The sequence below is a fragment of the Streptomyces sp. NPDC127129 genome (genome assembly GCF_042671585.1).
GTDB lineage: Bacteria > Actinomycetota > Actinomycetes > Streptomycetales > Streptomycetaceae > Streptomyces.
The window spans coordinates 222,770-280,440 of the sequence record NZ_JBHXTV010000009.1; the positions used below are offsets into that span (position 1 = coordinate 222,770).

A 57,671-nucleotide genomic window follows, 5' to 3' on the forward strand; every position below is an offset into this window, starting at 1 on the left:
CCGGGGACCGCCTCGGACGTCTGGGCGCTCGGCATGACGCTGTACGCGGCCGTGGAGGGCGCCTCCGCCTTCCGCCGCACCTCGGTCTGGTCCACGCTCGCGGCCATCGTCGGCGAGCCGCTGCCCGAACCCCGGCGCGCCGGACCGCTCGGTCCGGTGCTGCGGGCGCTGATGGCCAAGGAGCCGGAGCAGCGCCCTGACGCCGCGCGGGCCCGCGAGATGCTGGAGGCGGTCGCCGCGGGCGGGACGACGGCCCCAGCCGCGGTGACGGCCCCGGGCGCGGCGACGGACGCAACGACGAACCTCGCGCCCGGGCCCGTACCCGCACCCGTACAGCCCCCGGCCCCCGCTCCCGTACAGGCACCGCCCGGCGCCTTCGGACCCGCCGCCGAACCGTTCCAGCAGCAGTACCCGCAGCCGGCCCCGCAGCAGTTCCCGCACCCGGCCCCCGTACCCGCCGCCCCGCAGGCGAGCCGCTCCGAGAGTCGCACCGAGGTCGTCCGCGCGCGGCGCCGCCGTACCCGTACCGTCGTCGCGGCCGCGGTCGCCACCGCCCTCGTGGGCGGCGGCGTCGCCTACGCGCTCATGAACACCGGCGACGACCCGGGCGGCGGCGGCTCGCAGGCGGCGCCTCCCGCCGCGAACGCGCCGGCCGACGGCGACCTGTCCGGTACCGGCGGCGGCGCGGGCGGCGACGAACCGACCTCCCCGGGCGACCTGACGTCCATGGGCCCGGGCGCGACGAGCTCCGCCACTCCCACCGGGCCGACTCCCCCGCAGGCGACACCGGAGGGCAAGCCGTCCGTGAGCCCGTCCGCGTCCGCCAAGCCGTCCACGTCCGCGAAGCCGACGCCCACCCCCACCGTGAAGGAGCCCACCCCGCTCCCCACGGCGTGCACCGGCTGGACCCACTCCAACCGCAGCGACGGCTACGGACACCTGTCCCAGAACTCCCACCTCTACACCGGGCCGTACGCGGACTGCGGCTGGGTGTCCCCGGTCAAGGACGGCGTGAAGGTCTACTACCACTGCTACGTCACCAACGCCCACGGCAACAAGTGGATCTACGCCCGTATCGAGGGCACGGAGACCGAGGGCTGGGTCTTCGCCGACAAGACCACCGGGGGGAGCGGCAACCTCAACCGCTGCTAGCAGGCCCCGGGCGCTCCGCGGGCGGGCGGGGAAACGTTGGACGCCGTCCCCGCGGCCCGGCGTCTACCCTTGGACGTCGATCCATCCCCCCGTACAGGAGTCAAAGTGGCCGTCAACCTGGTCAATGTCGAGGCCGTCAGCAAGGTGTACGGCACACGTGCCCTGCTCGACGGTGTCTCGCTCGGCGTCTCCGAGGGTGACCGGATCGGTGTCGTGGGCCGCAACGGCGACGGCAAGACGACCCTCATCCGGATGCTCGCCAAGCTGGAGGAGGCCGACACCGGCCGTGTCACGCACAGTGGCGGGCTGCGGCTCGGGGTGCTCACCCAGCACGACTCCCTCGACCCGAAGGCCACCATCCGGCACGAGGTCATCGGCGTCATGGCCGACCACGAGTGGGCCGGCAGCGCCAAGATCCGCGACGTCCTCACCGGGCTCTTCGGCGGCCTCGGTCTGCCCGGCTTCGAGCAGGGCCTCGACACGGTCATCGGGCCCCTCTCCGGCGGCGAGCGGCGCCGTATCGCGCTCGCCAAGCTCCTCATCGAGGACCAGGACCTGCTCGTCCTCGACGAGCCCACCAACCACCTCGACGTCGAGGGCATCGCCTGGCTCGCCAAGCACCTCCAGGAGCGTCGCTCCGCGCTCGTCTGCGTCACCCACGACCGCTGGTTCCTCGACCAGGTCTGCACCCGCATGTGGGACGTGCAGCGCGGTGACGTGCACGAGTACGAGGGCGGCTACTCCGACTACGTCTTCGCGCGCGCCGAGCGCGAGCGCATCGCGGCGACGGAGGAGACCAAGCGGCAGAACCTGATGCGCAAGGAGCTGGCCTGGCTGCGGCGCGGTGCCCCCGCCCGTACCTCCAAGCCCCGCTACCGCATCGAGGCCGCCAACGAGCTGATCGCCGACGTGCCGCCGCCGCGCGACACCTCCGAGCTGATGAAGTTCGCCAACGCCCGCCTCGGCAAGACGGTCTTCGACCTGGAGAACGTCACCGTCACCGCCGGCCCCAAGACGCTGCTCAAGCACCTCACCTGGCAGCTCGGTCCCGGCGACCGCATCGGCCTGGTCGGCGTCAACGGCGCCGGGAAGACCTCCCTGCTCCGGGCGCTCGCCGACGCGGCCGTCAGCCAGGGCGAGCAGCAGCCGGCGGACGGCAGGATCGTCGTCGGCAAGACCGTACGGCTCGCCTACCTCTCCCAGGACGTCACCGAACTGCCCGCGACGCTGCGCGTCCTGGAGGCCGTCCAGCAGATCCGCGACCGGGTCGACCTCGGCAAGGGCCGCGAGATGACCGCCGGTCAGCTCTGCGAGCAGTTCGGCTTCTCCAAGGAGAAGCAGTGGACGCCCGTCGGCGACCTCTCCGGCGGCGAGCGGCGCAGGCTCCAGCTGCTGCGCCTCCTCATGGACGAGCCCAACGTCCTCTTCCTCGACGAGCCCACCAACGACCTGGACATCGAGACCCTGACCCAGCTGGAGGACCTCCTCGACGGCTGGCCGGGCTCCATGGTCGTCATCTCCCACGACCGGTTCTTCATCGAGCGCACCACCGACCGTACGTTCGCGCTGCTCGGCGACGCGGCGCTGCGGATGCTGCCGCGCGGTATCGACGAGTACCTGGAGCGGCGGCAGAGGATGATCGAGGCCTCGGTCCCCGCGCCGGCCGCCGCCACGGCCGCGCAGGCGAAGCCCGGTCTCTCGGCCGCCGACGCCCGGGCCGCGAAGAAGGAACTGCAGAAGGTCGAGCGCCAGCTGGACAAGGTCTCCGAGAAGGAGGCCAAGCTCCACGCCCAAATCGCCGAAAACGCCACCGACTTCGAGAAGGTCGCGAAGTTGGACGCCGAGCTGCGAGAACTCGCGGGAGAACGTGAGGAATTGGAGATGCGTTGGCTGGAATTGGCGGAGGATGCGTAGAGAAGCCGTGCGAAACGCATAACGAGGGCATCACGGGCCGGTCCTCCCTTGGGAACAAGGGGTGGACCGGTCGCTTTTGCGCCATCCCGTGAGTGGTAGAAAGAAAACCCGCTCACACCAAGGGGGAACGCGCTGATGACCCAGCCGCCCAGCAACCAGCCGCCGGGCTTCGGCGCACCGAACCCGGATCCGAACCAGAACCCGGCTCAGAACCCGCCTCAGAACCCGGCGTCGGGTCCGGCCCAGAATCCGGCTCCGAACCCGCCGCCGATGCCGCCGCAGGCCCCGCCGATGCCGCCCCAGGCTCCGCCGGCCCCGGCGCAGGCACCGCAGGCACCGCAGGCTCCGCAGACGCCCCCGCCCGCCGCTCCGGGCCCGTACGGCCAGCCGCAGCAGCCCGGTTACGGCTATCCCCAGCAGCCGGGTCCGTACAACCAGCCGCCGCAGCCCGGTTACGGCTACCCCCAGCAGCCCGGTCCGTACGGCCAGCAGCCCGGTCCGTACGGCCAGCAGCCCGGCCCCTACGGCCAGCAGCCGGGTCAGTACGGCTACCCCGCCCCGGCGCCCGCCCCCGGCGGCAAGAACCCCTTCAAGGGCAAGCCGGGTGTAGTCGTCGCGGCGGCCGTGGCCGCCGCGCTCGTCATCGGCGGCGGCACCTGGTTCGCGCTGAGCGGTGACGACGAGGACAAGCCGGTCGCCAAGCCGACCGCCACCAGCGGCACCCCGAAGCCCTCCGAGTCCGTCGACCAGGGCGACGGCAGCGGCGACGGCGGGGGCCGCAACGGCGAGGACGACCTCAACGCCGGCCGCAAGCCCGGCGAGGCCAAGATCAACTGGCTGCTCAAGAACAACGTCGACCTGCCCCGCAACGGCGCCGACGTCTTCGGTCCGTGGGTCACCGGCGACGTCGTCGCCAAGGCGATGTACAAGGGCATCAGCGGATTCGGCCTCAGCGACGGCGCCTCCAAGTGGCACCTCGACCTGCCCTTCGAGGTGTGCGCGGCGGCCCCCGAGCCCGCCGCCGACGGCACGACCGTCATCGGCATCAACGACAAGGCCGGCGACCGCGCCGACTGCACCGTCCTGCAGCAGGTCAACCTGAAGACCGGCAAGGCGGGATGGAAGAAGACGCTCGACAAGGGCACGGGCTTCAGCTCGCTCTCCGACATCACGCTCGCCATCAGCGGCACCACCGTGACGGCGGCCGGGACCAACAACTCCTGGGGCTTCTCGCTCACCGACGGCAAGCCGCTCTTCGGCAAGCCGGCCGCCGGCCAGTGCCAGCCGTACGCCTTCGCGGGCGGGGCGAAGCTGATCGCCGCGGCCAGCTGCCGTACGAGCGACGTCAGCAAGAAGCAGGAGCAGATCAGCGAGGTCGACCCGAACACGGGCAAGCCCCGCTGGACCTTCAAGCTCCAGCCCAACTGGGAGGTCGACAAGGTCTACTCGGTGAACCCGCTCGTCGTCTCCGCGCAGCAGCGTGACGAGAAGAAGTGGACCGTCTTCGCCGTCACCCCCGACGGCAAGCTCCGTTCGCAGATCCAGGGCGGCAACGACAAGTACGCCCCCGACTGCGGCGGCGGCGCGTTCGTCATCTTCGGGCGCAACCTCCAGGGCTGCCAGGGCGTGGCCGCCGACGCCGGCACCTTCTACATGGCGACGGACTCCGAGTACCGCCAGGCCAACGCCGTCGTCGCGTTCGACCTGAACACCGGCAAGCAGAAGTGGCGCGCCGCCGCCCCCGCCGAGCGCACGATCACCCCGCTGCGCATGGAGGGCTCGGAGGTCGTGGTCTACATGAAGGCGATGTACGACAAGGGCGGCGCGGTCGCCACGATCGCCCCGACCGGCGGCACCCCGAAGATCCTCCAGCAGCACCCGCTGGCGACGGCCGAGATCGAGGACGACTACTACAACCCGGCCTACGTCTACTCGGGCGGCACCTTCGTCGTCGCGGCGGGGCGCGTCAGCGCCCGGAACGACGCGGAGGAGAAGGAGACCAAGACGATGATGGCCTTCAGCAAGTGAGGGCCGGCCGCATCCGATGACGACACCGCAGCAACCGGGCTCGCCCCCGCCGACGTACGGGCCGTACGGAAGCCTGAATCCGCACGGGGGCGGGGGCCCCGGCACGGCGTTGCCTCCGTCGGCACCGCCGTCTCCGCCCGGACGCGGGAAGCGCCGCACGACCGCCGTGATCGCGGCCGTCGTGGCGGCGCTGCTCGCCGTCGGCGGCGGGACCTGGTACGCCCTGGCGGGCGGCGAGGGCTCCCGGGGCACCGACGCCAAGCCCTCCCCGAGCCCGACCGTCGCGGGGATGCCGTCCCCGACGGCAGGGCCCTCGGGGGCCCCCGCACCGGACGCCGCCGACAAGGCCCGCTACAACGCGGGCCGCGCCCCCGGTGACGCCTCCGTCCTGTGGGTCCGTAAGAACGACATCGACGTCACCACGCTCACCGGCGACGTCTTCGGTCCCTGGCTGGTCGGCGACACCCTCGTCACCGCCATGTACCGCACGGTCACGGCCCATTCGGTCGTCGACGGCACGGTGAAGTGGCGGATGATGCTCGACACCGAGATCTGCCGCGCGTCGCACGACGTCTCGGCCGACGGGAAGATCGTCCTCGCCCGCAAGGACCGCCTGCACGCGGATGTCGACGAGTGCCGTCAGCTCCAGGCGATCGACCTGCGCTCCGGCAGGTCCGCCTGGCAGCGGAAGATCGTGAAGGAAGGCAACTTCGACTTCGGGACCGACTACTCGCTGGCGATCAGCGGCGGCACCGTCACCGCGGGCCGGGACCAGTACTCGACCGGATACCGCCTCAGCGACGGCAAGCAGCTGTTCGGCCGGTGGGACAAGAGCGAGTGCCAGCCCTACGCGTATGCGGGAGGCCCGAAGCTCGTCGCCGCCGTCTCCTGCACGAAGGACGTGAACAAGCCGCAGGAGGAGATCCACGAGGTCGATCCGGTGACCGGGAAGTCCCGCTGGAAGTACCGGCTCCCCGTCGGCTACCGGGTGGACCATGTCCTGTCCGTACGGCCGCTCGTCGTCTCGGCGCACAACCGCGCCGAGGGCACCCACGGCATGGTCGTCCTCAACGAGGACGGCACCAAGCGCACGTCGCTCAAGGGTCCCGGCTTCTATGCGGAGGGGTGCGACGACGACACCGTCCAACGGCGGAACCTGCAGCGATGCCAGGTCGTCGCGGACGACACCACCGTCTACATCGCGATCGAGGGAGCGCCGAAGGGCAAGGGCAACGAGATCGCCGCCTTCGACCTCGACACCGGCACCATCGTGCGGCGCATCGAGGGACTCCCGGGGCGCAGGTCCTGGCCGCTGCGGATGGAGGGCGGTTCGCTGATCGTCCGCAGGGCGGCCGTGCTCGACGAACCCGGTTCGCTGGCCACGGTCGCGCCGGGCGCGACCAGGCCCGTCGAGACGTTGCGGCTCCCGCGGGTGACCGGGCGTCTGGAGTCGCGCTTCCACGATTCGCCGGCGCTGTACGTCGACGGCCGGTACATCCTGGTGCAGCAGCTCGTCGTCGGTGCGAACGACGGCGAGGAGATGAAGAGGGAGACGCTGTTGGCCTTCGGCAAGTGACACCGCCCCCCATCCGTCTTCCCACACCTCAGAGGTACGCACGCCCATGACACAGCCACCTCCGCCGCCCAGCCAGCCGCCCGGCCCGCCGCCGAACGAGCCGCCCAGCCAGCCGCCGCCGGGCGGGTTCGGCGCGCCGCAGGACCCGCCGCCCGGTGGGTTCGGCGCGCCGACGCCGCCGCCGGAGCAGCCCCAGGGCCAGCCCTCGTACGGCTATCCCCAGCAGCCGCCGACGCAGCCGCAGTACGGCTACCCGCAACAGCCGCCGACGCAGCCGCAGTACGGCTATCCCCAGCAGCCGCCCACGCAGCCGCAGTACGGCTACCCGCAGCAGCAGCAGCCGCAGCAGCCGTACGGGTACCCCACCCAGCCGCAGCAGCAGTACGGCTACCCGCAGCCGCCCGCGCCCGTGGCCCCCGGCGGCGGCAAGAAGCTGTCCGCGCAGATGCAGATCGTCATCGCCGCGGTCGTCGCCGTCGCCCTGATCGTCGGCGGCGGGATCTGGTACGCGAGCTCCGGCGGCGGCGACGAGAAGGACACCGCGGGCGGCACCACCGGCTCGACGCAGGGGCAGAACAAGGGCGGCAACGGCCTCGGCGGCAACGGCAAGGAGAAGGTGCCGGGCAACACGCAGGCCTCGCTCAAGTTCCAGCTGCCCGAGCCCAAGGTCGAGGACATCACCGACGTCTCAGGGTCCTGGATCACCGACAAGGCGTACGTCAAGACGGGCGTCAACTCGATCGTCGGCTACGACCTCGACAAGGGCACCCCGGTCTGGACGCTGCCCCTGCCCGGTCAGGTCTGCGGCACCTCGCGCCACACCACCGCCGACAACAAGACCGCCATCCTCTTCGAGGCGACCAAGCGCGTCGGGCCGAAGTTCTACCAGCCGTGCACCGAGGTCGGCGTCGTCGACCTGACCACCGGCAAGCTGGTGTGGTCCACCTCCGTCACCGGCGGCAACGCGGGTGACGGCAAGGCCAAGTTCAGCGAGGTCACGCTCAGCGGCACGACCGTGGCGGCCGGCGGCACCGACGGCGGCGCCGCCTTCGACCTGGCCAACGGCAACCCGCGCTGGAAGCCCCAGGCCAACGCCCAGGACTGCTACGACATGGGCTACGGCGGCGGCGAGGGCCTCGTCGCGGCGCGCAAGTGCGGCTCCTACGGCAGCCAGTACGTCGTCATCCAGAACCTCAACCCGACGACCGGCCAGCCCATCTCCCAGTACAAGATGCCCACGGGCGTGGAGTACGCGGCGGTCGTCTCGACCAAGCCGCTCGTGGTCGCCGCCGACGTCGGCGACACCGCGGGCGACGGCAGCGGCATCTCGGACTTCTTCTCGATCGACGAGAAGACCGGCAAGCTGAAGGCCAAGATCGCGGCGAACGCGGACCGTTTCGCGGGCCGTTGCCGCTCCACCGAGGTCGAGACCTGCAGCAAGATCGTCGTCGGCAACGGCCGGCTCTACCTGCCCACCGAGGAGCACGAGGGCTCCACCGGTGAGTACGGCGACGAGACGAACGAGATCCTGTCGTTCGACCTGACCACCGGCAAGCAGAACCCCGAGAAGGCCGACGCCGGCGACCGGTACACGCTGTTCCCGCTGCGCATGGACGGCGGCAACATCATCGCGTACAAGGCCCCGCCGTACGACAAGGGCGGTCAGATCGTCTCCATCGACGGCGGCACCATGAAGCCGACGCTGCTCCTGGAGAACCCGTCGGACAAGACGGTGCGGGACGCCGAGGGCAGCTTCTCGGCGGACTACTCCGAGATGCTCTACGCGAACGGCCGGATGTTCATCTCCGCCGTCAACCTGAGCAAGCCGCGCGAGTCGTCCTCGACGAACGACAAGGAGTACCTGGCACTGGCGTTCGGTACCGGCTGACCCCTGCCCGTACCCGGCACAGCCCGGCGCGTCGACGCACTCGACGCGCCGGGCTGTTTGCGTGGGGCCCTGTTGGGTGAGTATTCGACAGTCTGGGGGGACAAGCGTGTAGTTTGCCGGGTCATCGGAGTGACTGGGGCCGGGGGACGGCCTCAGGGGGGAACTGAGGGGTTGCTCGATGGGCGTGCGGCTCATGGTGGTCGACGACCACCGACTGCTCGCCGAGGCGCTGGCCTCGGCATTGAAACTGCGCGGGCACCGTGTGCTCGCGGCGGCGGCCCCGGTCGCGGGCGCCGCGGAGCTGGTGGTGAGCCGGGCGCCCGAGGTGTGCCTGCTCGGCACGGCCGCCCCGGCACAGCCGGGTGCCTTCGACCCGATCGTACGGATCAAGCGCGAGCGGCCGCAGGTGGCCGTGGTCGTGCTGGGTCCGGTGCCCTCGCCGCGCGGGATCGCGGCGGCCTTCGCGGCCGGCGCCTCGGGATACGTACGGCACGACGAGCGCATCGAGGGCGTCGAGCGGGCGCTGATCAAGGCGCGTGCGGGGGAGTCGGCGGTGGCGCCGCAGCTCCTCCAGGGGGCGTTCACGGAGCTGCTCAACCCGGCGGCGCAGCCCGACGACGAGGGGCAGCGGCTGCTGCGGATGCTGACGCCGCGCGAGGTCGAGGTCCTCGTCCGGGTGGCGGAGGGCGAGGACACCCGGCTGATCGCCGCCGGGATGGGGATCGCGCCGAGCACGGCGCGCACCCATGTGCAGCGGGTGCTGATGAAGCTGGGGGTCGGCTCCCGGCTCGAGGCGGCCGCCCTGGCCGCCCGGACGGGGCTGCTGGATCATGCGCCGGTGCCCGGGGCCCGCAGCGAGTACCCGTAACGCGTTTCCGTGGCGGGCCGCCGCACCCGGCGGCCTGAACACATCCGACGTCAACCTGCACGGAGCTCTCTCACCGTTGACTGTGGATGTTTGATTGTGGTTCCTTGTGCGTGGTTCTGTTCGGTTCCCCGCTGAGGACACCCCGTGAAGAAGACCGTCACCACCCTCGCCGACGGCCGCGAGCTCATCTACTACGACGCGCGGGACGACGCGGTCCGCGACGCCGTCGACGCCCGGCCGCTCGACCCCGTCTCCTCCGCCTCCGAGATCCGGTACGACGCGCTGCTCGGGGACTCGGTCGCCGTCGCCTCGCACCGCCAGGACCGGACCTACCACCCGCCGGCCGACGCGTGCCCGCTCTGCCCGTCCCGCGCCGGCCGGCCGAGCGAGATCCCGTCCCCGGACTACGACGTCGCCGTCTTCGAGAACCGCTTCCCCTCGCTCGCCGGGGAGAACGGCCGGTGCGAGGTCGTCTGCTTCACCTCCGACCACGACGCCTCCTTCGCCGACCTCAGCCCCGAACGGGCGGCGCTCGTCCTGGACGCCTGGACCGACCGCACGGCCGAACTCGCCGAACGGCCCGGCGTCGCGCAGGTCTACTGCTTCGAGAACCGCGGCGCCGAGATCGGCGTCACCCTCGGCCACCCCCACGGCCAGATCTACGCCTTCCCGTACGTCACCCCCCGCACGGCCCTGATGCGGCGCCATGCCGCCGAGCACCGCGCCCGCACCGGACGCAACCTCTTCGACGACGTCGTCGCCCGTGAGCGGGGGGACGGCGTCCGCGTGGTCCTTCAGAGCGAGCACTGGATCGCCTTCGTGCCGTACGCCGCGCACTGGCCGTACGAGGTCCACCTCCACCCGACGCGCCGGGTGCCCGACCTGCGTGCGCTGGACGAGGGGGCCCGCACAGACTTCCCACAGATCTATCTGGAACTCTTGAGGCGCTTCGACCGGATCTTCGGACCCGGCGAGCCGCCCACGCCGTACATCGCCGCCTGGCACCAGGCGCCGTTCACGGTCGAGGACCGCGAGGAGTTCGGGCTGCACCTGGAGCTTTTCACCGTCCGCCGGGCGCCCGGCAGACTGAAGTACCTCGCGGGCACCGAGTCCGGCATGGGCGCGTTCATGAACGACGTACCGCCGGAGGCGGCGGCCGCACGACTCCGAGAGGTGGCGACCACATGACGGCCGCGACATTCAAGTACCTGGTGACCGGCGGCGCGGGATACGTGGGGAGCACCGTCGCGCGCCATCTGATCGAGGCGGGCCACAAGGTGACCGTCCTGGACGACCTCTCCACCGGCTTCGCCGAAGGCGTCCCGGCCGGCGCGGAGTTCGTCGAGGGCCGCATCCAGGACGCCGCGAAGTGGCTGGACGGCTCCTACGACGGCGTGCTGCACTTCGCCGCCTTCTCCCAGGTCGGCGAATCGGTCGCCAAGCCCGAGAAGTACTGGGAGAACAACGTCGGCGGGACGATGGCGCTGCTCGCCGCCATGCGCACGGCGGGCGTGGGCAAGCTGGTCTTCTCCTCCACGGCCGCCACCTACGGCGAACCGGAGTCCGTCCCGATCACGGAGTCCGCGCCGACCGCCCCGACGAGCCCCTACGGCGCCTCCAAGCTGGCCGTCGACCACATGATCGGCGGCGAGTGCGCCGCCCACAGCCTCGCCGCGGTCTCGCTGCGCTACTTCAACGTGGCGGGCGCGTACGGCGCGTGCGGCGAGCGCCACGACCCCGAGTCGCACCTGATCCCGCTCGTCCTCGACGTCGCCCTCGGCAGGCGCGAGGCGATCAGCGTGTACGGGGACGACTACCCGACCCCCGACGGCACGTGCGTCCGCGACTACATCCATGTCGCCGACCTCGCCGAGGCCCATCTGCTCGCCCTGGACGCCATGACCCCCGGCGAGCACCTGATCTGCAACCTCGGCAACGGCAACGGCTTCTCGGTGCGCGAGGTCGTCGAGACCGTCCGCGAGGTGACCGGTCACCCGGTCCCCGAGATCACGGCCCCGCGCCGGGCCGGCGACCCCGCCGTCCTCGTCGCCTCGGCCGAGGCCGCGCGCGAGCGGCTCGGCTGGAATCCGTCCCGCCCGGACCTGGCGGACATCGTGCGCGACGCCTGGGCGTTCGCCAGGGAGAGGGAGCGGGAACGCGGATGAGCGTGGCGGGCGAGTTCGAAGCGCTGTACGGGGCGGCCCCGGAGGGCGTCTGGGCCGCCCCCGGGCGGGTCAACCTGATCGGTGAGTACACCGACTTCAACGACGGCTTCGTCATGCCGCTGGCCCTGCCGCACACGGCCCGCGCCGCCGTCTCCCGGCGTCACGACGGGGTGCTGCGGCTGCACTCCGCCGACGTCCCGGGCGGGATCGTCCGCCTCGACCTGGACGTGCTGGAACCGCTCGCCCCGCTCGCGGGCGGTGCCGGCGCGAGCTGGGCCGCCTACCCGGCGGGTGTCGTCTGGGCGCTGCGCGAGGCCGGGCACCCGGTCACCGGGGCGGACGTCCACCTGGCGTCGACCGTGCCCACCGGGGCGGGCCTGTCGTCCTCCGCCGCCCTGGAGGTCGTCTGCGCGCTCGCCCTGAACGACCTGTTCGGCCTCGACCTCTCCCGCCCCGAACTCGCCGTCCTGGCCCAGCGCGCGGAGAACGCCTTCGTCGGCGTCCCCTGCGGGGTCATGGACCAGATGGCGTCCGCGTGCGCGATCGAGGGCCACGCGCTCTTCCTGGACACCCGCGACCTCTCGTACCGGCAGGTGCCCTTCGACCTGGCGGCGCGGGGGCTGCGGCTCCTCGTGGTGGACACCCGGGTGAAGCACGCGCTCGGGGACGGCGCGTACGCGGAGCGGCGCGCCGGTTGTGAAGCAGGCGCGCGGGCGCTCGGCGTGCGCACGCTGCGCGAAGTCCCGTACGTGCAACTGCTCGATGCTCTCGCGCGTTTGAGCGAGGAATCGGTTCGCCGCTATGTCCGGCACGTGGTTTCGGACAATCACCGGGTCGAACGGACGATCGCCCTCCTCGACGCCGGGGACGCGGCGGCGGTCGGTCCCGTGCTCAATCAGGGCCATGCCTCCCTCCGGGACGATCTGCGCGTCTCCTGCCCCGAGCTGGACCTCGCCGTGGACGCGGCGAACGCGGCCGGCGCGCTGGGGGCGCGGATGACGGGCGGCGGGTTCGGTGGCTCGGCGATCGTCCTTGTGGCGCAGGAGCGGGCGGACGCGGTGGCCGCGGCCGTCGAGAAGGCCTTCGCCGGGGCCGGGTTCGCCGCGCCGCGCGTCTTCCCCGCCGTGCCGTCCCCAGGGGCCCGCCGGGAGGCTTAGGGAGCCGGCGGGAGCCCTCCGGGCGTGGAATGCCTTCGGAATTGTCGACTTCTGTCGCGACCGTGTCCTGGTGGCGCAGGAGTACCCACCGTGTTCGGTCAGTTCTCCCAATCGCCTTCCCCGACGGCCCCCCGCCCGTACTCTGTTGCGCAGCGCCGGTGGGGGCCGGTGCTGATCAGGGGGCGTGACCAGTCGGGTACGGCGCCCGGGACGGGGTAACAGTCACTGCACGGCGGCGGCCGCGCGATCGACGGACCTGCGTCCCCGGCGCCGTACCCGCGCCGGTCCGTTCCTCGACACTTGGGGGTGTCCGTGGCTCGCATCCGGGTCCTGGTGGTGGACGATCACCGCATCTTCGCCGAGTCGCTGGCCGCCGCGCTCGCGGCGGAGCCCGACGTCGACGTGTCCGCCGCGGGCAGCGGTCCGGCCGCCGTGCGCTGTCTGGACCGCGCGGTCGCCGAGGGACGCCGGTACGACGTGATGCTGGTCGACGCCGACCTGGGCGCCATCGCCGGTCCCGCCGCCTCGCTGACGGTCGCCCAGGCCGTGCCGGACGACGGCGCGGGTGTCGTCGACGGCATCTCGCTGGTCGCCGGGGTCCGTTCGACCCAGCCGGCCGTCCGCACGGTCGTCCTCGCCGAGAAGGACGACCCGCACCGGGCGGCGCTCGCGCTGCAGGCCGGGGCGTCGGGCTGGGTGGCCAAGGACTGCTCCCTGCAGCGGCTCCTCGCCGTGATCCGCGGTGTCCTGCGCGACGAGACGCATCTGCCGCCCGCGCTGCTGACCGGCGTCCTGCGGGAGCTGACGGCGGCCCGCAAGCACCGCACCGAGAGCGAGCAGCTCGTCGAGTCGCTGACCCCGCGCGAGCGCGAGGTGCTGCGCTGCATGGTGGCGGGCCTGGGCCGCAAGGCGGTCGCCGAGCGGCTCTTCCTCTCCCCGCACACGGTCCGTACGCACATGCAGAACGTGCTCGGCAAGCTGGGCGTGCACTCCACGCTCGCCGCGGTCGCGCTGGCGCGCCGCGCCGGGGTCGGACCCGCCGATCTATCCGGGGATGTTGTCGAACGGGGCGGTCAGCTGGCGTAGCAGTGCCGCCAGTTCGCCGCGCTCGCCGCGGGAGAGCTGGGCCAGAATGGCCCGCTCCTGGGCGAGCAGTCCGGCGAGCGCCTGGTCGGCCCGGTCACGTCCCTCGGGCGTCAGGCGGACGAGCACCCCGCGCCGGTCGCTGGGGTCGGGAAGCCGCTCCACCAGGCCCTTCTTGGTCAGCCGGTCGATGCGGTTGGTCATGGTGCCCGAGGTGACCAGCGTCTGGGTGAGGAGCTGGCCGGGGGAGAGCTGATACGGGGCTCCCGCGCGGCGCAGCGAGGTGAGGACGTCGAACTCCCAGGGCTCCAGCTGGTGCTCGGCGAAGGCGAGCCGACGGGCGCGGTCGAGATGGCGGGCGAGCCGCGAGACGCGGCTGAGCACCTCGAGCGGCTCCACGTCGAGGTCCGGGCGCTCGCGGCGCCATGCAGCGACCAACCGGTCGACCTCGTCCTCCATGACGATCAGTGTAGAGGGTCTGTTGACATAAAGTCTCTTGACGTCAAGATATATTCGGATGGACTATGGGGAAGGACCGGGCCGGGACCTAGTTCCGCTTCGGCAGCTCGTTCCAGCAAGGGGGCTCGAACATGCATTCCGCACCATCTTCCGCTTCCGCGGCGCCAACGTGGGATCCGCAGCAGTACCTGCGGCATTCCGGCCACCGCACCCGTCCGTTTCTCGACATGCTCTCCCGAATACCGCGTCTTCCCTCCGTGGGCAGCCCGGCCAGGATCGCCGACCTCGGCTGCGGTCCCGGCAATGTGACCGTGCTCCTCGCCGACCGTTGGCCCGACGCCCACATCACCGGATTCGACCTCTCTCCCGACATGCTGGAACGGGCCGAGAAGGACTGGGCGGGCACCACGGCCGGCGGCGGCTGGCTGGACTTCCGTCCCGCCGACGCGGCGCACTGGACCCCGGAAGAGCCCTACGACCTGATCGTCTCCAACGCCGCCCTGCAATGGGTCCCCAACCACCCCGAGTCGTTCGCCGCCTGGATCGACGCCCTCAAGCCCGGCGGAACGTTCGCCTTCCAGGTCCCCGGCAACTTCACCGCGCCCAGCCACGCACTGCTCGGCGAACTCTGCGACATGCCCCAGTGGCGCGCCCGCCTCTCCGGCGAGGGGCGCCGCTTCGTCCACATCCTCGACCCGGCCGACTACCTCCTGCGCCTCACCGACCTCGGCTGCGTGACCGAAGTCTGGGAGACCACCTACTCCCAGCTCCTGCAGGGCGAGGACCCCGTCCTCGACTGGGTCAAGGGCACGGCGCTCCGGCCCGTCCTCACGGCCCTGGAAGGTGACCGGACGGCGACGGACGCCTTCCTCGCCCAGTACCGCGACCTGCTGCGCGCCGCCTATCCGCCGGGCCCGCGCGGCACCGTCTTCCCGTTCCGGCGGATCTTCGCGATGGCGACGAAGCCGTTGTGACGGCGGCGCGGTGAAACGGCGCCGTGACGCACGGGCGCCCCGCACCGGAAGAACCGGTGCGGGGCGCCCACGCGTGCCGTGTCCGTCCCGAAGGCGTCAGGACATCGTGTTGTAGATCCCGAACCCGCTGCCGATCCTGGCCCGCGCGGTGAACTTGCCCGGGGAGCTGTTCAGGTAGCTGTACAGATCGCCCGACGAGGTCACACCCAGCAGGTCGCCCTTGCCGTCGGCGTTCAGGTCACCGGGAGCGACCAGCTTGGCGTACGTGTTCCAGCCGCTGCCGACCTTCACCCGCGCCTTGAACGGCGTGGCCGCCACACCCGTGCCCGCGTACACGTACAGATCACCGCCCGAGGTGCGGGCCACGATGTCCGCGCGCCCGTCCCCCGTGTAGTCACCCGCGCCGACGATCTTGTTGTACGTGCCCCAGCCGGTGCCGACCTTGATCCGGGACGCGAACGCCGTGCCGTTCCCGGTGCCCCGGTACAGGTAGAGCGTGCCGGAACCGTCACGGGCCAGCAGGTCGCCCTTGCCGTCGCCGCTCAGGTCACCCGGGCCGACGAGCGTGTTGTACACACCCCAGCCGGCGCCGATGTACGAGCCCTCGACGTAGAGGGTGCCCTGGAAGAGCTCCGCGATGTCCGACGAGCCGTCCGGGTTGAGGGAGGACAGGTGCGTGAAGTTGGCGCCCGCCCAGCCGCCCGGGTCGCCGATCTGGCTGCGCGCGGTGAGCTTGCCGGTGGTCCGGCTGCCGTACCAGAACAGCGTGCCGGCCTTGTCCCGCGCCAGGACGCCTTCCTTGTTGCCCAGAACCGGGTTGTTGCCCGCGCCGCCGAACAGCGGTACGCCGTCCCAGCCGCCGGTGTCGCTGGACTGCACGCGGGCCGCCAGCGTGCCGTCGCCCCTGCCCGCGTAGTACCAGAGCGTTCCGGCGCTGTCGCGGGCGAGCAGCTCGCCGTTGCCGTCACCGTTGTCGTCGCCCACCGGGAAGATCTGGTTGTAGATGCCCCAGCCGCTGCCGATCTTCACCCGCGCGGCGAACGGCGCACTCTTGTCGCCCCTTCCGGCGTAGAACCACAGGATGCCGGCCGAGTCGCGGGCGACCAGGTCGGCCCAGCCGTCCCCGTTGTTGTCGCCGATGCCGAGGAGCTGGTCGTAGGTGTTCCAGCCGCCACCGAGCAGCACACGGGCCGAGAACGGCGCGTTGCGGTTGCCGGTCGCGTAGTACAGGTACAGATTGCCGCCGTGGTCACGGGCGACCAGGTCCGCACGGCCGTCGTCGTTCACGTCACCGGGCGCGACGACCTTGTTGTAGATCTGCCAGCCGGAACCCGTCCACACGTGCCCCGCACCGGTGGGCGTGGCATCCGCGTACAGGAGGAGCGAGCCCTGCTCGGTGAGCGTCAGGACCTCGGGGCCGCCGGCCTCCGCGTCCTGGTTGCCGATCGGGATGACGTCCTTCGCGGTCTCCGAGAGGTTCCCGGCGAAGAGACCGCCCGCGCCCGTGGTCGTCGCGGTGTAGATGTCGCCGCTCCAGGAGCGGTAGATCAGGTCGCTGACGCCGTCGCCGTCGAAGTCCGACAGCCGCGGGGAGGCGCCGACACCGGCGGCCTGGGCCGCACCCGCGCGCAGGCCGTCCGGCTGGGGCCGCGTGAGCGCGGGCGGAGTGAAGACGGGGGCCGGCTTCTCGACGGCCGGCCGCGGCGCGGGCTGGTCGGCCGAGGCCGGGGTCGCGAGCAGCATGCCCGCGGAGAGGACGAGAGCGGTGCATGCCGCGATGCGGCGCGCACGCGTGGTGTGCACAGAACGCAAGAGATCCCCCCCAGGGATCAGAGAAAACATCGGACCGGGGGCAGGGGTCCGCGACACCTCCGTACCGCGCGCAAGCGCTTACGAAGGGCGAACACCCCCCCCCGGATGTGGAGCGGAGCATACCGCCGAACACCGACAGAGGATCAACGGACATCCCCGGCCGGAGCCGCGGCCTCAGCTCTTGCGGTGCCCTATCAGGCGCGGCTTCTGCTCCAGGCCGTCGAGACCGTGCCACGCCAGGTTCACCAGATGCGCGGCAACCTCCGCCTTCTTCGGCTTGCGGACGTCCAGCCACCACTGGCCCGTCAGCGCCACACTGCCCACCAGCGCCTGCGCGTACAGCGGCGCCAGCTTCGGATCGAAACCCCGGGCCTTGAACTCCAGACCCAGAATGTCCTCGACCTGCGTCGCGATGTCACTGATCAGCGACGCGAAGGTGCCCGTCGACTGCGCCACCGGCGAGTCGCGGACCAGAATCCGGAAACCGTCCGTGTACCGCTCGATGTAGTCGAGCAGCGCGAACGCCGCCTGCTCCAGGAGCTCACGCGGATGGCCCGCCGTCAGCGCCCCCGTCACCATGTCGAGCAGCTGGCGCATCTCCCGGTCGACCACGACCGCGTACAGCCCCTCCTTGCCGCCGAAGTGCTCGTACACCACCGGCTTGGAGACCCCGGCCTTCGCCGCGATCTCCTCCACCGACGTGCCCTCGAAGCCCTTGGCGGCGAAGAGGGTCCGGCCGATGTCCAGCAGCTGCTCGCGGCGCTCCGCGCCCGTCATCCTCACCCGGCGCCCACGCCGGGGTTTGTTCTCGCTGCCGCTGGTACTGCCGTCGATCGCCACGCTGTCCATCATGCCGCGTCGACGGGCTCGCCCCGGCGCCGGGCTTCGATCCGCGAGGCGTTCGGCCAGCGCACGTCGGAGGCCCAGCCCAGCTGCTCGAACCAGCGGATCAGCCGCGCGCTGGAGTCGACCTGGCCGCGCAGCACCCCGTGGCGCGCCGACGTCGGGTCCGCGTGGTGCAGGTTGTGCCAGGACTCGCCGCACGACAGCACCGCCAGCCACCACACGTTGCCCGAGCGGTCACGCGACTTGAACGGCCGCTTGCCCACCGCGTGACAGATCGAGTTGATCGACCACGTGACGTGGTGCAGCAGCGCGACCCGGACCAGCGAACCCCAGAAGAACGCCGTGAACGCGCCCCACCAGGACATCGTCACCAGACCGCCGACCAGCGGCGGGATCGCCAGGGACAGGATCGTCCAGTAGACGAACTGGCGGGAGATCGCCCGGATCGCCGGGTCCTTGATCAGATCCGGGGCGTACTTGTGCTGCGGCGTCTGCTCCTCGTCGAACATCCAGCCGATGTGCGCCCACCACAGGCCCTTCATCAGCGCCGGCACCGTCTCGCCGAACCTCCACGGCGAGTGCGGATCACCCTCCGCGTCGGAGAACTTGTGGTGCTTGCGGTGGTCCGCCACCCACCGCACCAGCGGGCCCTCCACCGCCAGCGAGCCCATCACCGCGAGCGCGATCCGCAGCGGACGCTTCGCCTTGAACGAGCCGTGCGTGAAGTACCGGTGGAAACCGATCGTGATGCCGTGACAGCCGATGTAGTACATCGCCACCAGCAGGCCCAGATCGAGCCAGCTCACACCCCAGCCCCAGGCCAGCGGCACCGCGGCCAGCAGCGCCAGGAAGGGCACCGCGATGAACAGCAGCAGCGTGATCTGCTCGATCGACCGCTTGTTGTCCCCGCCGAGCGTGGCGGAGGGCAGATCCTTGAGGTCCTTGAGGTCTTTGCCGGTGGGTTCGAGAACCTCGGGGCTGGAGGTCATGGGTGTCCCCTGGGGGGTGAGGGTGAGGGATGAAGCCGCGCCTACGGGACCGTAACCTACGGCGACGTAAGTATGGCAGCGCCGTGGCGCGCGGCAAGAGGGCACACGAGGGGCTAGCGAGTGTCCAAGGGATGGACACCTATCCTGTTCGCGTCGGACAGCGCGGTCCGCAAGCCTTCAGTACCCCTCCAGATGTGCCCGAACACTGCAAGGAGCCGCACCTGTGAGCAGTGCCGACCAGACCCCCACCGCCAGCGCCGAGCTGCGTTCCGACATCCGCCGACTGGGCGATCTGCTGGGCGAGACGCTCGTCCGCCAGGAGGGCCACGAGCTCCTCGACCTCGTCGAGAAGGTCCGCTCGCTCACCCGCGAGGACGGCGAGGCCGCCGCCGAGCTGCTGGGCGAGACCGACCTGGAGACCGCGACCAAGCTGGTGCGCGCCTTCTCCACGTACTTCCACCTGGCCAACGTCACCGAGCAGGTCCACCGCGGCCGTGAGATGCGCGAGAAGCGCGCCGCCGAGGGCGGCCTCCTCGCCCGCACCGCCGACATGCTCAAGGACGGCGACCCGCAGCACGTCCGCGACACCGTACGGAACCTCAACGTACGGCCCGTCTTCACCGCGCACCCGACCGAGGCCGCCCGCCGCTCCGTCCTCAACAAGCTGCGCCGGATCGCCGCCCTCCTGGAGACCCCGGTCATCGAGGCCGACCGGCGCCGCCACGACCTGCGGCTCGCCGAGAACATCGACCTCATCTGGCAGACCGACGAGCTCCGGGTCGTCCGCCCCGAGCCCGCCGACGAGGCCCGCAACGCCATCTACTACCTCGACGAGCTGCACGCCGGCGCCGTCGGCGACGTCCTGGAGGACCTCGCCGCCGAACTGGAGCGCGTCGGCGTCGAGCTGCCCCCCGGCACCCGCCCGCTGACCTTCGGCACCTGGATCGGCGGCGACCGCGACGGCAACCCCAACGTCACCCCCCAGGTGACCTGGGACGTCCTCATCCTCCAGCACGAGCACGGCATCACCGACGCCCTCGAACTCGTCGACGAGCTGCGCGGCTTCCTCTCCAACTCCATCCGCTACGCGGGCGCGACCGAGGAGCTCCTCACCTCCCTCCAGCGCGACCTGGACGCCCTGCCGGAGATCAGCCCCCGCTACAAGCGGCTCAACGCCGAGGAGCCCTACCGGCTCAAGGCCACCTGCATCCGGCAGAAGCTCGTCAACACCCGCGAGCGCCTCGCCAAGGGCACCCCGCACCAGGACGGCCGCGACTACCTCGGCACCTCCGAACTGGTCCAGGACCTCGCCCTGATCCAGACCTCGCTGCGCGAGCACCGCGGCGCCCTCTTCGCCGACGGCCGGATGGACCGCACCATCCGCACCCTCTCCGCCTTCGGCCTCCAGCTCGCCACCATGGACGTCCGCGAACACGCCGACGCCCACCACCACGCCCTCGGCCAGCTCTTCGACCGGCTCGGCGAGGAGTCCTGGCGCTACGCCGACATGCCCCGCGACTACCGGCAGAAGCTCCTCGCCAAGGAACTGCGCTCCCGCCGCCCCCTCGGCCCGACGCCCGCACCGCTGGACGCCGCGGGACAGAAGACCCTCGGAGTCTTCGGCACCGTCAAGGAGGCCTTCGAGCGCTTCGGCCCCGAGGTCATCGAGTCGTACATCATCTCGATGTGCCAGGGCGCCGACGACGTCTTCGCCGCCACCGTCCTCGCCCGCGAGGCCGGCCTCCTCGACCTGCACGCCGGCTGGGCCAAGATCGGCATCGTGCCGCTCCTGGAGACCACCGACGAGCTCAAGGCCGCCGACGTCATCCTCAACGACATGCTGGCCGACCCCTCCTACCGCCGCCTCGTCTCGCTCCGCGGCGACGTCCAGGAGGTCATGCTCGGCTACTCCGACTCCTCCAAGTTCGGCGGCATCACCACCTCCCAGTGGGAGATCCACCGCGCCCAGCGCCGGCTGCGCGACGTCGCCCACCGCTACGGCGTACGGCTCCGCCTCTTCCACGGCCGCGGCGGCACCGTCGGCCGCGGCGGCGGCCCCTCGCACGACGCCATCCTCGCCCAGCCCTGGGGCACCCTGGAGGGCGAGATCAAGGTGACCGAGCAGGGCGAGGTCATCTCCGACAAGTACCTCATCCCGTCCCTGGCCCGGGAGAACCTCGAACTGACCGTCGCCGCCACCCTGCAGGCCTCCGCCCTGCACACCGCGCCGCGCCAGTCCGACGAGGCCCTGGCCCGCTGGGACGCCGCCATGGACACCGTCTCGGAGGCCGCCCACACCGCCTACCGCAGCCTCGTCGAGGACCCCGGCCTGCCGGCGTACTTCCTCGCCTCCACCCCCGTCGACCAGCTCGCCGACCTGCACCTGGGCTCACGGCCCTCGCGCCGCCCCGGCTCCGGCGTCTCCCTCGACGGACTCCGCGCCATCCCGTGGGTGTTCGGCTGGACCCAGTCCCGCCAGATCGTCCCCGGCTGGTTCGGCGTCGGCTCCGGCCTCAAGGCCCTCCGCGAAGCGGGCCTCGACCCGGTCCTCGGCGAGATGTACGAGCGCTGGCACTTCTTCCGCAACTTCCTCTCCAACGTCGAGATGACGCTCGCGAAGACCGACCTGCGGATCGCCCGGCACTACGTCGACACCCTCGTGCCGGACGAGCTCAAGCACGTCTTCGCCACCATCGAGGAGGAGCACGCGCTCACCGTCGCCGAGGTCCTGAAGGTGACGGGCGGCCAGAAGCTGCTGGACTCCAACCCGGTGCTCCAGCAGACCTTCTCCATCCGCGACGCCTACCTGGACCCGATCTCCTACCTCCAGGTCGCCCTCCTCGCCCGCCAGCGCGCCGCCACCGAGCGCGGCGAGGACCCCGACCCGCTGCTCGCCCGGGCCCTGCTGCTCACGGTGAACGGAGTGGCGGCCGGCCTGCGCAACACCGGCTGACGCCCCGCACCGGGGACGGACCCGCCACCACGGAACGACAAGGCCCCGCCGGCTCGGCCGGCGGGGCCTTGTCGTTCTCACGGACCTCAGTGCTGCTGGGTCGCCTTGCGGCGGCGCATCACCAGGACGGAACCGGCACCCGCGAGGGCGACGGCGACGGCGGCGATGATGCCGACGGGGGCGCTGGAGCCGGTCTCGGCGAGACCACCGGTGGCGTCGGTGCTCGTCGAGGCGGACGGGGTCGCACCGGCCGAGGCGGAGTCCGTGGCCGACGGCGTGGCGCCGGGCGTCTCGGACGTGCCCGGAGTACCGGGGGTCTCCGTGCCCGGAGTCTCCGTGCCGGGCGTCTCGGACGTGCCCGGCGTGCCCGGGGTCTCGGTGCCCGGGGTCTCGGCGGGCGGGCAGTCGGTCTTGAAGACCTTGTGCTTGGCCTTGCCGTTCTCGCCCTGCCAGTTCCAGAACAGCTTGTACTGGCCGTTCGGGAGGGTCATGTCCTCGGTGCGCTCGTGGCCGTCGGCGTCGAGCGTGATGAGACCGGACTTGACCGTGGTGCCCTTGTCCTGGTCGTTGTTGGCCCAGGCCTCGATGTGCCAGTCGACCTTCTGGCCGGCGTCGAAGCCGAAGGCGTCGAGGTAGAAGGTGCAGACCTTGGGCTCGTTCTTACGGAGCTCCTCGCCGGTCTTCGCGTCGTGGATCTTCACCGTGCCGTTGTCGCCGTGCGTGCCGGAGGCGGAGGCCGCCGGAGCCAGCACCAGGGAGCCCGCCACGGCTGCGATCAGCGCGCCTGCGGGTATGAGGGATCGTCGCATGTGCAGTCGTCCATCTGGGGTGAGGGAAGCCGTGGGGGGCGGCGGACGCAGCTTAGCGGCACTTTTAGGTCATCTTTAACCCACGCCCCCATAACAATCAGAGAGCGAAGAACGCACTCAGCAACAACACCCCACCCACGCCCGCCATCGACCACGCCGTCCTCGTCAGCCGCAGCCCACCCCCGATGAGCGGCGCCGCCAACAACAACGCCCCGCCCAGCGGCAGCCAGGCGTGCAGACCGCCACCCCACCCCGTACGCACCGCCTCGCTCGTCCCCGGCTTCACCACCACGGGCAGCGTCTGCCCCTTGTCGGCGGCGACCGAACGGGCGATCGTCAGCGTGGCATGCGGCGACGGCGGACCCTCCGGGACGTAACGGCCGCTGCACGTCGCGTCGTTGCAGCCGGTCACCGTCAACGTGCCGTGCTCACGGCCCTTCGGAAGCAGGACGTGCTGCGCCGTACCCCACGACGACCAGGCTCCGGCGACGAGGAGCAGCAGGGCGATCAGGGCCATGGCGGCGTTACGGGCGTGCGTCATGACCCGCGATCGTACAGTCGTACCGCGACGAGGGAACGGTCAGGAGTTGTACGCCGACTGCGCCCGCTCCAGACCCTCCGCCACCAGGCACTCGACGGAATCCGCCGCCCGGTCCACGAAATAGTCGAGCTCCTTGCGCTCCGACGACGAGAAGTCCTTCAACACGAAGTCCGCGACCTGCGTCCGCCCCGGCGGACGCCCGATGCCGAACCGCACCCGGTGATACTCCGCGCCCATCGCCTTCGTCATCGACTTCAGACCGTTGTGCCCGTTGTCGCCCCCGCCCACCTTCAACCGCAGCACGCCGTAATCGATGTCCAGCTCGTCATGGATCGCCACGATGTGCGCCGTCGGCACCTTGTAGAAATCCCGCAACGAGGTCACCGGACCACCCGACAGATTCATGTACGACATCGGCTTCGCCAGGATCACCCGCCGGTTCGCCGGCCCCGGAGGACCCATCCGGCCCTCCACCACCTGCGCCTGCGCCTTCTGCGCCCGCTTGAACTTCCCGCCGATGCGCTCGGCGAGCAGATCCACCACCATGAAGCCCACATTGTGGCGGTTCGCGGCGTAGTCGGGGCCCGGATTGCCGAGACCGACGATCAGCCAGGGGGCGTTCGCGTCGTCCGTCATCGTGGGGCGTCTCCTCGTCTGCGTACTACTGGATCGTCCGCGTACAACCGGGCGCGGAACAGCGGAACAGCGGAACAGCGGAACAGCGGAACGGGGTGGCGGGCCGCAGCCCACCACCCCGTCCGCGTCAAGCAGAGCCTACGGCTCAGGCCTCGGCGCCCTCGGCGGCGGCCTCGGCAGCCTCGCCCTCACCCTCGGCAGCCGGCTCCTCGGCCTGCGCGGCCAGGACCTGCAGCACGACGGCGTCGGCGTCGGTCACCAGGCTGGTGCCCTTCGGGAGCGCGATGTCCTTGGCGAGGATGGAGGCACCGGCTTCCAGGCCCTCGACGGAGACCGAGACGGCCTCGGGGATGTGGGTGGCCTCGGCCTCGACGGAGAGCGTGTTCAGCACGTGCTCCAGCAGGTTGCCACCGGCGGCCAGCTCGCCCTCGGCCTGGACCGGGATCTCGACCGTGACCTTCTCGCCACGCTTGACCAGAAGCAGGTCGACGTGGACCAGGAAGCCCTTGATCGCGTCACGCTGGACGGCCTTCGGGATCGCCAGCTCGCTCTTGCCGTCGACGTCCAGCGCCAGCAGGACGTTCGGGGTACGGAGCGCCAGCAGCAGCTCGTGGCCCGGAAGGGTCACGTGGACCGGCTCGGTGCCGTGACCGTAGAGAACGCCGGGAACCTTGTTCTCGCGACGGATGGAACGAGCGGCACCCTTGCCGAACTCGCTACGGACGTCGGCGGAGATCTTCACCTCGGACATATGCACTCCTCGTAAGCAGAAACGGAACAGTGTGGCTACCCGGCCACGACTGGCCTGCTACGAAGAGCGCGTCGATAACGGACCGCCGCACCTCACCGGTACGGCCTCCCTCGCCGAGCAACTACGGCAGTCTACTCGCCACCCGCCGCCCCACCCAATTGGATCACCAGCCCCGCCCCGAACAGACGGAAAGGCCCGCCTCCCCCAAGGGAAGCGGGCCTCTCCGTCGATCCTGTGATCCTGCGAGGCTCAGTGCTCCTCGAAGAGGCTCGTCACCGAACCGTCCTCGAACACCTCACGCACCGCACGCGCGATCGTCGGCGCGATCGACAGCACCGTGATCTTGTCCAGCTCCAGCGAACTCGGCACCGGCAGCGTGTCCGTGAAGACGAACTCACTCACCTTCGAGTTCTTCAGACGATCGGCGGCCGGCCCCGAAAGAATGCCGTGCGTCGCCGTCACGATGACGTCCTCCGCACCGTGCGCGAACAGCGCGTCCGCCGCGGCGCAGATCGTGCCACCCGTGTCCACCATGTCGTCGACCAGGACACAGACCCGGCCCTTCACGTCACCGACGACCTCGTGCACCGTCACCTGATTGGCGACGTCCTTGTCACGACGCTTGTGCACGATCGCCAGCGGCGCGTCCAGACGGTCGCACCACCGGTCCGCCACCCGCACACGACCCGCGTCCGGAGACACGATCGTCAGCTTCGTACGGTCGACCTTGTTGCCCACGTAGTCCGCCAGCACCGGAAGCGCCGACAGGTGATCCACCGGACCGTCGAAGAAGCCCTGGATCTGGTCCGTGTGCAGATCGACCGTGAGAATACGGTCCGCACCCGACGTCTTCAGCAGATCGGCGACCAGACGGGCCGAGATCGGCTCACGACCACGGTGCTTCTTGTCCTGACGGGCATAGCCGTACGACGGGATGATCACGGTGATGCTCCGCGCGGAAGCCCGCTTCAGAGCATCGATCATGATCAGCTGCTCCATGATCCACTTGTTGATCGGAGCCGTGTGGCTCTGGATCAGGAAGCAATCCGCGCCACGAGCCGACTCCTGGAAACGGACGTAGATCTCACCGTTCGCGAAGTCGAAAGCCTTGGTCGGCACGAGACCGACACCCAGCTGGTGCGCGACCTCCTCGGCCAGCTCGGGGTGGGCGCGGCCGGAGAAGAGCATCAGCTTCTTCTCGCCGGTCGTCTTGATCCCGGTCACAGCACTGTCTCCTCAGACGTGTCCTCTGGTCGCCACCACAACGCTCCCGTGCGCGTGTGCGAGCCAGCCGAATTTATGTGCACGTATCACGGTACGCCGAGTTCGACGTACCCGTTTCCGGTCAGCTTTCGCCGGCAGGCTCCTCCACAGCCGCCTGAGCCGCCTGCGCAGCAGCGCTTCCAGGCCGCTTCCGTGCCACCCAACCCTCGATATTCCGCTGCTGGCCCCGGGCGACGGCGAGCGAACCGGCCGGTACGTCCTTGGTGATCACGGACCCGGCAGCCGTGTACGCGCCGTCCCCGATCGTGATGGGTGCCACAAACATGTTGTCCGACCCGGTACGGCAGTGCGACCCGATCGTCGTGTGGTGCTTCGCCTCACCGTCGTAGTTCACGAAGACGCTCGCCGCGCCGATGTTCGTGTACTCACCGATCGTCGCGTCGCCCACGTACGACAGATGGGGGACCTTCGTACCCTCACCGATCGCCGCGTTCTTCATCTCCACATACGTACCCGCCTTGGCCTTGCGGCCCAGGTTCGTACCCGGACGCAGATACGCGAACGGACCCACCGACGCGCTCTCACCGATCACGGCGGAATCGGCGACCGTGTTGTCCACCCGCGCGCCCTTGCCGACCGTCGTGTCCTTCAGGCGCGTGTTCGGGCCGACCTCGGCGTCCTCACCGATGTGCGTCGCACCCAGCAGCTGCGTACCCGGGTGGATGAGCGCGTCCGGCTCGAACGTGACCGTGACGTCGACGAACACGGAAGACGGGTCGACCACCGTCACACCGGCCGTCATCGCGGCCTCCAGCAGTCGCCGGTTCAGCAGCACACGGGCCTCGGCCAGCTGCACCCGGTTGTTGATCCCGAGGATCTCGCGGTGGTCACCGGCGACCGACGCGCCGACCCGGTGACCGGCCTCACGGAGGATCGACAGCACGTCGGTGAGGTACTCCTCACCCTGGCTGTTGTCCGTCCGGACCTTGCCCAGCGCATCGGCGAGCAGCCGGCCGTCGAAGGCGAACACACCGGAGTTGATCTCCATGATGGCGCGCTGCTCGTCGGTCGCGTCCTTGTGCTCGACGATCGCGGTCACGGCACCGGTCGCGGCGTCACGCACGATGCGCCCGTAGCCGGTGGAGTCCGGCACCTCGGCGGTCAGCACGGTGACGGCGTTGCCGTCGGCGGCGTGGGTGGAGGCGAGGGCCTTCAGGGTCTCCCCGGACAGCAGCGGGGTGTCGCCGCACACGACGACGACGGTGCCGTCGGGGGCCTGACCCAGCTCCTCGAGCCCCATGCGGACGGCGTGACCGGTGCCGTTCTGCTCGTACTGGACGGCGGTGCGGGTGCCGGCGTAGTGCGCGTCGAGGTGCGCGGTGACCTTCTCGCGGGCGTGCCCGACGACCACGACGAGGTGCTCGGGCTCCAGCTCACGCGCGGCGGACACGACGTGCCCGACGAGGGAACGTCCGGCGATTTCGTGCAGGACCTTGGGGGTCTTCGACTTCATGCGGGTGCCCTCACCCGCTGCGAGGACGACGACGGCGGCCGGGCGGTTGGCGCTCACGGGAATGCCCTTCGGCTTCGGGTGGTGGACACCCGCAGGATACCGGGGGGTCCGGGGCCGGACATGAGTGCGGGTCCCGACCCCGGAGGGCAGGACCCGAACCAAGCATGTTGCTCCCGGGGGAGGACTCGAACCCCCATGATCAGAACCAAAATCTGACGTCTTGCCCTTAGACGACCCGGGATGGGCGTTATGTCCGATTCTCTCGAACCGCCGCAGATGCAGCCCCTACTATGCCGCACCACGCCCCCTCGATGCGACGGTAGAGATCAGCGCTCCGGCGAATGTGGATCACGAGGCAGCCGCGGTACTCGCCGCCGACATTCCCGCGGGCGGTCCGGGGGTTGTGGCGCTTGAGCGTCGTCTTGCCGAAGCTCGCCAACTCCGCGCCTACCAGGTCTGCCCAGTACTGCTCTGCCGCCGGCACGTCGGCACTCTCGTGGATCATCACGTGATAAGTGCGCCGGTCGCGCTCCACGCCGAGGAGGTCGAGCCAGGCGACGAAGACCTCGACCATCCCCGGGTCGCTGTTCACGAACGCCACCCTCTCGCGGCGCGCGTACGGCTTGTCCTTGGTGCCCTCGGCCCAGTACAGGCCGACTCCCAGGAGGAACAGCTCGCGGGCGGTCATCGTGCCGATCTCGCTCGCGGCCGCTTGCTTGGTCCGTTGCCGTTCCTCCTCGCGGCGTCGGAGTGTGGCCTCCCACCCCCGCCTGGCGATCTCCGACGCCTCCTCCGGGGTGCGCCTGCGCTCCGGTTTCGGGAGGTCTCGGACCCAGAGGGAGATCGAGCTCTTCGAGCAGCCGAGCTCCAGCTGGATCTGGTCGTACGTCATGCCCTGCGAGCGCAGCTCGCGTGCGCGGTCGCGGAGGTCGTCCTTCGCGTTGGGGTGCTTCGTCCAGTCCGGGGCCGGTTCCCCCTCCAGGAGGCGATTCAGGATGTCGTTGTTGTCGACGCGGATGCGGTCGCGGATCTGGCGGCGGCTGAGGCCCTCGCGCCGTAACGCGATCGCCCGTTCGCGCAGGCTCTCGAAGTCCGCGTACCTGCCCGTGGTGGATGTCATACGAACACCATCGTCCGGAATCCGGACGTCCGGGTCGAAAGCCTGGGCGATTCAACTGTTCGAGGGATTGGCGTGTGCACGGTGTTGACGTGCGGTTCTCCCGGGTCCCGCGGTCTTCGGAAAATGATTCGCCCCCGCCCGTACGCTGGTGGGCATGACCACAACGGGGGCACACCAGGACGCGACGGGCATGACGCCCCGTGGCCTGTGGTGGTGGGGGAGACGGCGCAGCGCGGTGCTCGACATCGGGCTGGCGGTGGTGTCCGCGCTGGAGTGCGGGCTCGAAGGGGTCGGCTTCGCCGACAAGGCGGGGCTGCCCGTGCCCGTGGGGGTGCTGTTCGGGCTGATGGTCGGTTCCGTGCTGCTCGTGCGGCGGCGGTGGCCGATCGTCGTCGTTCTCGTCTCGATCGCCGTGACGCCCGCCGAGATGGGCTATCTGATGGGGATCGTCGGGCTGTACTCGCTCGCCGCCTCCGAGGTGCCCCGGCGGATCACGGCCGCGCTCGCCGGTATGTCCACGGTCGCCGTCTTCGTCGTGACGATGGTCCGGGTCCGTCAGGACCTCGCCCAGGCCGACGCCGATCAGCAGGGTGCCGATCCCAGCGGCTGGTACGCGCCGGTCCTCTCGGTCTTCCTGACGTTGGGCCTCAACGCGCCTCCGCTTCTCTCCGGGCTCTATATAGGGGCGCGGCGGCGGCTCATGGAGAGTCTGCGGGAGCGTGCCGACAGTCTGGAGCAGGAGCTGTCGTTGCTCGCGGACCGGGCGGAGCAGCGGGCGCAGTGGGCGCGGCAGGAGGAGCGGACGCGGATCGCGCGGGAGATGCACGACGTGGTCGCGCATCGGGTGTCGTTGATGGTGGTGCACGCGGCGGCGTTGCAGGCGGTCGCGTTGAAGGATCCGCAGAAGGCGGTGAAGAACGCGGCGCTGGTGGGTGACATGGGCCGGCAGGCGCTGACGGAGTTGCGCGAGATGCTGGGTGTGCTGCGGGAGGGTTCGCCGGGGTCTTCGGATTCTCCGGTTCCGTTGGCCGCGGTGGGCCGGGCGGCGGCCGCGGCGGCGGAGGCGGCTTCGGAGGACGGGCCGTGTCTGGACGCGCTGGGGGATCTGGTCGAGCAGTCCCGGCAGGCGGGTGCGGTGGTCGAGCTGACGGTGCTCGGTGAGGTGCGCGCGTATGCGGCGGAGGTCGAGCGGACGGCGTACCGGGTGGTGCAGGAGGCGCTGACCAACGTGCACAAGCATGCGGCGGGGGCCAAGGTCGTGGTCCGGCTGGCGCATCGGGAGGCGGAGGTCGCGATGCAGGTGGAGAACGGTCCTTCGGATGCGGAGGCTGCGGATGCGCATCTTCCGAGTGGGGGGAACGGTCTGGTGGGCATGCGTGAGCGGGTGACGCGGCTGGGTGGTGTGTTCGTGTCGGGGCCGACGGACGGGGGCGGGTTCCGGGTGTCGGCGGTGTTGCCGGTGGGGGAGCGGGTCGTCGTGTAGGCCGGATGTTGGATCCGATATCCAGGATCCGATGCCTGATGTCCGTTCGCCCGCGGCCCGGACCAGGGGTCAGCCCGTCACCAGTCGGGTCGGTTGTACTCCGTTGACGAGCGTCGCCAGTGCCGTGTCGATGTCCTGGCCCAGGAACCAGTCGCCGGTGTGGTCCAGGCCGAAGACCCGGCCCTCCAGGTCGATGGCGAGGACCGCCTGCTGTTCGACCTCCTCTCCCAGCGGGGAGATCTCGGTGTCGAGCGCGCGTCCGAGGTCCGCCAGGGTGCGGGCCAGGTGCAGGCCGGCGAGGGGGTCGAAGTGGAGCGTCGCGGGGGCGATCTGTCGCCCGGTGCCCGGGGCCGTGACGTGGAGGCCGCCGAATTCGGCCCAGGCCTCGACGGCCGCCGGGAAGACGCTGTGCCGGTGGCCGCCGGGTGAGACGTGGGCGCGCAGGGCGTCGGCCCACTGTTCGGCGAGTTTGATGTCCCAGCGGCCCGGCTGCCACCCCGCCTCGCGGAGGGCGGCGTCGACGTTGACCGGGAACCGGGTGGTGCTCAGGTGGTCGGGCATGAAGGTGCGGTCAGCCGTTCTCGACAGTCGAGGTGGGGTCCACGGTGCGTACACCGAAGTGCGCGAGCATCGCCGTACAGGAGCGGCAGGGTGCGGCATAGCTGCCGTGCAGCGGGTCGCCGTCCTCGCGGATGCGTCGCGCGGTCAGTTTGGCGTGCTTGAGCGAGCGGCGTGCCTCGCTGTGGGTGAGTGCCTTGCGCTGGGCGCGCTTGGAGCGGCCGGCGTCGGTGGCGGTCAGGTGGCGGGAGAGCAGGATCGCCTCGGGGCAGCGCCCGGTGAAGCGTTCGCGCTGTCCACTGGTGAGGGTGTCCAGAAAGTCCTGAACGAGTGGATGCAGGGTGGGCGGTCGGTCTCCGCGGCCCGCGGTGCAGGTGAGGGTTTCGCCACGTACGGAGAGCGCGGCGCCGACGGTGGGGAGGATGCCGTCCCTGCGGAAGCGCAGTAACGGGGCTCGGGAGGGCTCGGTGCTGCTCCAGTTGAGGCGTGGGTCACCCTGCGTGGGCGTTGGTGGTGCGTACATGGTGCGTGTCTTCCCCTCCTGCAATCCCCCGAGTTGCTGGAACAGAGTGCCAAATGGGACGCCTCATGTGGAAGCGGGGTACACAAACGGTGTGTCGGTGTGTCGTAACTATCGCCGGTGCGTCATCTGCTCGTGACAGTTGGTCACGGAGGGTGGTCGTGGCCGCATCGGGCCGGGTGGTGGGCTTGTGGCAGCGCATAGGCTGTGCGGAATCAGCCAGCAGCCAGCGCAGGGGGCAACCGCCATGACGACAGGTCGGCTCGGGAAGGCCGCACCGCCGAACGCGGCTTACGCCGGGCAGGTCGTGCACTTTCCGGACCCGGTCCGCGCCTCCCGGCACCCCAGAGGGGTGCGGGTGGACGAACACGGATATCCGGACTTCTCACCTTACGCCCGGGCGGCGGCGGAAATCGCCGATCCGCCCGAGGGCTTCGGCGTCGACGAGTTGCGGCTGACGGACTACGTGTCGGCGAACGCGGCGCTCGCGGCGACGGGGCACGAGCTGTGGGACACGATTCCGTCGGTGGCGACGCCGCACGGCTGGACCTGGCACCACGTGGCGGGCGGCCGGCGGATGGAGCTGGTCCCGGTCGAGGTGAAGGCGTTGCTGCGTCATCACGGCGGGGTCGCGACGGCTGCCGTCGATCACACGAAGCGGGGAACGCGTCCGCTGCAGGAGACCCGTCCGGCGCACTTCGGCGTGCCCAAGGGTCTGGTGTCGGTGACCGAGCAGCAGTTGCTCGGGGTGGAGGAGGATCTCGGGTACCGCCTGCCGGGCGCGTACCGCTCCTTCCTGAAGGCGGCGGGCGGTTGTGCGCCGGTGGGCGCGGCGCTGGACGCGGAGCTCGGTCTCCTGGTCGACCAGCCGTTCTTCACGGTGCGCGACGAGGCGGGCGTCAACGACCTCGTGTACGCGAACAAGTGCCTGCGTGACCATCTGACCAAGGACTACCTGGGCGTCGGGTTCGTCCAGGGCGGGATCCTGGCGCTGAAGGTGAAGGGCGACCGGGTCGGGACGGTGTGGTTCTGCGCGTACGACGACGCGCGGGACGCCGGTGAGGCGGCGGCCGGGTGGAGCGTGGGTGAGCGCGTGGAGCGGCTGTTGCTGCCGTGCGGCGAGGACTTCGACGCGTTCCTCCAGCGGTTGGCCGGCAATCCGCCTGAGTTGGAGACGGTGGCGAACCTGATGGTGGACGGCGGCTTCGCGCGCGCTGTGCCCGTGGTCCCGGTGGGGGAGTGAACTGGCTGTGGTGACGTTCGCGCAGGCGCAGGAGCGCGCCGAGGAATGGATCAACGGTGATGTGCCGGCGTACCAGCACCGGGAGGTGCGGGTACGGGAGTTCGGGCTGGGTTTCGTCGTGTGGGCGGAGGACCGCGAGGCGGGTCCGACCTCGGACGGCGGCCTGCAGCGTCTGGTCATCGCCCGGGACAGCGGCGAGGCGACGTTGTGGCCGGGGCTGCCGGTGGGCGAGGTGATCCGGCGGTACGAGGAGGAGTACGGGTCCGTGGCCGACGAGGCGGGTGCTGCGGCGCCGGCGCCGCCGGAGCGGGTCGATCTGAACGCGACGTCGTTCCTGTTGACCCCGCCGGAGTGGCTGCAGGACGCGGCGGACAAGCTGGGTCTGCCGCCGAAGGGGCCGAACGCGTCGCAGGCTGGCGGGAGTTCGTCGACTCCGGAGGCGACGGGCGGCGGTACGCCGCCGGCCGATCCGGTGAACGTGCCGGCTTCGGCCGGGGCGCCTTCGGGTCCGGTTCCTTCGGGTCCGGTTCCTTCGGGTTCGGTTCCTTCGGGTTCCGTGCCTTCGGGTTCCGTGGCTTCCGGTGGGGCGCCTTCGGGGGCGGCCGCCGTCGATTCCGCGGACGGGTCGGAGGGGCGGTCGGTCGACTACGAGCCGACGGCCTCGGACGGGGTTCCGGCGGAGGCGCCGTCGAGCAGCCCGTGGGCGGACGCCAACGCGAGCTCGGGCGGTGCGGACGGTTCGGTGCCGCTGCCCGCGACGGTCTTCGCGCCGCCGCTGTCGGGCGCGGACGACGAGGACACGCCGCTCCCCGTGGTGGGTGCGGACGCTCCGACGGCCCTGATGTCGGGCGGCAGTGCGCTTCCTCCGACGGCGATCGCCCGGGCCCTCGACCCGAGCGCCCCTCCGCCGCCCGGTGCCGACGACCCGTTCGCGCCGCGCGGCCCGGCGTCGAGCGGCGGCCCGAGCGGTACGGGTGCGCCTGCGGCTCCGGGTGTCGGGGGCTCGATCGGTGGCCCCGGTGCGCCGAGCGCTCCCGGCGCTCCCGGCGTTCCGAGCGCGCCCGGCGCCCCCACGCCTGCGCCGGGTGTGCCCGGCGCCCCCACACCTCCGCCCGCGCCGCGGGCTCCGGGGGCCGCGGACATCGCGGATGCCGCGACCAGCAAGGCCGCGCTGCCTCCGCGCGCCGGGCGCGGGAGTGGGGGGAATCCTCCTCCGCCGCCGCAGGCGCCGGGGGTTCCCGGTGCGCCCGCCGGGGGGTACGTACCGACGCAGATGGTGTCGCAGCTCGGGCCCGACGGGCCTCAGCCTCCCGGGCCTCCCGGTTCGCCGACGCCTCCGCAGCCCGTGCACCACGCCGCGACGATGCTGGCGCATCCGAACCAGGGCGGGCCCGGCGCTCCGGTGCCTCCGCCCGCGCCGCCGGGTGTGCCCGGTGGGTCCGACGGTGCCGGCGCGGGTGTCGCGCACGCGGCGACGATGCTGGCCCACCCCGGGCCGGGCGGTATCGCCCCGCCCGGTCCTCCCGGCGCCCCCGGTGCTCCCGGCACTCCCGTGGCTCCGCCCGGTCCTCCCGGCGCGCCCGGTGCTCCCGGCGCCCCCGGTGGTCCCGGGACTCCGCCCGGTGGGGTGCACCACGCGGCGACGATGCTGGCGCAGCCCGGTCCTGGTGGCCCGCCGGCTCCGCCGATGCCGCCGCCGTCGGTGCAGGGCGCGCCGCCGGCGTACGGGTACCCGCAGCAGCCGCCCGGTCAGCCGACGGTCGGCCCCGGCTACCAGGCCGTGCTGCGCTACCGCGCGCCGGACGGTTCCGAGGCGCAGATCATCCGGCGGTCCGCCCCGGGTACTCCGCACCCGGAGTGGCAGATCCTGCACGAGCTGCGTGCGATGAACGTGCCGCCGCAGCAGGTGCTCGAACTGCACACGGAGCTGGAGTCCTGTGAGCTGCCGGGCGGTTACTGTGCGCGGATGATCCGGGAGACGTGGCCGCAGGCGCGGATCACCAACATCGCGCCGTACGGCCGGGATCACGCGGGCCGTCAGCAGGGCATGCGGCAACTCATCACCCACCAGGGTGAGTTGCATCAGGTCGCGGACGGCCCGGCGCGCCCGGCGCCGGTGCGTGCTCCGCTGCCGCAGGTGCAGCCGGCTCCGCCGATCCCCCCGGAGGGGATCGCGCAGGAGATGGCGGGTGCCTTCGGGCCCGGCATCTGCCGGTTCGACCAGCGGGCGGTGTCCCGGCAGGGCGTGCCGGAGGTCGTCGCGCTGACCCTCGTATGGGCGGGTCTGCCGGCCGACTTCGGTCCGTTCTTCTGGGCGCAGCCGGCCCAGCCGGTGGTGCCGACGCTGGCCGAGCTGGCGGCGCAGCGTCAGATCCAGCCGGCGTCGGACGCGGGCTCGTACCTGGTGGTCGGCTCGGACTTCGGGCGGGCGATCTGTGTCCAGTACGGGACCGCGCACATCGTCGCCGTGCCGGTCGAGGCCGGTCCGGGCGGTGCGCCGGTGGCGCCGCAGTTCGTGAACAGCGGGCTGCCGGAGTTCGCCCGTTCGATGGCGCTGCTGGGCCGGATGTGGCGGCTGCGGTTCGGGCTCAACCCCGAGCAGGCGGGTCGTTGGACGGTCGACTTCCAGGCGCAGCTGGCGATGCTGGACCCGGCGGCGCTGGCGTCACCGGAGAACTGGTGGTCGGTGCTCCTGGAGCAGATGTGGGACGGACTGCTCTAGGGCTCGTGTGACCGAAGGCGTCCGACGTGTACGACACGTCGGGCGCCTTTTGTCGTGTCTGATGGCGCATCCTGGCTTTTGAGCCGTTACGGAAGGAGCGTCAGGGATGAGTTTCGCCGTCGTCGCACGAGGGCGCGGATACCGCCCGCGGCAGGTCGACCGTCACCTCGCAGCGCTCTCCGGCGAACGCGACGCCGGATGGGAGCGCGCGGCCCGGCTGACGGTTCTCGCCAGGGAGATGGAGGAGGAGGCGGTCCGGCTGCGGGCGGAGGCCGACGCGCTGGCACCGCAGCGGTACGAGTCGCTGGGCGGGCGGGCGCGGAAGATCCTGGAGCTCGCGGAGGCGGCGGACGAGAGTCTCGTACGCGAGGCGGAGGCGGAGGCGCAGGCCCTCGCGGCGGCGGCCGAGGCGGCGGCGCGTACGGCGACGGGGTCGGCCCGGGAGTACGCGGACGCGCTGCTCGCGGAGGCGGAGACCGTGGCCGCCGAGACCTTTGAGAAGGCGGGCGCGGAGGCCGAGGCGCTGCGGTCGGCCGCGCGTGAGGAGGCGGCGGCGCGCCGGGCGGCGGCCCGGGCGGTGTTCGACGACATGGCGCGAAGGGCGGCGGCGCTGCTGGAGGTCCAGCGCGTGGAGCAGGCCGCGGCGCGGGAGGAGGCCGAGCGGACGGCGGCGTCCCGGGCGGCCGAACTGGACGCCCGCCAGGAGGAGCTGGTGGTGGCCGCGCGTTCGCGGGTCGCGGAGGCCGAACGGGAGCTGGCGCGGGCGGAGGAGGAGGCCCGGCACGGCCAGGAGGACGCGGAGGCGCGGGCGGCGGAGCTCCTTGTGGAGGCGCGGACGCGGCGGGAGCGGGTGGAGCGGGAGACGGAGCGCGTGGTGCGGGAGCACGAGGAGGCGCGCGAGGAGATCCACGGGCACATGGAGCACATCCGTGCAGCGCTCGCCTCGCTCACGGGCCGGGGCCCGGCCGGGGACGACCCCGAGTCCGGCGACGAGGACGGGGACGGGGACGGGGAGGGCGGCGAAGGGGATCAGGCCGACTGACCGCGGTCCTGGTGCTCCGTCAGGACCGGGAAGCGGCGCGGGGCCAGGGTGAGCAGGACGAGCAGGGCGAGGGCGGCGGCGCCCGCCGCGCCCAGGTAGACGTAGTCGACGGCCGCGTCGACCGCGCGGCGCAGGGTGTCGTCGGCGTGGTCCAGGGCGTACGCGAGGCTGTCCAGATCGGTGCCGGTGCCCAGGCGGGAGGCGAGGACGCCGTTGGCGATCGCGCCGAAGAGTGCCGCGCCGACGCTCTGGCCGACCTGGCGGCAGAAGAGGACGGACGCGGTCGTCGTGCCGCGCTCCTCGTACGGGACGGTCGACTGGACGCCGACGATCAGCGGGAGCTGGAAGAGGCCGAGCGCACCGCCGAGGAGGAGCATCAGCAGGGCGGGCTGCCACGGTTCTCCGGGGAAGGGGAGGAAGGGGAAGGCGAGCAGCACGAGCAGGGCGAGGCTGATGCCGACGACGGCGGTGAGGCGGAAGCCGATGCGGTTGTAGACCCGGTTGGAGAGGGCGGCGGTCACCGGCCAGCTGAGGGTCATCGCGGAGAGGACGAAGCCGGCGGCTATCGGGCCGAGGCCGAGGACGGACTGGGCGTAGGTGGGCAGGAAGACGGTGGGGGCGACCATGAGCAGGCCGAGCGCGCCGAGGGCCAGGTTGACCGCGGAGATCGTGCGGCGGCGCCAGATCCAGCCGGGGATGATCGGGTCGGCGGCCCGCCGTTCGACGAGGACGGTGACTCCGGCGAGGGCGAGCGCGCCCGCGAAGAGGCCGAGGGAGGGCACGGAGAGCCAGGGCCAGGCGACGCCGCCCTGGACGAGGGCGGTGAGCAGGAGCGTCCCGGTCGCGAAGATGGTGACCGCGCCGGCCCAGTCGACGGACACCTTCCGCGTGACCGGCACCCCGCCCTCCGCCATGCCCGTCCCCTCCGCCCGCGCCGTCCGTTCCGGTTCGACGAGGTACCGGGCCACGAGCCAGAGCGCCACCAGGCCGACCGGCAGGTTGATCAGGAAGATCCACCGCCAGTCCGCGTATCCGGCGAGGAGGCCGCCGGCCGCGGGGCCGGCGACCGAGGCCGTCGCCCAGACCGAGGAGAGCTTCGCCTGGATCTTCGGGCGCTCCTTCAGCGGGTAGAGGTCCGCCGCGATCGTCTGGATCGTGCCCTGGAGCGCGCCGCCGCCGAGGCCCTGCACGACGCGGAAGGCGATGAGCGAGCCCATGTTCCAGGCGGCGGCGCACAGCAGGGAGCCGATGAGGAAGAGGATCGTTCCCGCGATGAGGACCGGCTTGCGGCCGAAGGTGTCGCAGAGCTTCCCGTACACCGGCAGGGTGACCGTGACGGCGAGCAGATAGCCGGAGAACAGCCAGGAGAAGACGGACAGGCCGCCGAGGTCGCCGACGATCTGCGGTACCGCGGTCGAGACGACCGTGCCGTCGAGCGCGGCGAGCGCCATGCCGAGCATCAGGGCGGCGACGACCGGGCCCCGCCCGCGCGGAGCCGTCGCCGCTGCCGCCGCCTGCCGCGTGGTCGTCCGTGACACCCCGGCCCCTCCATCTGATGGGTCGTACATCTAGTTACGCCGACCAAGCCTCCCACTCGAACCTCGGGTGGAGAACCGTTTCTACGAACTGAGCGGGGGCGGGTCCTGTTGCCAGGTCCCGTGCTCAGCCGCGTGTCCCGAACGGTGTGGGGCACGCTGGTCGCCCGCGTTCGCTCCACGTCCGGGCGGCACGCATCCTGTGCGTGGTCCGGGTACGTGGGGGCGGGGTTCCTCGCGCCCGAGAGTGCCCGAAGGGGCCTGGACGGTCCGATGCCCGCGACGATCACTCCGGTCGTCGCGGGGCGGTGCCGTCCGACGCCGGATCGGGTGCCCTTGGGCGCGCCTTCCGATCGCCACGGCGGCAGCGTCGTGGCGAGAGGTCCTACGAGTCTTGCTGGTGAGGGGCTTCTGCCAGTGCTGGGCACCCCACCTGCTGGTGTAACGGGGATCGACGGCGATCACGCTGATGTTCGTGGCGTCGGCCATCGAGGCGAGGCGGGCGCGGAGCCGGCCGGTGGGCAGCCCCGAGATCAGCTGCCGGAATTGCTTGCGTCTGCCGTGCTTCTCCCGAGTCTTCTCTGCCCGGAAGTCCAGGTCTTCGACCGCGATGGCGGTCACTCCGCAGGTCTTCACCCAGTTCAGGAGCTGGGTGAGGGCGTGCCTCAATTGGGCGTCGCGATGCTGTGCGTCACCGGAAAGGTCGTAGAAGAAGCGCCGCGGGTTTCCGATCGGGTTGCCATGCACGTCGAGGCGCCAGGCGGCGAGGTGGTCGGCGTTGGTGTCGACGCCCACCACTCCGCGTGCAAGTGCTGTCTCCAGGGAGATGGCGGGAGCGGGCGGGGTCTGCCAGGAGGCGGTCAGGTACCAGCGGGCTCGGGTCACGTCCAGGTGGATGCGGTACGCGGTGGCCCGGTTCGCCTCGACTCGGTCCGCCCACTCCGTGCTTCGGTGCGCGTACCGCACGCGCGCCGCGAGGACGTACCGGCCGTGAGGGGCGTTCGCCAGGCCTGTCAGCGGGGCCGGGAGTTTGATCGAGACCTCCCCGTCGGGGGTGACCCGGATGGTCTCGTTCCCGTACCGCTTCCCGGACTCCCCGTCGGCCTGAAGGAACCACCGATGTGCTTCCCAATGCTCGCGCCACTGGTGCTCCGTGAGCTGGGCATCAGCGAGGTGGTGGCGGGTGTTCAGTAGTCGCTTGCCTCCGCGGACCACGCGTACTCGGCCCGCCCGCCAGTCCGCGATCGCAGCTTCGTGCCGGGCTTCCAGAAGGGCGAGGCGCCTGGACTTCGCGTGCCACTCCCTTCGCGACCGGTAGCCACCCGGTGTCCGCTTCGAGCCGCTCTCACCGAGCGGCAGGGACAGCCGGTGCCGGAGCATCCCGATCCCCGCTTCGAGGCCATGGATGTAGGCGGCCTGGCTGCGCCGCGCCACTCCCCACTGGTCATGCGACGCCTTCGTCACCGCCCCTGCCCACCGGGACGACGAAAGTGCCGAGACCGCACGCTTCCTCTCGGCCCACTTCTCGCCGGAGTGATTCGGGCCATCCGCGCAGCGCGCCTTGAGATCACTTGAGGCGAGGCGGCCCATGTGTGCGCCGACCTGTCGCAGGACCTGGACGTCATGTGCGGTCAGACCCTTGAGCCGATCGCGAACTGCCACGCCTGACGGTCCGGGGACGATGAATGGCGCAGCTGTGTCCCGGAGACTCGACCGCAGCCCGGCTACACGCACTCGCCATCACCCCCTCTTGGTGTCGAACGGACCAACGAACCGGCGACTGAAAGGTCACCTGTTCCCCTCTCGCGCGCCCGCTCGCTCCTACCGGAGGTCCAGACAGGTCCACCCGTGCGTCGAGACCCCTAGGGGAACCCTCCCCCATAAGGGGCAGGGGCCGTTCGTTCCGGCGGAGGACGAGGAACGGGGGTCTCCGTCTTTAGCTTGGTCTTACGGAAAACCCCAGGGCGAAGAGTGCGACCAGCACCAGTGATCCGCCGCCCTCCTTCTCGCAGACTCGGACACGAGTCGGATCCGTACCAGACATAGGAGAAATACCGTGACTTCGGCTGTGACCATCCCCCAGCATGGGGAGACCGCAGGGGGTACGGCCGTCGCCGCGCGGGCGCGGCAGGTCGTCAAGGCGTACGGAGTCGGCGAGACGCGGGTGGTCGCGCTCGACCACGTCGACGTGGACATCGCCCGTGGGCAGTTCACCGCGATCATGGGCCCCTCGGGCTCCGGCAAGTCGACGCTGATGCACTGCCTGGCCGGGCTCGACACCGTCACCAGCGGCCAGATCTTCCTGGACGACACCGAGATCACCGGCCTGAAGGACAAGCGGCTGACGCAGCTGCGGCGCGACCGGATCGGCTTCATCTTCCAGGCGTTCAACCTGCTGCCCACGCTCAACGCGCTCGAGAACATCACGCTGCCGATGGACATCGCGGGCCGCAAGGCGGACCGGCAGTGGCTCGACCGGGTCGTGTCGACCGTCGGTCTCGCCGACCGTCTCGGGCACCGGCCCACGCAGCTCTCCGGCGGTCAGCAGCAGCGCGTCGCCGTGGCCCGGGCGCTGGCCGCCCGGCCCGAGATCATCTTCGGCGACGAGCCGACCGGGAACCTCGACTCCCGCGCCGGCGCCGAAGTCCTCGGCTTCCTGCGGCAGTCCGTGGACGAGCTCGGCCAGACCATCGTGATGGTCACCCACGACCCGGTCGCCGCCAGCTACGCCGACCGTGTGCTGTACCTGGCGGACGGCCGGATCGTCGACGAGATGTTCCGGCCCACCGCCGACGCCGTCCTCGACCGTATGAAGGACTTCGACGCGCGCGGGCGGACGTCATGACCGTCCTCAAGACCTCCCTGCGCAACTTCTTCGCGCACAAGGGCCGCATGGCGCTCTCCGCCGTCGCCGTCCTGCTCTCCGTGGCGTTCGTGAGCGGCACCCTCGTCTTCACGGACACCATGAACACCACCTTCGACAAGCTCTTCGCCTCGACCGCCTCCGACGTCACGCTCAGCCCGAAGGACGCGGCCGTCGACGACGAGACCCCGCAGTCCGGCCGGCCCGAGACCCTGCCCGCCTCGCTCGTGGAGCAGGTCCGCAAGGCCGAGGGAGTCAAGGCCGCCCAGGGCTCGGTCATCTCCCTGAGCGTGACCGTCGTCGACTCCGACGACGAGAACGTCGGGCCCACCAGCGGAGCGCCGACCATCGCCGCCAACTGGAGCGCCAACGAGCTCCGTTCGGTGGACGTCGCCTCCGGCCACGAACCGCGCGGTCCCACCGAGGTGATGGTCGACGCCGGCACGGCCGAGAAGCACAAGCTGAAGATCGGCGACGAGCTACGCACCATCGCCGTCACCGGCGACTTCAAGGCGAAGATCTCCGGCATCGTCGAGTTCAAGGTCACCAACCCCGGTGCCACCGTCGTCTACTTCGACACCGCCACCGCGCAGCGCGAACTGCTCGGCAAGGAAGGCCTGTTCACTCAGATCACGGCCGACGCCGTGCCCGGGGTCAGCGACGAGAAGCTGAAGGGCAGCATCGCCGCCGCGGTCGGCACCGGCTACACGCTGCAGACCGCGGCCGAGGTCGCCGACGCGGGCCGCGAGGACGTCGCCGGGTTCCTCGACGTCATGAAGTACGCGATGCTCGGCTTCGCCGGAATCGCCTTCCTCGTCGGCATCTTCCTCATCGTCAACACCTTCTCCATGCTGGTCGCCCAGCGGACCCGCGAGATCGGCCTCATGCGGGCCATCGGCTCCAGCCGCAAGCAGGTGAACCGTTCCGTCCTCGTCGAGGCGGTCCTCCTCGGTGTCGTCGGCTCGATCGCCGGTGTCGCGGCCGGCGTCGGACTCGCCGTCGGACTGATGGAGCTCATGTCCTCCATGGGCATGGAGCTGTCCACCGAGGATCTGACCGTGAAGTGGACGACGCCCGCCGTCGGTCTCCTGCTCGGCGTCGTCGTCACCGTCCTCGCCGCGTACATCCCGGCCCGCAGGGCCGGCAGGGTCTCTCCGATGGCCGCCCTGCGCGACGCCGGCACCCCGGCCGACGGCAAGGCGGGCCTGATCCGGGGCGGGCTCGGCCTGCTCCTCACGCTCGGCGGCGGTGCGGCGCTGTGGACCGCGACCCAGGCGGAGAAGGCCTCCGCCGGCTCCCTCTGGCTCGGCCTCGGCATCGTCCTCTCCCTCATCGGCTTCATCGTCGTCGGACCGCTGCTCGCGGGCGGCGTCGTGCGGGCCCTCGGTGTGGTCGTCCTCAGGGTCTTCGGTCCGGTCGGGCGGATGGCGGAGCGCAACGCGCTGCGCAACCCGCGCCGTACGGGAGCGACCGGCGCGGCCCTGATGATCGGGCTCGCCCTGGTGGCCTGTCTGTCGGTGGTCGGCTCGTCGATGGTCGCCTCGGCGACCGAGGAGCTGGACCGCTCGGTCGGCGCGGACTTCATCGTGCAGTCCACCAACGGGCAGCCGATCATGCCGCAGGCCCAGGAGGCCCTGGAGAAGACCCCGGGCCTCACCCACGTCACCGAGTACCGGTGGGTCGAGGCGAAGATCACCGACCCGGCCGGCAAGGCGGTGGACAAGGGGCTCGTCGCCGCGGAGCCGTCGTACGCGCAGGATCTGCGCCGCGACACGACGGCGGGAGAGCTGTCCGCCGCGTACGGGGCGAACGCGATGTCGGTCGGCAGCGACTACGCCACGGAGCACGGGGTGAAGGTCGGCGACGTGCTGACCGTCGCCTTCAAGGGCGGCGACAGCGCGAAGCTGAAGGTCGCGGCGATCACGTCGGACGAGAACAACGTCGACAAGGGCGTGATGTACACCAACATCACCACGATGGAGCGGTACCTGCCGGTCGCCAAGCAGCCGCGGAGCATGATCATGTTCGCGACGGCCGAGGACGGCAAGGAGACGGAGGCGTACGCGGCCCTCAAGGAGTCGATCGCCGCCTACCCGCAGTACAAGGTGCAGAACCAGGCCGACTACAAGCAGGACCTGAAGGACCAGGTCGGCCAGCTGCTCAACATCGTGTACGGCCTGCTGGCGCTGGCGATCATCGTCGCCGTGCTCGGTGTGGTGAACACGCTCGCGCTGTCGGTGGTGGAGCGGACCCGGGAGATCGGCCTGATGCGGGCGATCGGCCTCTCGCGCCGTCAGCTGCGCCGCATGATCCGGCTGGAGTCGGTGGTCATCGCCCTCTTCGGTGCCCTGCTCGGTCTCGCTCTGGGCATGGGCTGGGGCACGGCGGCCCAGAAGCTGCTGGCCCTGGAGGGCCTCGGGGTCCTGGAGATCCCGTGGCCGACGATCCTGACGGTCTTCGTCGGCTCGGCGTTCGTGGGTCTGTTCGCGGCACTGGTCCCGGCGTTCCGCGCCGGCCGGATGAACGTGCTGAACGCGATCGCCAGCGAGTAGTCCCGAGGGTGCCACGGGGGTGCTCCCACGGGCTGCGCGGCCCCCGGCGGACATGGTCCGCCGGGGGCCGCGGCCGTCGACCGCCGATTCGGCCGCCCCAGCCCGCCCCCCCGCCCCGGCGCGGGCTCGCGTTCCCCTCGCGCCGGGGTGCCGGCCACGTCGTAGGCTGGGGGAGCACCCGGCCCGTCGACGGCGCCGGGAACACCCGGCCCGTGCGACGTGTCGGGCTGTTCGCGTTGCCCGCCCCCGTAGTCCGAACCCGGGATGGAAAGCTCCATGAGCCTGCACGGTCTGCTCGACCTCGTCGTCAAGGACGCGGCCCTCGCCGAAGCGGTCAAGGCCGCGTCCGACGGCCGCCGCACGCACGTGGACCTCGTCGGCCCCCCGGCCGCGCGCCCCTTCGCGGTGGCCGCGCTCGCGCGGGACGCCGGGCGTCCCGTCCTCGCGGTCACCGCGACGGGCCGGGAGGCCGAGGACCTGGCGGCCGCCCTGCGCACCCTCGTCGACCCGGACAGGGTCGTCGACTACCCCTCCTGGGAGACGCTGCCGCACGAGCGTCTCTCGCCCCGCTCGGACACCGTCGGCCGGCGCCTCGCCGTGCTGCGCCGCCTGGCCCACCCGTCCACCGACGACCCGTCCGCCGGCCCGGTCTCCGTCGTCGTCGCGCCCGTACGGTCCGTGCTCCAGCCGCAGGTCAAGGGCCTCGGCGACCTGGAGCCCGTGGCACTGCGCACCGGACAGACCGCGGACCTGAACGAGGTCGTGGAGGGCCTCGCGGCCGCCGCGTACTCCCGGGTGGAGCTGGTCGAGAAGCGCGGCGAGTTCGCCGTCCGCGGCGGCATCCTGGACGTCTTCCCGCCCACCGAGGAGCACCCGCTCCGGATCGAGTTCTGGGGCGACGACGTCGAGGAGATCCGGTACTTCAAGGTCGCCGACCAGCGCTCCCTCGAAGTCGCCGAACACGGCCTGTGGGCCCCGCCCTGCCGCGAGCTGCTCCTCACCGACGACGTACGGCAGCGGGCCGCCGCGCTCGCCGAGGAACACCCGGAGCTGGGCGAGCTGCTCGGCAAGATCGCCGAGGGGATCGCCGTCGAGGGGATGGAGTCCCTCGCGCCCGTCCTGGTGGACGACATGGAGCTGCTGCTCGACGTCATGCCGAAGGGCTCGATGGCCGTCGTGTGCGACCCGGAGCGGGTCCGTACGCGCGCCGCCGACCTCGTCGCGACGTCGCAGGAGTTCCTCCAGGCGTCCTGGGCGGCGACCGCCGGGGGCGGCGAGGCGCCGATCGACGTGGGCGCGGCCTCGCTGTGGGGGATCGCGGACGTACGGGACCGGGCGCGCGAGCTCGGCATGATGTGGTGGTCGGTGTCCCCGTTCGCGGCGGACGAGACGCTCGACGACGACACCCTGAAGCTGGGCATGCACGCGCCGGAGACGTACCGCGGGGACACCGCCCGGGCGCTCGCCGACACCAAGGGCTGGCTGGCCGACGGCTGGCGCACGGTCTACGTCACCGAGGCGCACGGCCCGGCGACCCGCACGGTCGAGGTCCTCGGCGGCGAGGGGATCGCGGCCCGGCTCGACGCGGACCTGGCCGAGGTCACCCCGTCGGTGGTCCATGTGGCGACCGGCTCGATCGACTACGGCTTCGTCGATCCGGCGCTCAAGCTGGCCGTCCTCACCGAGACCGACCTGTCGGGCCAGAAGGCGGCCGGCAAGGACGGCCAGCGGATGCCGGCCAAGCGGCGCAAGACGATCGACCCGCTGACCCTGGAGGTCGGCGACTACATCGTGCACGAGCAGCACGGTGTCGGCCGGTACATCGAGATGGTGCAGCGGACGGTGCAGGGCGCCACCCGCGAGTACCTGCTCGTCGAGTACGCCCCGGCCAAGCGCGGCCAGCCCGGCGACCGGCTCTACATCCCGACCGACCAGCTGGAGCAGGTCACCAAGTACGTCGGTGGCGAGGCCCCGACGCTGCACCGGCTCGGAGGCGCGGACTGGACGAAGACCAAGGCGCGTGCGAAGAAGGCCGTCAAGGAGATCGCCGCCGACCTGATCAAGCTGTACAGCGCGCGGATGGCGGCCCCCGGGCACGCGTTCGGCCCCGACACCCCGTGGCAGCGGGAGCTGGAGGACGCCTTCCCGTACGCGGAGACGCCGGACCAGCTGTCCACCATCGCCGAGGTGAAGGAGGACATGGAGAAGACGGTCCCGATGGACCGGCTGATCTGCGGCGACGTCGGCTACGGCAAGACGGAGATCGCGGTCCGGGCGGCGTTCAAGGCGGTCCAGGACGGCAAGCAGGTCGCCGTGCTCGTACCGACGACGCTGCTCGTGCAGCAGCACTTCGGCACGTTCTCGGAGCGGTACTCGCAGTTCCCCGTCGTCACCCGGGCGCTCTCCCGCTTCCAGACGGAGACGGAGTCGAAGGCGACGTTGGAGGGCCTGAAGGACGGCTCCGTCGACATCGTCATCGGCACCCACCGGCTGTTCTCCTCCGAGACGAAGTTCAAGGACCTCGGTCTGGTCGTCGTCGACGAGGAGCAGCGCTTCGGTGTCGAGCACAAGGAGCAGCTGAAGAAGCTGCGGGCCAACGTCGACGTCCTGACGATGTCGGCCACGCCCATCCCCCGTACGCTCGAGATGGCGGTCACCGGCATCCGGGAGATGTCGACGATCACCACCCCGCCGGAGGAGCGGCACCCGGTCCTCACCTTCGTCGGGCCGTACGAGGAGAAGCAGATCGGCGCGGCCATCCGCCGTGAACTCCTGCGCGAGGGCCAGGTCTTCTACATCCACAACCGGGTCGAGTCGATCGACCGGGCGGCGGCGCGGCTGCGGGACATCGTCCCGGAGGCGCGGATCGCGACCGCCCACGGCCAGATGTCGGAGTCGGCCCTGGAGCAGGTCGTGGTCGACTTCTGGGAGAAGAAGTTCGACGTGCTGGTCTCGACGACGATCGTCGAGTCCGGCATCGACATCTCCAACGCCAACACGCTCATCGTGGAGCGCGGTGACAACTTCGGTCTGTCGCAGCTGCACCAGCTGCGCGGCCGTGTGGGCCGTGGGCGCGAGCGCGGGTACGCGTACTTCCTCTACCCGCCGGAGAAGCCGCTGACGGAGACCGCGCACGAGCGGCTGGCGACGATCGCCCAGCACACCGAGATGGGCGCGGGCATGTACGTGGCGATGAAGGACCTGGAGATCCGCGGCGCGGGCAATCTGCTCGGCGGCGAGCAGTCCGGCCACATCGCGGGGGTCGGCTTCGACCTGTACGTACGGATGGTGGGCGAGGCGGTCGCCGACTACCGGGCCTCGCTGGAGGGCGGTGTCGAGGAGGAGCCGCCGCTGGAGGTCAAGATCGAGCTGCCGGTCGACGCCCATGTGCCGCACGACTACGCGCCCGGTGAGCGTCTGCGTCTCCAGGCGTACCGGGCGATCGCCTCCGCGAACACGGAGGAGGACATCAAGGCGGTACGGGAGGAGCTGACCGACCGCTACGGCAAGCTGCCCGAGCCGGTGGAGAACCTGCTCCTGGTGGCCGGTCTGCGGATGCTGGCCCGGGCCTGCGGTGTCGGCGAGATCGTGCTGCAGGGTCCGAACATCCGCTTCGCACCGGTGGAGTTGCGGGAGTCCCAGGAGCTGCGGCTGAAGCGGCTCTACCCGCGGACGGTCATCAAGCCGGCGGTCCACCAGATCCTGGTGCCGCGCCCGACGAGCGGGAAGATCGGCGGGAAGCCGGTGGTGGGACGCGAACTGCTGGCGTGGACGGGCGAGTTCCTGACCACGATCCTCGGGTCGTAGGAGCGGGCGGCAGGCGTGCGGGGCGGGGGCCGGCCCCCGCCCCGCACGTGCTCACAGCGTGTCGAGGTCCAGCGCCTCGGCCATCGCCCGGTATCCGGCGTCGCCCGGGTGGAGGTGGTCGCCCGAGTCGAAGGCGGGGAGCATCCGGTCCGGGTCGGCCGGGTCGGCGACGGCGCGGTCGAAGTCGACCACGGCGTCGTAGGCGCCGGAGGTCCGGACCCAGTGGTTGAAGGCGTCCCGCTTGGCCTCGACGGCCGGGGTGTCGTAGAAGGAGCCCTTGACGGGGGTCAGGGTGGCGCCGACGACCCTGATGCCCCGGGCGTGGGCCTCGCGGACGAGCGCCCGGTGGCCTTCGACGAGCCGCTCGACCGAGACCTCGGGGGTGGGGTCGGCGACCCCGCCGGCGAGGCTGCCGCCGAAGTCGTTGATGCCTTCGAGGAGGATGACCGTCCGCACCCCCGGCTCGGTGAGGACGTCCTTCTTGAAGCGCTCGATGCCCTTCTCGCCGGCCCAGGTCGTGTCGTTGGTGACCTGGTTGCCGCCGATGCCGTGGTTGAGGACGCCGCGCGGCCTGCCGGCGGCGGCGAAGCGCTCCGCCAGTTCGTCGGGGTAGCGGTTGTTCGCCTCCGGGTTCGAGCCGACGCCGTCGGTGATGGAGTCGCCGAACGTCACGATGCCGTCCCGGCGGGCGGGAGCGCCACCGCCGACCTCCACGCCGGAGAGGTAGTACCAGGATCCGCTGCTCTCCGTGAACGCGGTCCCGGTGCGGTCGGCGCGGTGGTCACCGGCGGCGCGGTAGCTGGTGGCGGAGGCGAAGTGGTGGAAGGTGGCCGGGCCGGTGGGCGCGGCGAGGTAGAGGGTGACCGTCACCGACTCCAGCGCCTTCACGGTGAAGGGCACGCCGTCGCTGGAGGCCGTTCCTCCGGCGGGGACGGTCACCGAGCGGCCCTTGCCGAAGGAGAGGTGCCGGACGGAACCGGCCTTCACCGAGGCGCCCTTGTCCGTGCGGGCCACGGTCGCGCCGGTGATCCGCAGCGGGGTCGTGCCGTAGCGGTTGGAGAGTTCGATCCGGGCCCTGGTGCCGCCGGTGGTGACCCGGACGACCTGGCGGACCGTCTGGTCGGAGAAGCCCTGCTGGGACCAGTTGGGCGCGAAGGGCGCGGTCGGGGCGTGCGGCGAGGTGGCCCAGGCGCCGCGCCACGGCCCGCTGTCGTGCCGCGCCTCGGCGGCCACCGCGCCGCCGGCGGGGAGCGTGAGGGCGGTGAGCGCGGCGGCGGTCAGGGCGGCAACGGTGGTGCGTCGTAAGGGCGTTGTGATCCGGGTCGAGGTCGTCATGTACGGAGACAATCGGAGACGTGCTCCGGTTATTCCTCGCGGACCCGGACTGCGCCGGGACGCAACGCGCGACGTGGCGCCGGGACGCACCGCGCGCGACGTGGCGCCGGGACGCACCGCGCGCGACGTGGCGCCGGGACGCACCGCGCGCGACGTGGCGCCGGGACGCACCGCGGCCGTGGGGCGCGCGTCACGCGTATCCCACGGCCGGACGTGTGTGGAGGAGCCTCAGGTCGGGGGCTGGTCCTGCCCCCGCTGCGGGTCCTGTCCCCGCTGCCTGTCGATGTACTCCTGAGCCTTCTGCTGGGCCTGGTCGACCTGGCCTGCGTGCTTGCCGCCGGTCTTCTGGTCGATCATGTCGCCAGCGCGGTCGACGCCCTGCTGGGCCTTGTCCGGGTGCTGGCCCATCATGCCCTTGAGCTTGTCCATGATCCCCATGATCTACGCGACTCCTTCGAAAGGGGACATACAGCTCATTCGACGCTACGCGCCCCCTGTCGATTCCGCGCGCCGAGCCGCCTCGCGGGCTGGACCGGTCCGGACCGGTCTGGATCAGGCGGGGCCTGGCTAGGATCCGGGCGTGCTCAGCTACCGCGGGTTCCTCCCCGTCGCCGCCCTGGCCTCCGCCGTCCTCATAACCTCCGGCTGTACGCAGGCCCCTGACGGCTCCCCGGCCGAGGGCGGCGCCCCCGCGGCGCGCGGCTCCGCGCTCGCCGCCGTGGACACCCTCACGGTCAAGGGACGCGCCCCCAGGACCGGCTACGACCGGGAGAAGTTCGGCCGGGCCTGGGCCGACGTCGACGGCAACGGCTGCGGCACCCGCGACGACATCCTCAGGCGCGACCTGGCCGACGTCCGCTTCAAGGACGGCCGCTGCAAGGTCGCCTCCGGGACCCTCGCGGACGACCCGTACACCGGGGACCGCGTCGACTTCGTCCGCGGCCGCAGCCGGGTCGACATCGACCATCTCGTCGCGCTCTCGGACGCCTGGCAGAAGGGTGCGCAGAAGTGGGACGCGGAGAAGCGGCGGCGGTTCGCCAACGACCCGCTCAACCTGCTCGCCGTCGAGGCGTCCGCGAACCGGCGCAAGTCCGACGGGGACGCGGCGACGTGGCTGCCGCCGAACAAGGCGTACCGCTGCACGTACGTCGCCGCGCAGGTCGCGGTGAAGAAGAAGTACGGGGTCTGGGTCACGCGCGGTGAGCTCGACGCCATGAAGAAGGTCCTCGGCCGCTGCCCGGAGCAGAGGCTCCCGTAATTCGTTTTCCGAGTGCGCGAACGGTCGTTAGCCTCCGCTGATGGAACTGAACATCACGACACTCGCCGAGCGCCCCGAACTCGAAGGCGCGATGTGGGCGATGAAGGACCTCTGGCCGGAGTTCACGGTCAACGACCCGGTGGGCTGGTCGCACTTCGGCCGCATCGTCGCGGAACTGCCGGAGTACGTCCTCGTCGGCACCGACCCCGACGGCAAGGTCGTCGCCCGTGCGTTCAGCGTCCCCTTCCGGCTCCACGCCGAGGGCCGCGGCGAACTGCCCGCCACCGGCTGGGACCAGATGCTCCTCTGGGCGTTCTCGGACCGGCGGCACGGGCGCGTCCCGGACACGGTCAGCGCGATCGAAGTCACCGTGGACACGGGCGCGCTCGGCCGGGGGCTCTCGGCGAAGATGCTCGGCGCCATGCGGGACAACGCCCGCCGGCTGGGCTTCTCGGAGGTCGTCGCCCCGGTCCGCCCCAACGGCAAGCACCTGGAAGCCGCGTCCTCGATCCACGAGTACGCCTTCCGTACGCGTGAGTCCGACGGCCTGCCCCACGACCCGTGGCTGCGCGTCCACGTCCGGGCCGGCGCCACGGTGGAGGCGGTGGCCCCGGCCTCGATGACGGTCGCGGCCTCGGTGGAGCAGTGGCGCGCCTGGACCGGGCTGCCGTTCGACACGGACGGCCCGGTGGAGGTCGAGGGCGCGCTGGTCCCGGTGCACTGCGAGGTCTCCCGCGGCTACGCCGTCTACGTCGAGCCGAACGTGTGGGTCCGCCACGCGCTGTGACCAGCGCGAAAGGGTGTGTGGGCCACTCCCCTGCAGTGGCCCACACACCCTTGTCGGCGCCCGTGTCCGTCCGGGTCAGCCGGTCTTCTCCTCGTCGACGATGTCCTTGGCCGCCGGCACCTTCGCCGTGACGGGCTTGCCGTAGTCGGTGAACGTCATCGTCCCCGGCTCCTCGCCGCCCGCCGTCACGATCTTCAGGATGTGCGGCTCACCCTGCGTCGCCACGTAGACCGTCGTCGTCTCGCCGCCGGACTTCTCCGTGAGCGTCAGCGCCTTCTTGCCGCCGACGGTCGTCTCCTTGCCCTTGACCGCGAAGTTGATCCCCTCCTCGAAGCTGCCGAGGAGCGTCTTCAGGTTGCAGAGTTCGAGGTTGTCCTTGGCCTCCGGGTCGGTCACCGGGGTCTTCACCCAGCGGCCCTTCAGCTCCTTGAGGACGGCCTCCTGGACCTCGGGCGACTCGCCCTCCGCCTGGGCCCGCAGGAACGCCTCGTCGAAGCGGAGGTAGACGTCCTTGTCGTCGGCCTTGACCAGCTCGGCCGTGCCCGTCGTGCCGACGGTCAGGGTGCCGGCGCACTGTCCGCCGGTGTTCATCGACAGATACGCCTTCATCGGCCCGTCGGTCGTCTTCGTGGCGAGGTCGAGGGTCAGGGAGTCGGCCTTCTTCGTCGCGGCGATCGCCTTGTTGGCGATCTCGGGCCCGGTGAGGTCCCCGAAGGGCCCGGAGGCCTTCGCCTCGCCGGAGAGGGGGCCGCAGGCGGTGGCGGTGAGCGCGGCCGCCGCGCAGAGCGCGGAGACCAGGGCCGTGCGGCGGGTACGGGGGTGGCGGGCGGCAGACATGGCGGGTTCTCCGGGGGTGGGGAGGGCGTACGGGGGAGCGGCTGAGAGGTGGGGGTGAGGTGGTGCGGGGCGGAGGTCAGCCGACCTTCAGCTCCCACTGGGAGGCGTCGTGCTCCAGGCCGGGGCTGACCTCGACCGAGAGGTTCTTGGCGTCCTTCGGGGTGTCGAAGGCGTAGACGACCGTGGACTTCTTGCCGGGCAGGATGGAGCCGCTGAAGCCGGTGCCGACCTTGTCGTCGAAGATCTGCTCGGCGGTCACGCCGTCCTTGCCGGCGCGGGCGGTCAGCGTCGCCAGCGCGGCGTCGAACTTCTCCTTGCCGCCGTTCTCGATGACGACGGTCACCTGGTACGCCTTGTTGCCCTCGGTGTGGCCGGAGGCGAACTCGCTGGGCTTGTACGCCTTGGCCTCCGAGACCGTGACCTTGATGTCTTCGTAGACCGCGGTGTCACCGGCGGCGAGGCCCTTGCCCGCGGTGCCGGCGGGGTTCTTCGGGGCGGACTCCTGGATGGCCTTGTCGATCTCGTTCACCGCGTCGTTCACGACGGTGAACGTGATGACCGCGCCGACCACCGAGAGGATCAGGGCGGCGAGACCGAGGATCGCGCCCGTCGTCGTCACGCCCTTGTTGTTCGCCTGGCCGCGCTTCACGCGGCCTCTGCCCGCGAGGCCGAGGATCAGCGCGATCAGGCCGAGGATGCCGGCCAGCCAGAAGAGGAGCGGGATGACGCCGGAGAGCGTGCCGATGATGCCGAGAACGAGGGCCGCGGTGCCGAGCCCGTTGCGCGCGGCCACGTGCGGGACCTGCGGGGCCTGGGTGTCGTACGACATGAGTGTCCTCCCGGACGAGACGCGTCGATGGTTGATCGGGCCCTCTCGGACCCCCGTGGAGCGATGAATCAATAACAGCAGAGCTTGTGAACCGAGTCAACACAGTTCACAGGATTTGAACCGGCTCACGCTGTGAAGGGATGGGTCTTGCGCGCGTCGGTAGGATCGGGGTCACAGCACGTGAACGCGGGGAATCGTGCGGAAAGCCAAGGGAGGCAGCCAAGGTGCCGGAGCACGCAGCAGAGGTGACCGCCGCCGGGATCGCCCGGCTCGCCGGAGTCGGACGGGCCGCGGTGAGCAACTGGCGGCGCCGCCACACCGACTTCCCCCGGCCCGTGGGCGGCACGGAGACCAGTCCCTCCTTCGCCCTCGCCGACGTCGAGCGCTGGCTCCGCGCCCAGGGCAAGCTCGCGGAGGTCCCCCTGCGCGAGCGCGTCTGGCAGCAGATCACCGCCCATCCGGCGGGCGCCGTCACCGCCCTCGCCCAGGCCGGCTGCGTCCTGCTGCTCGTACGGGACCGCTCCACCGCCTGGCCTGCCCTGGCCGCCGTCTCCGACGAACGGCTCGCCGAGACGCTGCCGGTCGCCCTGGAGGAGATCCTTGCCGAGCGCTTCGGCGTCGATCCGGCGGTCCGTACGCCCGCAGCGGCCGAACTCGCCCCCGCCGTACCCCTCCTGCGCGGCGCCGCGGACCTCGCCGCCGAGACCGGCGCCCGCCAGGCCTTCGAGTTCCTGCTCGGCCGCCACCTCGACGCCAACCCGCGCCAGTACACGCTGACCCCGCCCGGACCCGCCGCCCTGATGGCCGCGCTCGCCGCGCCCGGCGCCGGCCCCGCCCCCACCGTCCTCGACCCGGCATCCGGCACCGGCAGCCTGCTCCGCGCCGTCGCCCACCCCGGCGCCCTGTACGGCCAGGACGCCGACCCCGACCTGGCCGCGCTCACCGCCCTGCGCCTCGCCCTCGCCTCCGACGCCGACATCCGCGTACGGACCGGGGACAGCCTGCGCGCCGACGCCTTCCCCCACCTGACGGCGGACACCGTGCTCTGCCACCCGCCCTTCAACGAGCGCAACTGGGGCCACGACGAGCTGGCCTACGACCCCCGCTGGGAGTACGGCTTCCCGGCCCGTACCGAATCCGAACTGGCCTGGGTCCAGCACGCCCTGGCGCGGCTCCGCGCCGGCGGAACCGCCGTCCTCCTCATGCCGCCCGCCGCCGCCTCCCGGCGTTCGGGCCGCCGTATCCGCGCCGACCTGCTGCGCAGGGGCGCCCTGCGGGCCGTCGTCGCCCTGCCCGCGGGCGCCGCCCCGCCCTACGGCATCCCGCTCCACCTCTGGGTGCTGCGCAGGCCCGCGCCCGGCGTCACCCCCTCCCCGGAGCTCCTCGTCGTCGACACGACCGGCGACCACATCGGCGGCGCGGGCCGCGACAAGCTCGACTGGCAGGCCGTCCACACCGCCGTACTGGACGCGTGGCTGCCCTTCGACCGGCACGGCACGGTCGCCGAGACCCCCGGCGCGAGCAGGGCCGTGCCCGTCATCGAACTCCTCGACGACGACGTCGACCTGGCGCCCGCCCGCCATCTGCCGCCCCCGGCGGCGGGCGGCGGCGCCGCCGAACTCCTCGCGGTCCGCGACCGGCTGGCCGAGACCCTGGGCCACACCGTCGCGCTCACCCCGCCGCCGGCCCTGCCCGCGGACACCGCCGCCGACCCGGCCGCGGCCGCCCGGCCCACCGGCGTCACCGTCGGCGAGCTGGCCCGCACCGGGGCGCTCGAACTCCGCGCGGGCGGCACCGGCACCACCGCCTTCGACGGCGCCCCCCTCCGGGTCCTCACGGAGAACGACGTCTTCGCCGCCCAGCCTCCTTCCGGGTCCCTCCCCGACGGAGCCCCCGAGGAGCCCGTCGTCCTCGCCGTGGGCGACGTCGTCGTCCCCGTCCTCGGCGGCGGCTCCCTCGCCCGGGTCGTCGAGGCCACCACCGCCGGAGCCGCCCTCGGCCGCAACCTCCAGCTCCTGCGCCCCGACCCGGCCGCGCTCGACCCCTGGTTCCTGGCCGGGTTCCTGCGCGGCACCGCCAACACCCGCCAGGCCAGCAGCTACGCCTCCACCGCCACCCGGCTCGACGTCCGCCGCCTCCAGCTCCCGCGCCTGCCGCTCGCCGAACAGCAGCGGTACGGGGAGCGGTTCCGGGCCCTCGCCGAGTTCGAGGACGCGCTGCGGCTCGCGGGCCGGCTCGGCGAGCAGCTGGTCCAGGGTCTGTACGACGGGCTCGCGGACGGCACGGTGGCGCCCTGAGCGGTGGCACCGTGATCGGTCCGACAACGGTTCGGTACAACCCTGGAGCCGTTGTCCCCGTCGGTGTATACGCTCGTCTCCGCAACCGAAACGAACGCCCAGGAGCAGGAATGTACGGCCACGGCTATGCGCCTCCGCCACCACCGCGTGCCATCCCGGCGTCGGTGATCGTGCTCCGCGTGCTCTTCGCGATGCTGCCGCTGTTCAGCATCGGGTTCCTGACGTGGGGGACCATGATCCGGCTCGCCGTGGTGACCCGTCGCACGCTCGACTGGGTCCTGTGCGGGGTCTCCGCGGCCGTCATGATCACCGGCATGGTCCTCCTGCCGGAGGACATCGAGACGACGCAGGCGGACGTCGCCATGGCGATGATCCTGCTCAACGCGGCGGCGTTCACGGTCTACTTCCTGGTCGTCGACATCAAGCACGACAAGGTCCGCCTCGGCATCGTGTCCCCGGCGAGCACCTCCCCGTACAGCCCGTACGGGGCGACCGTGCCGCGCCACCAGGCCGGGTACGTGCCCCCGGCGCAGTCCCAGCCCCAGTCCCAGCCCCAGTCCCAGCCCAGGCCCCTGCAGCAACAGCCGCAGCAGCAGCCCGTGGTCCCGCCCCAGCCCGCCACCCCGCCGTCCAACCCCCGGATCGATCAGGTCCGTGCCGAGCTGGACGAGCTCAGCCACCTCCTCCGTAAGGACGAGGGGAAGTGAACGGACGTGTCATCGGCGGACGGTACGAGCTGTCCACCGTCATCGGCCAGGGCGGCATGGGCCAGGTCTGGACGGCGTACGACGGACGGCTCGACCGCCGTGTCGCCGTCAAGCTGCTGCGCCCCGCCACCATGACCGGCCCCGCCACCGCCGCCGAGGAGCTGCGGCGCCGCTTCGTGCGCGAGTGCCGGGTCACGGCCCAGGTCGACCACCCGGGCCTGGTCACCGTCCACGACGCGGGCAGCGACGGGGACGACCTCTACCTCGTGATGCAGTACGTCGACGGCGCGGACCTCGCCGACCACCTCGCCGAGCACGACCCGTACCCCTGGGAGTGGACCGTCTCCGTCGCCGCCCAGCTGTGCGCGGTGCTCGCCGCCGTGCACGCGGTGCCGATCGTCCACCGCGACCTCAAGCCGCGGAACGTGATGGTGCGTCCGGACGGCACGGTCACCGTCCTGGACCTCGGCGTGGCCTCCGTCCTGGACACCGACACCACCCGCCTCACCCACACCGGCTCGCCGATCGGCAGCCCGGCCTACATGGCGCCCGAGCAGGCCATGGGCGGCGCCGTCGGCCCGTACACCGATCTGTACGCGCTCGGCGTCCTCATGCACGAACTCCTCAGCGGCAACGTCCCGTTCGCCGGGTCGACCGCGCTGGGCGTGCTCCACCGCCATCTGTACGAGCCGCCGCTGCCGGTCCGCCAGCTGCGCCCCGAGGTGCCGGAGGCCCTGGAGGCGCTGGTGCTGCGGCTGCTCACCAAGGACCCGCAGCACCGTCCCGCGGGGGCGCACGAGGTGTACGAGGCGCTGCTGCCGCTGCTTCCCGCACGCGGCGCCCCGGCCGGGCCGCTCGACCCGACGCGCCCCTTCCTGCGTCCGCACGCGCCCTGGCCCGACCGTGCCTCCGCCCCCGCCCCGCCGGTGGCTCCGCCGGTCCCGCCGCCGGTCGCCCGCCCGGACGTGGCCGCCACGGTCGACGAGGTCAAGCGGCTGCTCGGCGAGGGCTCCCTGACGCGGGCGGTCGACCTCCTCGGCTCGATCCTGCCCGCGGCCGCCGCGGAGCACGGCGAGCACTCGCCCGTCGTCCGCATCCTGCGCAAGCAGTACGCGACGACGCTCATGGACGACGGCCAGTACCGCCGCGCCCTGCCGGAGCTGCGAAGGCTCGCGGAGGACCGCGCGGCGGAGTCCGGCCCGGCCGACCCGCAGACCCTGCAGTTCCGCTACGAGGCGGCGCAGTGTCTGGAGCAGCTGGGCGAGACGGCCGCCGCGCTGACGGAGTACCGCGCCCTGCTCCCGTTCGTCGAGCACGGCACGGACCAGAGCCGGTTCTTCGACATCCGCCGCCGGATCGGCAACCTGCTCCTGGCGATGGGCGACCACACGGCGGCCCATCAGCAGCTCCAGGCGCTCCTGTACGACACGGAGCGGACATACGGCCCGTATCACGCGCTCCCGACCGATCTGCGCCGGGCGTTGGCACGCCAGCAGCAGATGGGCCGTTTCGCCTGACGGGGCGCCAGAATCACGAGTCCACAACTGATGAGGAAGTGGATCTTCATGGTCCGCTTTGCCCCTTCCGCGCGATGTAGCGTTCGCGTCTGATCATGTTCACGTCCCCAAGGAAGACCTCATGACGACGCAGCCGCCCGCCTCCTCCGAGCAGCCCCTCACCCCCGCCGAGCAGCCTGTCGCGCCCGCCGAGCCGGCGAAGAAGAAGCGCAGCATAGGCAAGACGATCCTGAGCATCGTCGTGGCGTTCGCCGCGATCCTGTTCTGGAAGCTCGGCCTCCCGTACCTCACGGGTGAGGCGCCCGTCTCCGCCAAGGTCGGCGAGTGCGTGACGGTGACCGGCCCGGACACCGACCCCGAGGTCGAGACCAAGCCGTGCGGCGAGAAGGCGCCCGACCTCTACAAGGTCGTGAAGGTCATCGACGACACCTTCGACGTGGAGAAGTGCGGGGACGTGAGCGAGGTCGCGCTCGCGCAGCAGCTGGAGTCGTACAAGTTCGTCCTCTGCCTGAACCCCGTCAAGTAACGGAGAACGCCGGGCAGGACAGCGTCGAAGGGCCGGACCCACGGGGGGTCCGGCCCTTCGTTCTCGGCGGCGCAGGGCTCCACACCCCGCGCCCGTTCAGCCCGTCGGCGTGAGCGAGTCCGGCGTGAGCCGGGCCGCGGGCGCGGCCTTCGCCGAGGAGCGCCGGTTCCGGCGGGCGGCTGTCACCGTCCAGACCGCCAGCAGCACCGCCGCCGCGGCTCCGAGGCCCGCGCCCGCGCGCAGGCCCGGTGGGCGGAAGCCGCAGCTCACCGACGTCCGTCCGCCGAGAGCCACGGCCACCAGGCCGCCGTACGAAGCCGCCGGGCGGCCCTCGCAGGTCCAGCCCGCGATCCTCGGGGCCGCGACCAGCGCCGTCCCCCTCGTCCCCGGCGGGAACTGCGCGCGGATGCCGCTGTCGGTGACGTCGACCGAGGTCGCCGCCTTCGCGCGCAGGCCCTCCACGGCCGCCGCCAGCCGCCCCCGGTCCAGGCAGCCGACCTCGTGGGCACCGCCGCGTTCGCCCTTCAGGCCGACGACCTCGCCCGCCGTGTCCTGCACGCCCAGCGAGGTCAGCGCGGCCCGCCGCTTGGGCAGTTCACCGCTCATCCTCACCGGTGTGCCGCCCGCCCCGAGCCGGGCGGTCCCCCGGAAGTCGGGTGCCCACAGGAAGACTTCACTGCCCACCGGGCAAGCCGCCTTCCCGGGCAGGGCGTACACGGACGAGCCGAGCAGCATCTCCTGATTGCGGAACGGGGAGGCCCCGTACCGAGGCACGGCGGCCCCCTCCGGACGTAC

45 protein-coding genes and 1 tRNA gene (2 of these 46 running past the window's edge) are annotated in these 57,671 nt (G+C 71.6%); 25 read left to right on the forward strand and 21 right to left on the reverse strand.

Annotated features, from left to right (window positions below; genetic code table 11):
- The 10 genes from ACFVGW_RS19380 to ACFVGW_RS19425 all read left to right on the forward strand — a co-directional run.
- A protein-coding gene (locus tag ACFVGW_RS19380; RefSeq protein WP_385852839.1) for a protein kinase crosses the window boundary here: on the forward strand, window positions 1–1,152 show its 3' portion. The gene continues 642 nt to the left of window position 1, outside the view; the window shows 1,152 of its 1,794 coding nt (coding positions 643–1,794); the start codon falls outside the window, past its left edge; it ends in the stop codon at window positions 1,150–1,152.
- Between the two features lie 105 nt (window positions 1,153–1,257).
- Window positions 1,258–3,066 (forward strand): ABC-F family ATP-binding cassette domain-containing protein, encoded by a 1,809-nt coding sequence (locus ACFVGW_RS19385; RefSeq protein WP_385852840.1) that lies wholly within the window; start codon window positions 1,258–1,260, stop codon window positions 3,064–3,066.
- 135 nt (window positions 3,067–3,201) lie between these two features.
- Window positions 3,202–5,094 (forward strand): PQQ-binding-like beta-propeller repeat protein, encoded by a 1,893-nt coding sequence (locus ACFVGW_RS19390; protein ID WP_385852841.1) that lies wholly within the window; start codon window positions 3,202–3,204, stop codon window positions 5,092–5,094.
- A gap of 166 nt (window positions 5,095–5,260) precedes the next feature.
- Complete coding sequence (locus ACFVGW_RS19395) at window positions 5,261–6,670, forward strand: PQQ-binding-like beta-propeller repeat protein (RefSeq protein WP_385852842.1); 1,410 nt, start codon at window positions 5,261–5,263, stop codon at window positions 6,668–6,670.
- Window positions 6,671–6,716: 46 nt separating this feature from the next.
- Window positions 6,717–8,558, forward strand: a complete 1,842-nt coding sequence (locus ACFVGW_RS19400; RefSeq protein ID WP_385852843.1) for a PQQ-binding-like beta-propeller repeat protein — start codon at window positions 6,717–6,719, stop codon at window positions 8,556–8,558.
- 178 nt (window positions 8,559–8,736) lie between these two features.
- Window positions 8,737–9,426: a LuxR C-terminal-related transcriptional regulator gene (locus ACFVGW_RS19405; RefSeq protein WP_383228132.1), complete on the forward strand. Its 690-nt coding sequence runs from the start codon at window positions 8,737–8,739 to the stop codon at window positions 9,424–9,426.
- A 144-nt stretch (window positions 9,427–9,570) separates the two neighbouring features.
- The gene (gene galT / locus ACFVGW_RS19410) at window positions 9,571–10,614 is read left to right on the forward strand and encodes a galactose-1-phosphate uridylyltransferase (protein WP_385852844.1); all 1,044 of its coding nucleotides are present in this window, start codon (window positions 9,571–9,573) and stop codon (window positions 10,612–10,614) included.
- Window positions 10,611–11,591: a UDP-glucose 4-epimerase GalE gene (galE, locus tag ACFVGW_RS19415; protein WP_385852845.1), complete on the forward strand. Its 981-nt coding sequence runs from the start codon at window positions 10,611–10,613 to the stop codon at window positions 11,589–11,591. Before galT ends, galE begins: the two co-directional genes overlap by 4 nt.
- A complete protein-coding gene (gene galK / locus ACFVGW_RS19420) occupies window positions 11,588–12,748 on the forward strand; it encodes a galactokinase (RefSeq protein WP_385852846.1) in 1,161 nt (386 codons plus the stop codon). The genes galE and galK overlap by 4 nt, the downstream gene beginning before the upstream one ends.
- 312 nt (window positions 12,749–13,060) lie before the next feature.
- Window positions 13,061–13,834, forward strand: coding sequence for a LuxR C-terminal-related transcriptional regulator (locus tag ACFVGW_RS19425; RefSeq protein WP_385852847.1), 774 nt, complete (start codon window positions 13,061–13,063; stop codon window positions 13,832–13,834).
- Here ACFVGW_RS19425 and ACFVGW_RS19430 read toward each other — a convergent pair.
- The gene (locus tag ACFVGW_RS19430) at window positions 13,793–14,290 is read right to left on the reverse strand and encodes a MarR family transcriptional regulator (protein WP_352188481.1); all 498 of its coding nucleotides are present in this window, start codon (window positions 14,288–14,290) and stop codon (window positions 13,793–13,795) included. The two genes, ACFVGW_RS19425 and ACFVGW_RS19430, sit on opposite strands and share 42 nt — an antisense overlap.
- 131 nt (window positions 14,291–14,421) lie before the next feature.
- Between ACFVGW_RS19430 and ACFVGW_RS19435 the strand changes: the two genes are divergently transcribed.
- Entirely contained in the window at window positions 14,422–15,264 is an 843-nt protein-coding gene (locus ACFVGW_RS19435) for a trans-aconitate 2-methyltransferase (protein WP_385852848.1), read from the forward strand.
- A 96-nt stretch (window positions 15,265–15,360) separates the two neighbouring features.
- Here the strand turns inward: ACFVGW_RS19435 and ACFVGW_RS19440 are convergent, their stop codons facing one another.
- The 3 genes from ACFVGW_RS19440 to ACFVGW_RS19450 form a co-directional block, all read right to left on the reverse strand.
- Window positions 15,361–17,067, reverse strand: a complete 1,707-nt coding sequence (locus tag ACFVGW_RS19440; protein WP_385852849.1) for an FG-GAP repeat domain-containing protein — start codon at window positions 17,065–17,067, stop codon at window positions 15,361–15,363.
- Window positions 17,068–17,250: 183 nt separating this feature from the next.
- Window positions 17,251–17,928 carry a TetR/AcrR family transcriptional regulator gene (locus ACFVGW_RS19445; protein WP_352188484.1) on the reverse strand — a complete coding sequence of 226 codons (678 nt, stop codon included), beginning with the start codon at window positions 17,926–17,928 and terminating at the stop codon, window positions 17,251–17,253.
- A complete protein-coding gene (locus tag ACFVGW_RS19450) occupies window positions 17,925–18,911 on the reverse strand; it encodes an acyl-CoA desaturase (RefSeq protein ID WP_385852850.1) in 987 nt (328 codons plus the stop codon). The genes ACFVGW_RS19445 and ACFVGW_RS19450 overlap by 4 nt, the downstream gene beginning before the upstream one ends.
- 223 nt (window positions 18,912–19,134) lie before the next feature.
- On the opposite strand from ACFVGW_RS19450, the gene ppc reads away from it, so the two are divergent.
- The gene (gene ppc / locus ACFVGW_RS19455) at window positions 19,135–21,864 is read left to right on the forward strand and encodes a phosphoenolpyruvate carboxylase (RefSeq protein WP_385852851.1); all 2,730 of its coding nucleotides are present in this window, start codon (window positions 19,135–19,137) and stop codon (window positions 21,862–21,864) included.
- An 86-nt stretch (window positions 21,865–21,950) separates the two neighbouring features.
- Here ppc and ACFVGW_RS19460 read toward each other — a convergent pair whose 3' ends face one another.
- The 8 genes from ACFVGW_RS19460 to ACFVGW_RS19495 form a co-directional block, all read right to left on the reverse strand.
- Entirely contained in the window at window positions 21,951–22,673 is a 723-nt protein-coding gene (locus tag ACFVGW_RS19460; protein ID WP_385852852.1) for an LPXTG cell wall anchor domain-containing protein, read from the reverse strand.
- A 97-nt stretch (window positions 22,674–22,770) separates the two neighbouring features.
- Window positions 22,771–23,214, reverse strand: a complete 444-nt coding sequence (locus ACFVGW_RS19465; protein WP_385852853.1) for a hypothetical protein — start codon at window positions 23,212–23,214, stop codon at window positions 22,771–22,773.
- A 39-nt stretch (window positions 23,215–23,253) separates the two neighbouring features.
- Window positions 23,254–23,850, reverse strand: a complete 597-nt coding sequence (gene pth / locus ACFVGW_RS19470) for an aminoacyl-tRNA hydrolase (protein WP_385852854.1) — start codon at window positions 23,848–23,850, stop codon at window positions 23,254–23,256.
- Between the two features lie 145 nt (window positions 23,851–23,995).
- Window positions 23,996–24,601 carry a 50S ribosomal protein L25/general stress protein Ctc gene (locus ACFVGW_RS19475; RefSeq protein WP_383228117.1) on the reverse strand — a complete coding sequence of 202 codons (606 nt, stop codon included), beginning with the start codon at window positions 24,599–24,601 and terminating at the stop codon, window positions 23,996–23,998.
- A 249-nt stretch (window positions 24,602–24,850) separates the two neighbouring features.
- Window positions 24,851–25,825 (reverse strand): ribose-phosphate diphosphokinase, encoded by a 975-nt coding sequence (locus ACFVGW_RS19480; protein WP_352188491.1) that lies wholly within the window; start codon window positions 25,823–25,825, stop codon window positions 24,851–24,853.
- Between the two features lie 121 nt (window positions 25,826–25,946).
- On the reverse strand, window positions 25,947–27,395 hold the full coding sequence (glmU, locus tag ACFVGW_RS19485) for a bifunctional UDP-N-acetylglucosamine diphosphorylase/glucosamine-1-phosphate N-acetyltransferase GlmU (RefSeq protein ID WP_385852855.1): 1,449 nt from the start codon (window positions 27,393–27,395) through the stop codon (window positions 25,947–25,949).
- 113 nt (window positions 27,396–27,508) lie between these two features.
- A tRNA-Gln gene (locus ACFVGW_RS19490) sits at window positions 27,509–27,579 on the reverse strand.
- Between the two features lie 6 nt (window positions 27,580–27,585).
- Window positions 27,586–28,458 carry a hypothetical protein gene (locus ACFVGW_RS19495; protein ID WP_385852856.1) on the reverse strand — a complete coding sequence of 291 codons (873 nt, stop codon included), beginning with the start codon at window positions 28,456–28,458 and terminating at the stop codon, window positions 27,586–27,588.
- Window positions 28,459–28,612: 154 nt separating this feature from the next.
- On the opposite strand from ACFVGW_RS19495, the gene ACFVGW_RS19500 reads away from it, so the two are divergent.
- On the forward strand, window positions 28,613–29,941 hold the full coding sequence (locus tag ACFVGW_RS19500; RefSeq protein WP_385852857.1) for a sensor histidine kinase: 1,329 nt from the start codon (window positions 28,613–28,615) through the stop codon (window positions 29,939–29,941).
- 69 nt (window positions 29,942–30,010) lie between these two features.
- Here ACFVGW_RS19500 and ACFVGW_RS19505 read toward each other — a convergent pair whose 3' ends face one another.
- A complete protein-coding gene (locus ACFVGW_RS19505; protein ID WP_385852858.1) occupies window positions 30,011–30,502 on the reverse strand; it encodes an SUKH-3 domain-containing protein in 492 nt (163 codons plus the stop codon).
- 10 nt (window positions 30,503–30,512) lie between these two features.
- Window positions 30,513–31,022 carry a YwqJ-related putative deaminase gene (locus ACFVGW_RS19510; RefSeq protein ID WP_352188496.1) on the reverse strand — a complete coding sequence of 170 codons (510 nt, stop codon included), beginning with the start codon at window positions 31,020–31,022 and terminating at the stop codon, window positions 30,513–30,515.
- Between the two features lie 244 nt (window positions 31,023–31,266).
- On the opposite strand from ACFVGW_RS19510, the gene ACFVGW_RS19515 reads away from it, so the two are divergent.
- From ACFVGW_RS19515 to ACFVGW_RS19525, 3 genes are all read left to right on the forward strand, one after another.
- On the forward strand, window positions 31,267–32,262 hold the full coding sequence (locus ACFVGW_RS19515) for an SMI1/KNR4 family protein (RefSeq protein WP_352188497.1): 996 nt from the start codon (window positions 31,267–31,269) through the stop codon (window positions 32,260–32,262).
- A 7-nt stretch (window positions 32,263–32,269) separates the two neighbouring features.
- Window positions 32,270–34,984, forward strand: coding sequence for an SUKH-4 family immunity protein (locus ACFVGW_RS19520; RefSeq protein WP_385852859.1), 2,715 nt, complete (start codon window positions 32,270–32,272; stop codon window positions 34,982–34,984).
- A gap of 106 nt (window positions 34,985–35,090) precedes the next feature.
- The gene (locus ACFVGW_RS19525) at window positions 35,091–36,026 is read left to right on the forward strand and encodes a cellulose-binding protein (protein WP_385852860.1); all 936 of its coding nucleotides are present in this window, start codon (window positions 35,091–35,093) and stop codon (window positions 36,024–36,026) included.
- Here ACFVGW_RS19525 and ACFVGW_RS19530 read toward each other — a convergent pair.
- Entirely contained in the window at window positions 36,014–37,594 is a 1,581-nt protein-coding gene (locus ACFVGW_RS19530) for an MFS transporter (RefSeq protein ID WP_385852861.1), read from the reverse strand. The two genes, ACFVGW_RS19525 and ACFVGW_RS19530, sit on opposite strands and share 13 nt — an antisense overlap.
- Window positions 37,595–37,645: 51 nt before the next feature.
- The gene (locus ACFVGW_RS19535) at window positions 37,646–39,025 is read right to left on the reverse strand and encodes an IS200/IS605 family accessory protein TnpB-related protein (protein ID WP_385852862.1); all 1,380 of its coding nucleotides are present in this window, start codon (window positions 39,023–39,025) and stop codon (window positions 37,646–37,648) included.
- A gap of 592 nt (window positions 39,026–39,617) precedes the next feature.
- Between ACFVGW_RS19535 and ACFVGW_RS19540 the strand changes: the two genes are divergently transcribed.
- The 3 genes from ACFVGW_RS19540 to mfd all read left to right on the forward strand — a co-directional run bounded on the left by ACFVGW_RS19540 (window position 39,618) and on the right by mfd (window position 46,783).
- Window positions 39,618–40,406, forward strand: coding sequence for an ABC transporter ATP-binding protein (locus ACFVGW_RS19540; RefSeq protein ID WP_385852863.1), 789 nt, complete (start codon window positions 39,618–39,620; stop codon window positions 40,404–40,406).
- Window positions 40,403–42,976 carry an ABC transporter permease gene (locus tag ACFVGW_RS19545; RefSeq protein WP_385852864.1) on the forward strand — a complete coding sequence of 858 codons (2,574 nt, stop codon included), beginning with the start codon at window positions 40,403–40,405 and terminating at the stop codon, window positions 42,974–42,976. The genes ACFVGW_RS19540 and ACFVGW_RS19545 overlap by 4 nt, the downstream gene beginning before the upstream one ends.
- Before the next feature lie 276 nt (window positions 42,977–43,252).
- The gene (gene mfd / locus ACFVGW_RS19550) at window positions 43,253–46,783 is read left to right on the forward strand and encodes a transcription-repair coupling factor (RefSeq protein WP_385852865.1); all 3,531 of its coding nucleotides are present in this window, start codon (window positions 43,253–43,255) and stop codon (window positions 46,781–46,783) included.
- Between the two features lie 51 nt (window positions 46,784–46,834).
- Here the strand turns inward: mfd and ACFVGW_RS19555 are convergent, their stop codons facing one another.
- The gene (locus tag ACFVGW_RS19555) at window positions 46,835–48,118 is read right to left on the reverse strand and encodes an SGNH/GDSL hydrolase family protein (RefSeq protein ID WP_385852866.1); all 1,284 of its coding nucleotides are present in this window, start codon (window positions 48,116–48,118) and stop codon (window positions 46,835–46,837) included.
- 228 nt (window positions 48,119–48,346) lie between these two features.
- On the reverse strand, window positions 48,347–48,556 hold the full coding sequence (locus ACFVGW_RS19560; protein WP_352188505.1) for an antitoxin: 210 nt from the start codon (window positions 48,554–48,556) through the stop codon (window positions 48,347–48,349).
- A gap of 142 nt (window positions 48,557–48,698) precedes the next feature.
- Between ACFVGW_RS19560 and ACFVGW_RS19565 the strand changes: the two genes are divergently transcribed.
- Both ACFVGW_RS19565 and ACFVGW_RS19570 read left to right on the forward strand, forming a co-directional pair.
- Window positions 48,699–49,376: an HNH endonuclease family protein gene (locus ACFVGW_RS19565; RefSeq protein WP_385852867.1), complete on the forward strand. Its 678-nt coding sequence runs from the start codon at window positions 48,699–48,701 to the stop codon at window positions 49,374–49,376.
- A gap of 40 nt (window positions 49,377–49,416) precedes the next feature.
- Complete coding sequence (locus tag ACFVGW_RS19570; RefSeq protein ID WP_385852868.1) at window positions 49,417–50,163, forward strand: N-acetyltransferase; 747 nt, start codon at window positions 49,417–49,419, stop codon at window positions 50,161–50,163.
- Between the two features lie 75 nt (window positions 50,164–50,238).
- Here ACFVGW_RS19570 and ACFVGW_RS19575 read toward each other — a convergent pair whose 3' ends face one another.
- Together ACFVGW_RS19575 and ACFVGW_RS19580 are read right to left on the reverse strand one after the other, a co-directional pair.
- Window positions 50,239–51,000, reverse strand: coding sequence for a hypothetical protein (locus tag ACFVGW_RS19575; protein ID WP_383228086.1), 762 nt, complete (start codon window positions 50,998–51,000; stop codon window positions 50,239–50,241).
- Between the two features lie 76 nt (window positions 51,001–51,076).
- Window positions 51,077–51,829, reverse strand: coding sequence for a DUF4352 domain-containing protein (locus ACFVGW_RS19580; protein WP_383291105.1), 753 nt, complete (start codon window positions 51,827–51,829; stop codon window positions 51,077–51,079).
- A 224-nt stretch (window positions 51,830–52,053) separates the two neighbouring features.
- Here ACFVGW_RS19580 and ACFVGW_RS19585 point away from each other — a divergent pair, with 224 nt between their 5' ends.
- From ACFVGW_RS19585 to ACFVGW_RS19600, 4 genes are all read left to right on the forward strand, one after another.
- A complete protein-coding gene (locus ACFVGW_RS19585) occupies window positions 52,054–54,126 on the forward strand; it encodes an N-6 DNA methylase (RefSeq protein ID WP_385852869.1) in 2,073 nt (690 codons plus the stop codon).
- Between the two features lie 164 nt (window positions 54,127–54,290).
- On the forward strand, window positions 54,291–54,833 hold the full coding sequence (locus tag ACFVGW_RS19590) for a hypothetical protein (protein ID WP_383228079.1): 543 nt from the start codon (window positions 54,291–54,293) through the stop codon (window positions 54,831–54,833).
- On the forward strand, window positions 54,830–56,350 hold the full coding sequence (locus ACFVGW_RS19595; RefSeq protein ID WP_383228077.1) for a protein kinase: 1,521 nt from the start codon (window positions 54,830–54,832) through the stop codon (window positions 56,348–56,350). The genes ACFVGW_RS19590 and ACFVGW_RS19595 overlap by 4 nt, the downstream gene beginning before the upstream one ends.
- Window positions 56,351–56,471: 121 nt before the next feature.
- Window positions 56,472–56,876, forward strand: coding sequence for a hypothetical protein (locus ACFVGW_RS19600; protein WP_385852870.1), 405 nt, complete (start codon window positions 56,472–56,474; stop codon window positions 56,874–56,876).
- 96 nt (window positions 56,877–56,972) lie between these two features.
- On the opposite strand, the gene ACFVGW_RS19605 is transcribed toward ACFVGW_RS19600, so the two are convergent.
- On the reverse strand, window positions 56,973–57,671 hold the end of the coding sequence (locus tag ACFVGW_RS19605) for a YfhO family protein (RefSeq protein WP_385852871.1). It continues 1,692 nt past the right edge of the window; the window shows 699 of its 2,391 coding nt (coding positions 1,693–2,391); the start codon falls outside the window, past its right edge — the gene reads right to left on this strand; its stop codon occupies window positions 56,973–56,975.

Bases quoted from the DNA above. Each gene is read 5' to 3' on its own strand.
- ACFVGW_RS19390 (WP_385852841.1), top strand. From the start codon at position 3,202: ATGACCCAGCCGCCCAGCAACCAGCCGCCGGGCTTCGGCGCACCGAAC.
- ACFVGW_RS19400 (WP_385852843.1), top strand. From the start codon at position 6,717: ATGACACAGCCACCTCCGCCGCCCAGCCAGCCGCCCGGCCCGCCGCCG.
- ACFVGW_RS19405 (WP_383228132.1), top strand. From the start codon at position 8,737: ATGGGCGTGCGGCTCATGGTGGTCGACGACCACCGACTGCTCGCCGAG.
- galE (WP_385852845.1), top strand. From the start codon at position 10,611: ATGACGGCCGCGACATTCAAGTACCTGGTGACCGGCGGCGCGGGATAC.
- galK (WP_385852846.1), top strand. From the start codon at position 11,588: ATGAGCGTGGCGGGCGAGTTCGAAGCGCTGTACGGGGCGGCCCCGGAG.
- ACFVGW_RS19430 (WP_352188481.1), bottom strand. From the start codon at position 14,290: ATGGAGGACGAGGTCGACCGGTTGGTCGCTGCATGGCGCCGCGAGCGC.
- ACFVGW_RS19435 (WP_385852848.1), top strand. From the start codon at position 14,422: ATGCATTCCGCACCATCTTCCGCTTCCGCGGCGCCAACGTGGGATCCG.
- ACFVGW_RS19445 (WP_352188484.1), bottom strand. From the start codon at position 17,928: ATGATGGACAGCGTGGCGATCGACGGCAGTACCAGCGGCAGCGAGAAC.
- ACFVGW_RS19450 (WP_385852850.1), bottom strand. From the start codon at position 18,911: ATGACCTCCAGCCCCGAGGTTCTCGAACCCACCGGCAAAGACCTCAAG.
- ACFVGW_RS19460 (WP_385852852.1), bottom strand. From the start codon at position 22,673: ATGCGACGATCCCTCATACCCGCAGGCGCGCTGATCGCAGCCGTGGCG.
- ACFVGW_RS19465 (WP_385852853.1), bottom strand. From the start codon at position 23,214: ATGACGCACGCCCGTAACGCCGCCATGGCCCTGATCGCCCTGCTGCTC.
- pth (WP_385852854.1), bottom strand. From the start codon at position 23,850: ATGACGGACGACGCGAACGCCCCCTGGCTGATCGTCGGTCTCGGCAAT.
- ACFVGW_RS19475 (WP_383228117.1), bottom strand. From the start codon at position 24,601: ATGTCCGAGGTGAAGATCTCCGCCGACGTCCGTAGCGAGTTCGGCAAG.
- ACFVGW_RS19495 (WP_385852856.1), bottom strand. From the start codon at position 28,458: ATGACATCCACCACGGGCAGGTACGCGGACTTCGAGAGCCTGCGCGAA.
- ACFVGW_RS19500 (WP_385852857.1), top strand. From the start codon at position 28,613: ATGACCACAACGGGGGCACACCAGGACGCGACGGGCATGACGCCCCGT.
- ACFVGW_RS19505 (WP_385852858.1), bottom strand. From the start codon at position 30,502: ATGCCCGACCACCTGAGCACCACCCGGTTCCCGGTCAACGTCGACGCC.
- ACFVGW_RS19510 (WP_352188496.1), bottom strand. From the start codon at position 31,022: ATGTACGCACCACCAACGCCCACGCAGGGTGACCCACGCCTCAACTGG.
- ACFVGW_RS19515 (WP_352188497.1), top strand. From the start codon at position 31,267: ATGACGACAGGTCGGCTCGGGAAGGCCGCACCGCCGAACGCGGCTTAC.
- ACFVGW_RS19525 (WP_385852860.1), top strand. From the start codon at position 35,091: ATGAGTTTCGCCGTCGTCGCACGAGGGCGCGGATACCGCCCGCGGCAG.
- ACFVGW_RS19530 (WP_385852861.1), bottom strand. From the start codon at position 37,594: ATGTACGACCCATCAGATGGAGGGGCCGGGGTGTCACGGACGACCACG.
- ACFVGW_RS19545 (WP_385852864.1), top strand. From the start codon at position 40,403: ATGACCGTCCTCAAGACCTCCCTGCGCAACTTCTTCGCGCACAAGGGC.
- mfd (WP_385852865.1), top strand. From the start codon at position 43,253: ATGAGCCTGCACGGTCTGCTCGACCTCGTCGTCAAGGACGCGGCCCTC.
- ACFVGW_RS19555 (WP_385852866.1), bottom strand. From the start codon at position 48,118: ATGACGACCTCGACCCGGATCACAACGCCCTTACGACGCACCACCGTT.
- ACFVGW_RS19560 (WP_352188505.1), bottom strand. From the start codon at position 48,556: ATGGGGATCATGGACAAGCTCAAGGGCATGATGGGCCAGCACCCGGAC.
- ACFVGW_RS19570 (WP_385852868.1), top strand. From the start codon at position 49,417: ATGGAACTGAACATCACGACACTCGCCGAGCGCCCCGAACTCGAAGGC.
- ACFVGW_RS19575 (WP_383228086.1), bottom strand. From the start codon at position 51,000: ATGTCTGCCGCCCGCCACCCCCGTACCCGCCGCACGGCCCTGGTCTCC.
- ACFVGW_RS19580 (WP_383291105.1), bottom strand. From the start codon at position 51,829: ATGTCGTACGACACCCAGGCCCCGCAGGTCCCGCACGTGGCCGCGCGC.
- ACFVGW_RS19600 (WP_385852870.1), top strand. From the start codon at position 56,472: ATGACGACGCAGCCGCCCGCCTCCTCCGAGCAGCCCCTCACCCCCGCC.